A 55409-nucleotide genomic window follows, 5' to 3' on the forward strand; every position below is an offset into this window, starting at 1 on the left:
GTGGCTGAACTCGATCTGCACGCGGCGCGGCGGCGTGAAACCCATGCCGCGCTCCAGCAGCCAGGTGGCGCCGCCCTTGCCCGACTGGCTGTTCACGCGGATCACCGCGTCGTAGCTGCGGCCCAGGTCGGCGGGATCGATGGGCAGGTATGGCACTTCCCACACGGCGTCCGGACGCTGCTGGGCGAAGCCCTTGCGAATGGCGTCCTGATGCGAGCCGGAAAACGCCGTGAACACGAGATCGCCGGCATACGGGTGGCGCGGGTGGACCGGGATCTGGTTGCAGCGCTCCACGACGCGGCGCACCGCGTCGATGTCCGAGAAATCGAGGCCCGGGTCAATGCCTTGCGTGTAGAGGTTCATGGCCAGCGTGACGAGATCCACGTTCCCCGTGCGCTCGCCGTTGCCGAAGAGGCAGCCTTCGATGCGATCCGCGCCCGCCATCAGCGCCAGTTCCGCGGCCGCCACCGCCGTGCCGCGATCGTTGTGGGGATGCACGGAGAGCACGATGCTGTCACGGTAGGCGAGGTTGCGGTCCATCCATTCGATCTGGTCCGCGAACACGTTGGGCGTGGCCGCTTCCACGGTGGCGGGCAGATTCACGATCATCTTGTGATCGCGCGTGGGGCGCCAGGTTTGCGCGACCGCGTCGCACACTTCGCGCGCGAAGGTGAGCTCGGTCATGCTGAAGGTTTCGGGCGAGTACTGGTAGATCCAGTGGGTCTGCGGACGGGCGTCGGCGTGGGCGCGGATCCGCTTCGTGCCCTCCACGGCGAGCGCCTTCACTTCGTCTTTCGACTGGTCGAACACGATCTTGCGGAACGACGGACAAATCGCGTTGTACAGATGCACGATGGCACGCGGCACGCCTTCGAGCGCTTCGAACGTCCGCGCGATCAGGTCTTCGCGCGACTGCACGAGCACTTCGATCGTGACGTCTTCGGGAATGCGCTTTTCGACGATCAGCTTGCGCACGAAGTCGAAATCGGTTTGCGATGCCGAGGGAAAGCCGACCTCGATCTCCTTGAAGCCGATGGCGACCAGCATTTCGAAGAATTCGAGCTTCTGGGCAATGCTCATCGGCTCGATCAGCGACTGGTTGCCGTCGCGCAGATCAGTGCTCATCCAGATGGGCGCGCGTTCGATGGTGCGCGTGGGCCACTTGCGGCCGTTCAAACGGATGGCGGGGAAGGGGCGGTATTTCTCGGCGGGTTGACGCAACATGGCGAGCCTCATTCGTCGTGTCGTTGCGAGGGGCGGTGGGCATCGGGCGGCTGGCGGGCTGCTGCCGCTGCACGGAGCGCCTGAGGCGCGACGTGCATTTGACCCTCGCGATTCGGCCGCACGATAAGCGGACGAATACTGACGACTTACAGGTTGTAAAGAGAACTGCGGTTTGGGGTGAAACGGAAACTACGGAAACTGCTGGGAGGACCGCGCGTTGAAGAGGGCGCGCGGCGCTACGCCTTGCTTACGCTAGACGTAGCGATAGGGGCCGCGGTAGGCGGCCGAAGGTAATTCGGAGGGTGTTCGGGGTGGAACGCATTGCTCGAATGTATGCGAGAGCAGCGCGCAGTGTCAACCACCCCGCCGCTTCGCGATGCCGGCGATGACCTCGACCTGGCGCTGAATCGCAGGCGGCACGGGCGCCTCGCCGCGCATCACGGCCTCGATCCACGCTGCTGTCGTGGCGGCGTCACGGGCTTCGGGCAACTCGGCCTGCGGCGCTTCGGGCGAGGACCGTTCGGCTTCCATGAGCGTTTCGCAGACGCCGTCGTGCAGCCAGTCCACCTGAACCTGGCGGCGCGTGTCGGCCACGGCCTCGCCTTCGGTGCCGCGCGCGAGCAGCGCACCGCCCGCCGCCACGTCGGGATGCGAGTTGAAGAGGGCCGTCAGGCTCTCGCGATAGGGCGGGTGCGTGTAGTTGACGAGCCGCAGCCCCGGAGGCGCGAACGGCTGAAGAATTTTCACGAGTGTGTGCGTCGAGTTGCGCACGCCCATGCGGCGTCGCAGGGCGAGCAACCGCGCGAGCTTCGGCGCGAGCACTTCGATCGGCGTGAACGCAAGGCGACGCGAGGCCAGTTGCGCTTCGGCTTCGTCGTGCGAGCGCGCCGCTTCAACGCCGAGCGCCGCGAAGATTTCCGCGCTGGTGACGCGGCCCGGATCGGTGCTCACGCCGTGCACGAGCACGGGCACGTCTTCGCGCGCGAGCAGCAAGGCCAGCAGCGGCACCAGGTTGGGCTGGCGCCGCGCACCGTTGTAGCTGGGGATGGAAACCGCCGATACGGTCGAGGCCGCGTCGCCGTGGGCGTCCGTGGCCACGCGGAGCGGCTCAAACGATGCATGAGCGGCCGCGAGCATGGCGGCGAGTTCGTCGGCGGTTTCGCCTTTCAGGCGGTAGGCGAGCAAAACGGCGCCGAGTTCGAGGTCCGACACCCGGCCGTCGAGCATCGCGGCGTAGAGCGCGTGCGTGTCCTCGGACGAAAGGGCGCGCGCGCCGTGCGATCCGCGGCCGATCTCCTTGATGAGGTGGGCACACGGAAACGGATCGGCAAGATTGGCTGGCTCGTTCATGGCAAAAGCGGTGCGGGCCGGTGCTGGAGGGCCGGCGTGTCCTGGGCGGATTGAAACGGAATGGCGTTCAGTATCGCATGAGGCTGTGGCCGGCGATCGTTACCGGCCGGCGCTCGTGCCTGTACAGGCGGTGCGCGGCGAAGGTTCCGTGGCGTTGCCGGAGCGATCCGCGAGGCACCCTGCATTCCGGCGTCGGCAGGCGGCACACGCTAAACTCATCGTTTACTCGCCGCGCACGCGGCTTTCCAACAGGACGGAGAACGGCATGACATACGTGTTTGCTCCGGCGCCGGTCGTAGCGGTGCCGGTTGCGGGTTCCAGCGAGTTGTTCGCGGTGCGCCGCATCTATTGCGTGGGCCGCAATTACGAGGCGCACGCCCGCGAGATGGGCCACGATCCGAACCGCGAGCCGCCGTTCTTTTTCGGCAAGCCGGCTGACGCCGTGGTGTACGTTGCCCCCGGCGAAACCGGTGAGTTTCCGTATCCGTCGCTCTCGAAGAACGTGCACTTCGAGATGGAAATGGTGGCGGCCATCGGCAAAGGCGGCAAGGATATTCCGGTCGATCGCGCGCTCGATCACGTGTATGGCTACGCGCTCGGACTCGACATGACCCGCCGCGATCTGCAAGCCGAAGCGAAGAAGCTGGGCCGTCCGTGGGACACCGCGAAGGGCTTCGATTACTCCGCTCCCGTGGGCCCCATTCATCCCGCGTCGAAGATCGGCCATCTGGGCAAAGGCGCAATCTGGCTCACCGTGAACGGTGAAGAGAAGCAGCGCTCCGACATCTCGCAGCTGATCTGGCCGGTGGCCGACACCATCGCGTATCTGTCGACGCTGTTCGAGCTTCAGCCGGGCGACCTGATTTTCACGGGCACGCCTGAAGGCGTCGGCGCCATCGTGCCGGGCGACGTGATGAAGGGCGGCGTGGACGGGCTCGGCGAATTCACGGTGCGCGTGATCTGAGCTGGAAGCGGGGAGGAGACACAACACATGCAGCTTTACAGCTATTTCCGAAGCTCGGCGTCTTACCGCGTGCGGATCGCGCTGAACCTGAAAGGCCTGCCGTACGACTACGTGCCGATTCATCTGCTGCGCGGCGGCGGCGAGCAGTTTTCGCCCGGGTATCGCAAGCTCAATCACGATGCGATCGTGCCCACGCTCGTGGACGACGGCCACGCGCTTCAGCAGTCGCTCGCCATCGTCGAGTATCTCGAAGAGACGCATCCCACGCCGCCGCTGCTGCCCGCAACCGCCGTGGACCGCGCGCACGTGCGCTCCATTGCGCTGCAGATCGCGTGCGAGATTCATCCGCTCAACAACCTGCGCGTGCTCAAGTACCTGAAGCACACGGTGGGCGTGACCGACGACGTGAAGGACGCGTGGTACCGGCACTGGGTGGAAGCGGGTTTCGAGACGCTCGAAGCCCGGCTCGCCGGCGATGCGCGCACGGGCAAGCTGTGTTTCGGCGATACGCCCACGCTTGCGGACATCTGCCTTATCCCGCAGGTCTTCAACGCGCAGCGTTTCAAGGTGGACACCGCGCGCTTTCCGACCATCCAGCGCATCTACGACCATGCCGCGCAACTCGACGCGTTCGAGCGGGCGGCGCCGGGGCAGCAGCCGGATTCGGAGTGATGGAGCGTCCTGCGGCGGGCGCGTTGGTTGCGTCGCGCGGCAATGAAAAAAGGGGCGTCCGATCACGGCGGACGCCCCTTTTTGTCGCTATATGCCGGACGACGAGAAGCGCTACGCGCCCAGTAGCGCGTCGGCAAATTCCTCGGCGCTGAACGGCTGCAGGTCTTCTACCTTTTCGCCCACGCCGATGAAGTACACCGGCACCGGCCGCTGCCGCGCGATGGCAGCGAGGATGCCGCCCTTCGCCGTGCCGTCGAGCTTCGTGACGATGAGGCCGGTGAGGCCGAGCGCGTCGTCGAATGCTTTCACCTGGGCGAGCGCGTTCTGACCCGTGTTCGCGTCGATCACGAGCAGCACTTCGTGCGGCGCGCCGTCGAGCGCCTTGCCGATCACGCGCTTCACCTTGCGTAACTCTTCCATCAGATGGAGCTGGGTGGGCAGGCGGCCGGCCGTGTCGGCCATCAGCACGTCGATCTTGCGCGCGCGCGCGGCGCCCACCGCGTCGAAGATCACGGCGGCAGGGTCGCCGCTTTCCTGCGCGACCACCGTCACGTTGTTGCGCTCGCCCCAGATGGCGAGTTGCTCGCGCGCGGCGGCGCGGAATGTGTCGCCGGCCGCGAGCAGCACCGACTGATCGAAGCGCTGCAGATGCTTGGCGAGCTTGCCGATGCTCGTGGTTTTGCCCGCACCGTTCACACCCGCGATCATCATGACGAGCGGCTGCGCGCGGCCGAGCACGAGCGATTTCTCGAGCGGCTTCAGCAGGTCCACGAGCAGGCCGCGCAATGCGGTTTTCACCTGCTGTGCGTCGGTGAGCCTGCCCGTGCGGACTTTCTCGCGCAGCGATTCGAGCAGGAACTCCGTGGCCTCCACCCCTGCATCGGACATCAGCAGCGCGGTCTCCAGTTCTTCGTACAGCTCTTCGTCGATCTTGGTGGCGACGAAGATGCCCGCAATGTTCGAGCTGGTTTTGGAGAGACCGCTTCTAAGCCGTGAGAGCCACGACTTCTTCGCTTCGGGTTCCGGTGCGGGCGGCGGAACGATTTCGACTGTTTCGACGGATTCTTCGTCGGCCTGGCTGCTTTGGGCAGCGCAGGCGGTGGCCTGTTGTGCGGCGGCTTGGGTCGGGGCGGGCGCAGGCATCGCGGCGGGAGCCGTCGTCGCGACCGGCGGTGCTGCTGCGGTCGGCGGCGTGACGGCTGGTGGTGCGGGCGTGGGCGCAGGCGCCGGCGCCGGGATATCGACGGCGGGCCGCTGTTGAGGCGGCGCAGCTTCGGGCTGGCGCGCGGACGGCACCGGTGCCGGTGCCGCTACCGGCGCCGCGGCTGGCGTGACGCGAGCGGCTGCCTCCTGCGGCGGTCTGGTTTCCGCGACGTCGGCGGGCTGTTGCACGGGTTCGCTTTGAACCTCGGCCGAGACATCGGCTTGCGCGTCGACGGGCGTGCCTTCGGCGGCTTTCGATCCTCTGAATCGCTTGAAAAAACTGAACATGATCTGGCGTGTCTGGTGCGGGGCCGACGCCCTGTGCCCGACCCTCGGGCGGCAACGGTGGCGTGGCAAGTGGGGGATGCGCGAATGCGGAACGTGCAAACGCGCCATTTTATCAGGCGGCATCCCGGCTCGTCGTGGCACGGTGGTCGCGTGCCGGGCTGCGTTCGCCGGGAAGGCCTGTGGTAACGTGGGCGCTCCGGCACCTTATCGCTTACCACTCCGCTTATTACCCCGCTTAATACCCGTATGTCCCGTTCTTCTCCTTCGCGCGCCCATGGTGCCCACGCTGCCGCGCCGGTGCGAGGCAAATCGGCTCACACCGTGCGCATCATCGGCGGTGACTGGAAGCGCACGCCGCTTCCGGTGCTCGACCTCGATGGCTTGCGGCCTACGCCCGACCGCGTCCGCGAAACGCTTTTCAACTGGCTTGGCCAGCGGCTCGACGGCGAGCGGTGTCTCGACCTTTTCGCGGGCAGCGGCGCACTCGGATTCGAGGCGGCGTCGCGCGGCGCCGAGCGCGTGCTCATGGTGGAGCGCAACGCGCGCGCGGCCGCGCAACTGCGCGCGAACCAGGCGCGGCTCGATGCGCGAGCGATCGAAGTCGTGGAGGCGGACGCCCTGCGTCTCGCCGCCGGCCTGACGCCGGCATCGTTCGACGTGGTGTTTCTCGATCCGCCGTTCGGCGACGCTGCGACGCTCGACCGTGCGCTGGAGGTCGCCGCGCCGCTCGTCGCTGCCGACGGCTTCCTCTATGTCGAGGCCGGGGCGCCGCTCGATCCGGCGCAAACCCCTGCACTGGCGGGCTGGACGGTGGCTCGCCACGGCAAGGCAGGGGCGGTCCACTATCATTTGCTGCAGCGCGAAAATGAGGAATAATGCGCGTTCCATAACAAGCGCCGGACGGCTCGCCGTCACGTGCGCGGTCGCGGGCATGGCCGTCGCCGCTGGCGCGGCGCCCTCATTTGTCTGTTGAGAGGAGAAACAACATGGTAGTCGCCGTGTACCCGGGTACGTTCGATCCGCTCACGCGCGGTCACGAGGACCTCGTGCGGCGGGCGTCGAGCATCTTCGACACGCTGGTGGTGGGCGTGGCGGACAGCCGCAACAAGAAGCCGTTCTTCTCGCTCGACGAACGCCTCGACATTGCCCGCGAGGTGCTGGGCCACTATCCGAACGTGCAGGTCATGAGCTTCAGAGGTCTGCTTAAAGACTTCGTCCGCAGCAACAACGCGCGCGTGATCGTGCGCGGCCTGCGCGCCGTGTCGGACTTCGAATACGAGTTTCAGATGGCCGGCATGAACCGCTACATGCTGCCGGACGTCGAGACCATGTTCATGACGCCGTCCGACCAGTATCAGTTCATCTCGGGCACCATCGTTCGCGAGATTGCCCAACTGGGCGGCGACGTCAGCAAGTTCGTGTTTCCGTCTGTCGAGAAATGGTTGCAGGACAAGGTCTCGGCGCTGGGCGGCCCCGTCATTCCGAAGAACCCCTGAGCAATTTGACGAAGCGGCGTAAACTGGCGGCTGTGTTCAACGCAACGAAACACGGCCTCTCTTTGCCCCGCCCCCGTTTTCGGCTCGCAGCGTCCGCGACATCAACCGGAAACGACCGGCGCCAGTTGGAAGAGGCCGGCAGGAAGTGAGAAAAGCATGGCCCTGATGATTACCGACGAGTGCATCAATTGCGACGTTTGCGAGCCCGAGTGCCCGAACGACGCCATTTCGATGGGCCCGGAAATCTACGTGATCGACCCGAACAAATGCACCGAATGCGTCGGCCATTTCGATGAGCCGCAATGCCAGCAGGTGTGTCCGGTCGAATGCATTCCGCGCGATCCCCAGCATGTGGAGACGCGCGATCAACTGATGGAAAAGTATCGTGGCCTGATGGCCGCGAAGAATGCCTAGCCTCTAGCGTTAGCCCGGCGAGGGCGGCGGTCTTACCGGCCGAGCAATTCGCCCAGCGCTCTGACGAGCGTGTCGCACTCCGCGTCGGTGCCAATCGAAATCCGCAGATACTGGTCGATGCGCGGCGCCTTGAAGTGCCGCACGAAGATTTCGCGCTCGCGCAAAGTCGCCGCAAGCATCGCGGCGTCGTGGTCCTTGTGGCGCGCGAACACGAAGTTCGCGGCTGACGGCACGACGTCGAAGCCGAGTGTTTCCAGCTTCGCTGTCAGGCGTTCCCGGCTTGCAATCACGCGGGCGCAATTCGTTTCGAACCACGCGGTGTCTTCATACGACGCGGTTGCTGCCACCTGCGCCAGTCGGTCGAGCGGATACGAATTGAAGCTGTCCTTCACGCGGTTCAGCGCCTCGATGAGCGCAGTATCTCCGAACGCAAAACCCACCCGCATGCCCGCCAGCGAACGCGCCTTGGAGACCGTCTGCACCACGAGCAGATGAGGATAGCGGTCGATCAGATTCACCGCCGACTGCGCGCCGAAGTCCACATACGCTTCGTCGATCACCACCACCGATTCCGTATTGCGCGCCACGAGCGCTTCGATCTGATCGAGCGGCAACGCGCGGCCCGTGGGTGCGTTCGGATTCGGAAACAGCACGCCGCCGTTGGGCGCGGTGTAGTCGTCGATACGGATTGCGAAGCTTTCGTCGAGCGCGACCGTGCGGTAGGCCACGTCGTAGAGCCGCGCGTAGGTCGGATAGAAGCTGTACGTGACGTCGGGGAAAAGCACGGGATGCGCGTGCTTCAGCAGCGCCTGGAACACGTGCGCGAGCACTTCATCGGAGCCGTTGCCGACGAACACCTGGTCTGCCCGGATGCCGTGATGCGCGGCCACGGCTTCGCGCAGCCGGCGGGCGCTCGGGTCCGGGTAGCGACGCAGCGCTTCGCCCGTGTCGCCCAGTTCGCGACGAATGGCCTCGACCACGCGAGGCGAAGGCGGATACGGATTCTCGTTGGTATTGAGCTTGACCGGATGCGCGAGCACCGGCTGTTCGCCGGGCACGTAGGGCACCAGTCGATGGACGATGTCGCTCCAGTAGCGGCTCAAAACAGTCTCCCGTTCGTGTTCAGACGCGATGCAGTTGCATCATCGCGCGCTCGAGTTCGCCCTTGACCACGAGCGGCATCACGGCGAGCGAGCGTTCGATGGACGCATCGATCACGTCCTGCTCTTCCTTGCGCGGCGGCTTCAGCACGAAATTGGCGACGTCCGGCTTCGCACCCGCTCGCGCGCTCTCGGGAATGAGGTCGCGCGGATGCCCGATGCCGATGCGTAGCCGCCAGTAGTGCTGCGTCGACAGGTGGGCGGAGATGTCCTTCAGCCCGTTGTGGCCGCCGCTACCGCCGCCCAGCTTGAGCTTGATCGTGCCCGGCGGCAGATCGAGTTCGTCGTGCGCGACGAGAATCTGGTCGGGCAAGATCTTGAAGAAATGCGCGAGCGCGACCACCGACTGCCCGGAGCGGTTCATGTAGGTCTGCGGCTCGAGCAGATGCACTTCCTCGCCGTAAAGGCGCGCCTTCGCGTAGTGGCCGTGAAAGCGCCGCTCGTCGCGCAGCGACGTGCCTGCTTCGCGCGCGAGCTGGTCCACGAGCCAGAAGCCTGCATTGTGGCGCGTCGCGGTGTATTCGGCGCCCGGATTCCCGAGCCCGACGATCAGCCTGATCATGATGAGGTTCTCGCGGCCGCGCCGCTCGCGGGCGAGGCACGCAACGATCGAAAAAAAACCCGCCGGGGCGAACCGCGGCGGGTCACGTCGTCCGTTCCATTGAAACGGATCGAGAGGATAGCTTCCCTATCCCTCAGCTCAGGCAGCGGGCTTCTCGCCTTCGCCTTCACCTTCCGCGGCAGCATCGGATGCTGCGCCAGCCGGGATTGTCGCCGAAACGATAACCGGGTTTTCGGCGTCGAGGTGAGCCGTGAGCGCAACGCCGTTCGGCAGGGGAATGTCCTTCGCGTGCAGCGACTGACCTGCTTCGATCTTCGCCAGATCGACTTCGATGAACTCAGGCAGTGCGGCCGGCAGGCATTCCACTTCAATTTCGTTGAACACGTGCGAGATAACCGCGCCCGACAGCTTCACGGCCGGGTTGGTTTCCTGGTTCATGTAGTGCAGCGGCACCTTCGTGTGGAGCTTGCGGCTTGCGTCAACGCGCTGGAAGTCCACGTGCAGCACGAGCTGACGGAACGGATGGTATTGCACGTCGCGCAGCAGCACTTGCTGCGACTTGCCGGCCACTTCCAGGTCGAGGATCGACGAGTGGAAGGCTTCCTTCTTCAGGGCGTGCCACAGCGCGTTGTGATCGAGTTCGATCAGTTGCGGCTCGGCGCTGGCACCGTAAACGATGCCCGGCGTCTTGCCGGTATTGCGCAGGCGGCGGCTCGCACCCGTACCTTGCAGGTTGCGCTCGAAAGCGACTACTTTCATCTTGCTTCTCCAATGTACTGCCCGCGACCAGGCAGTAAAAACGGGGCCTTCGCACACTGGCTCGGGCCCCAACATAATGGCGCGAACCTTCGTTCGCTCGCGCCTTGATGCGAACAAACGCGGTATCCGGAGACACCGCGCTTACCGCAAAACCTTTAACTTTCGGCGAACAGCGACATCACCGAGTCGCCGCGGCGGATACGCGAGAACGTCTCCGCGAGCAGACCCGCGCACGAAAGCGAACGGATCTTCGAGCAGGCACGGGCTTCTGCGCCAAGCGGAATGGTGTCCGTCACAACGAGTTCGTCGAGCGACGAGCCGGCAATGCGCTCGCCTGCGCCGCCCGAAAGCACCGGGTGCGTGGCGTAGGCGAACACCTGCTTCGCGCCGCGGTCCTTGAGCACCTGTGCTGCCTTGCAAAGCGTGCCGGCCGTGTCGACCATGTCGTCCATGATCACGCAGGTACGGCCTTCCACTTCACCGATGATGTTCATCACCTCGGCGACGTTCGCTTTCGGACGACGCTTGTCGATGATGGCCAGATCGCAGTTGAGCTGCTTCGCGAGGGCCCGGGCACGCACCACGCCGCCGACGTCAGGCGAAACGACCAGCAGGTTCTCGTAGTTCTGCTTGCGCAGATCGCCGAGCAGCACGGGTGTGGCGTAGATGTTGTCGACCGGAATGTCGAAGAAGCCCTGAATCTGGTCGGCGTGCAGATCCATCGTGATGATCCGCTCGACGCCGGCAATTTCCAGCATGTTCGCCACGACCTTCGCTGAGATCGCGACGCGCGCCGAGCGCGGACGGCGGTCTTGCCGGGCATAGCCGAAGTAGGGGATGGCTGCGGTGATCCGGCCTGCGGATGCGCGCTTGAGCGCATCGACCATGATCATCAGTTCCATCAGATTGTCGTTCGTCGGCGCGCAGGTGGACTGCAAAACGAAGACGTCTTTGCCGCGTACGTTTTCCTGGATTTCAACCTGGATTTCGCCGTCGGAGAAACGGCTCACCATTGCTTTACCGAGGGGAATTCCAAGAATCTTGACGACATCCTGAGCAAGCGCAGGATTGGCGTTGCCAGTAAAAACCATCAGGCCGTCATGGCTGCTGCTCATCATGCACCTGCTTCAGGCTGGGCGGAGGAATGCGAGAATTTTTGGCAGGGGAGGAAGGACTCGAACCCTCGAATGCCGGAATCAAAATCCGGTGCCTTAACCAACTTGGCGACTCCCCTACACTAACTTTGAGCTCCACCGGGCCGGTAGGACTGCCCGATGATGCAAAACCTATGTCGCGAAAGCGAAGAGTGGATGGGTATCGAGGCTTTCCGTTACTACGCTCAACCAACCTGCCGGCATTTTGGCTTGCGCCGCTTCTGCTTCGGCCCGGCTGGCAAACGCTGCAAAAACGCTTGCGCCTGATCCGGTCATCCGCGCGGGTGCGATGTTGTCGAACCATCCCAGCACCTGCGCAACTTCCGCGTATTTCCCCGCGACAACCGGCTGCATGTCATTTTGGCCGAAGCTTTCTGGCCATCCTGCGCTGCAACCTTGCTGTGCAAGAAAGTCCGTCATTGTGATGACTTTCGTGTCTCTTGTCAACGCCTCGTCTGAAAAAATTGCGGCGGTCGGGACATGTGCCCGCGGCGTGACAACGAGAAAAAAACGCCGCGGCAATTGTACAGCCTGAAGCGCTTCGCCAACACCCTCTGCGAAGGCATTTTTGCCGAAGACGAAGAAGGGCACGTCGGCGCCCAGCTTCAGTGCAAGCGACTGCAGTTCCTCGCGAGGCAAATCAAGCTTCCAGAGGCGATTGAGCGCGAGCAGCGTGGTCGCCGCGTCCGAGCTGCCACCGCCCAGACCCGCTCCCATCGGCAGTCGCTTTTCGATCTCGATCTCGACGCCTTTGCGCGTGCCCGTGTGCTGCTTGAGCAGTGTCGCGGCACGTACGGTGAGGTCCTGTTCGGGCGGTACGCCGCGCACTTCAGTCTTGCGCGTGATCTCGCCGTCTTCACGAGCGGTGAAGTGCAGCGTGTCGCCCCATGCGAGTAGCTGGAAAACGGTCTGCAGCGAGTGGTAGCCGTCGGGCCGGCGCCCCGTGATGTGCAGGAAAAGGTTCAGTTTGGCGGGCGCGAGGCAGCCGCGCAGCGAGTCGGGTGTTTCAGTCATGAGGAAAGCGCAGGGCGCTGCTTACTGGTCGAGCACGAGCTTGATGTCGAGCGGCGGTTCCGCGCGGCTCAGGTTGACGCGCTTCACGCCGGTTGCGGGCGCGTCGGCATACGAGAGGTAATCGATGGTCCAGCCGTCCTGGCGGATCTGCTTGAGCCGCGAATCCTGCCCGGCGTCCTTTTCGGTCTGCGCATGCGATGTGGGCGCAATGGACGGCTGCAGCCAATAACGCAGCCCTTCCACAGGCAGCGCGAAGCCGAGCGCGTTTTGCATCAGCGTCGATACGTTGTCTGCCGTGAGCGGTTGCCGGTTGGGCAACTCGAGCGTGGCGGCCGCGGGCGAAGACGTCACGATGGCAAGCGTCTGCCCGAACGGATTGAGCAACTGGAGCGTGACGGTGTCGCCGTTTTCGCGCCAGTCGAAGTTGCCGTACGCATTGCGCGGCTGCCCGTTCTGATCGACGTACTGCACGGCGAAGCGCCCGTGGTACGCGCGGCTCGTTTGCGCGGTGACGGACGTCGAGGCGTTCGAGGTCGATTCAGCGGGATGCGGCACGCTCGCGCACCCGGCAAGCGCCAGGGCGAGCACGGCGGCGAGCCCGAGGGCGCCGCGCCGTGCAGCCTTATAGCCGCCGGATGCATGAGGAAAGCGAGAAGCGAAACGATTGGCGTGACGGGATGAATACATCAGAGATCGTTCACCTGAAAGCGCTTGAGCGTTTTCACGAGCGTGTCGTTATCGGGTTCAAGCTTGAGTGCGTCGCGCCAGGCGGCGCGCGCTTCGTCCTGGGCACCGCTCTTCCAGAGCACTTCGCCGAGGTGCGCACCGATTTCGGCATTCGGCTGCAGCGTATAGGCCTTGCGCAGCAGCTTGATGGCGTCCGACGTCTCGCCGAGCCGGTATTTCACCCAGCCCACGCTGTCCATGATGAACGCGTCGTTCGGCGCGAGCGACGACGCTTTTTCGATCAGCTTGTCCGCTTCCTGAAGGCGCTGGTTACGATCGGCCAGCGAGTAGCCGAGCGCGTTGTACGCCTGTGGATTGTTGGGCTGGGTGCGGATCAATTTGCGCAGCTGCGTTTCCATGACGTCGTAGTGCGCGTTCTTTTCCGCGGCCATCGCGTAGTCGTAGGTCAGATCCGGATCGTCCGGAAACTGCTCCACGGCCTTGGCGAGTCGGGCTTCGGCTTCGGGATAGCGCTTGGCATCGAAGAGGATCGCGGCGTCCGTGCGCGCGATGAGCGCCTGGTCGCGCGGGTCCGCGGCCTGAATGCCGGCGAGGAGCTTGCGCGCATCGTCGGGCTTGCCCTGTTTTTCGAGCAGCTGCGCGCGCGTGACCTGCGCCGGAATGTACTGCTGGCTGTCGGGCTGAATGCGGTCCAGCCACTTCGCGGCGTCCGTCTCGTTCTTTTGCTCGAGCGCGAGCTGCGCGAGGTAAATGTAGGCCTGGCCCGGGTCACCGCCAGGCGTCTTTTCGGCCTGCTGCGCGTACTGCGTCAGATACGCCTGCGCTTCCGGGAATTTCTTCTGCTGGATGCTGATGAGCGCGAGTGCCATCAGCGGCGTGAGGTCGCCGCTGTTGTCCTTGCGCATGGTCTCGAACTGCTTGCTCGCGTCGTCGAGGCGGTCCGCTGCGAGATACGTCTGCGCAAGCGCGAGCCTTCCGTCGTGCGACTTCGGATTCTGCTGAACATACTTCTCGAGCGACGCGATTGCTTCGTTGCGCTCGTCCGGACCCATCTGCGCAAGCATCAACGCGGCGGGCAGGTAGTCCGGCCGCATCGCGAGCGCGGTTTCGAGCGACTTGCGCGCGCCGGGCACGTCGTCGGCGAGCAATTGCTGCCGGCCGATGGCAAGTTGCGCCTCGGGCCGCTTCATGTCGTTCTTGAGCAGGTCCTTGAGCGTGTTCAGGCCGCCCACACGGTTGGGGCCACGTGAGAGCAGCAGTTGCAGCGAGAGGATCGCGCTGCCGCGATTCTCTTCCGATACGCGCGCAAGCTCGCGCGCGAGCAGGGGCTCAGCGTCCTCGGGGCGGCCCGAGAGCACGAGCAGCGACGCATCGAGTTGCGCCGCGCGATCCGACGCGGGCGCGTACTGCTGCCAGAGCTGCGCGGCGGCGAGGGCGTCCGAGGGGCTTTGCGCCGCGATGGCGATTTCGGTTGCGCGTTGCGCCATGCGCGGGTCGTGCGTGTCGCGTGCGAGGGCGAGGTACGTCTGGTACGCCGGCGCGGGCTGGTCGCGCTGCAATGCGATTTCAGCGGCCAGAACCTGGAATACGATCTGGCTCGTCAGCGGAACGTCAGGCAGAGACTTCTGTTCCTCGGCAGTAGGTGCGCCGAGCATATCGGGCATTGCCGAGGTGTCGCCCGTGTCCGGGGAAGGGTCCTGCGCGAACGCGGGGGCGGCGGCGAGCGTCCACGCCGCAACCACCGCGGCGCCGAGCAAGCGGCGGACCGAAATGGCAGACGGCAGGTGGAGCTGAGGCAGGGCGTGGGCCCGGCGCTTCGCAAACAGCTTCACGAAAGACAGTTCCATGGAAATCCGTTGAATGTTTCGGACGATTGTAACGCGCTCGCTACAATAAGCGCACAATCGGCCACGCAGCCAGCAAACCACTTAGACATGCCAGAACTGCCGGAAGTTGAGGTTACCCGTCGGGGAATCGAGCCTTATGTCGCGGGCCGTCGCGTAGCGCGCGTCGACGTTCGCACTGCCGCCCTGCGCTGGCCCGTTCCAGCCGGACTCGGCCGCCTTTTGCGCGGGCGTACGGTCTACAAGGTCGAGCGGCGCGGCAAGTATTTGCTGTTCGAGATCGACGAAGGCTGGTTCATCGTACACCTGGGCATGACGGGCACGCTTCGAGTGCTGCGCAACCTCCCGCATTTGCCGGCGGCGGGCAAGCACGATCATATCGACTGGATCTTCGACGACTTCATTCTGCGGTTTCGCGATCCGCGGCGCTTCGGCGCCGTACTGTGGCATCCGCGCGAAGCGGGCGACGTGCTCGGTCATCCGCTGCTCGCGAGCCTTGGCATCGAGCCGTTTACGCCGGCGTTTTCGGGCGCGCTGCTGCACCGGAAAACGCGCGGCCGCAAGGTCTCGGTCAAGCAGGCGCTGCTAGCCGGCGACATCGTGGTGGGCGTGGGCAACATCTACGCATCGGAGAGCCTCTTTCGCGCGGGCATTCGGCCTACCACGCCGGCAGGCCGCGTGTCGCTCGCCCGTTATGAACTGCTTGCGGACGCTATCAGAGCGACGCTCGCCGCCGCCATCGAGAAGGGCGGGAGCACGCTGCGCGATTTCGTGGGCAGCGACGGCGAGAGCGGTTATTTCCAGCTGGACTATTTCGTCTATGATCGCGCTGGCCAACCGTGCCGCGTGTGCGGCACGCCGATCCGGCAGATCGTTCAGGGCCAGCGCTCCACCTACTATTGCCCGGTCTGTCAGCGCTGAGACCCGGCTTCGCTTCTCCTTGCTTCCCCTCTTTTCATGCTCGCTCCCACCGTTCTTTCCTCGTCCGCGCAGCACACGTATGCCGCATTTTCAGCGCGGCTCATCGCGTGGCAGCGACAGCACGGCCGTCACGACCTGCCGTGGCAGAACACGCGCGACGCCTATCGCATCTGGCTTTCAGAGATCATGCTGCAGCAGACGCAGGTCTCCACGGTGATTCCGTATTACGCGCGTTTTCTGGAGCGATTCCCGGACGTGGCGGCGCTCGCCGCCGCACCGCTCGACGACGTGATGGCACTGTGGGCTGGGCTCGGCTATTACTCGCGCGCTCGCAACCTGCATCGATGCGCCCAGGTAGTGGTGGATGAGCACGGCGGGGTGTTTCCCGGCACGGTGGACGCGCTCGCGGAACTGCCGGGCATTGGCCGTTCGACGGCCGCCGCCATCGCGTCGTTCGCATTCGGCGCGCGGGCCACGATTCTCGACGGCAACGTGAAGCGCGTGCTCGCGCGCGTGTTCGGCGTGGAGGGATTTCCTGGCGACAAGCGCGTGGAAACGGCGATGTGGTCGCTCGCCGAGTCGCTGGTGCCGGGTGCCGAGGCCAGCGACGCCGACGTCACCGCCTACACCCAGGGGCTCATGGATCTGGGCGCCACGCTCTGCGTGCGCGGCAAGCCCGAATGCGCGCGTTGCCCGTTTGCCGACGATTGCGTTGCGAACACAACGGGCCGCCAGCGTGAACTGCCGGCGGCGCGGCCCAAGAAGACCGTGCCGACGCGCCGTACGTGGATGCTCGTGCTGCTCGATGGGGATGCCGTGATGCTGGAGCGGCGTCCGCCGTCAGGCATTTGGGGTGGCCTGTGGAGCCTGCCCGAGGCGGCAGACGAAGTCGCACTTGCGGATCGCGCGCGCACGTTCGGTGCGCGGGGCGCCGCTTCTGCGCTTGCGTCGCTTACGCACACGTTCACGCACTTCAGGCTCGATATCGAACCGCGTGTGGTCGAAATGGATCGCATCGCGAATGCGCAGCCTATGGCCGGCGCTGCAGAGACGGCCTGGGTCTTGCTCAGCGACATCGATTCGTATGGGGTGCCTGCGCCCGTGCGCAAGCTGCTCGACGGATTGCGCGGCTCGTTGCTATAGCGGGTTCGCGGTTGCAGCGAGCGCTGCGCCGCCTACAGCAGTTGATGCTGCTGCATGTAGTGATGCACGACGTCGATGCGCGCACCGGCGTCCTGCAATTCCATGAGCTTTTGCCGCGCCCGCAGCGCGATGGGCAGCACTTCGGCGAGCCGGTTCGACACCCACGTCGGGTCGTCGAGGCGGAACGGTTCGGCGAACGGCACGCTGTCCGGATCGCGCTCGCGAATCGTTTCGATGATGCGTTCCAGCACCTCCGCGCACGCGCCGAATTTCGCGAGCCGGTCGGTGCCTTCCAGCGGCGCGTCGTCGCCGATCGGGTCGGCCATGCCGACCAGAAGGCCGCTTGCTTCCACCCGATGCGTCAGCAGCCGGAAGCGCCGCGTGCCGCGTGCGCGCACCAGCAGCATGCCGAACGTTTCGACGTCGCATTGTTCGATCTCGGCGAGGCAGCCGGTTGCTTCGGGCACCGAAGGTTCGTCCGGCTGAGCCACTTCGCCGCCGCTCTTCAGCAGGCATACGCCGAACGGCGTGTTCTCGCGCAGGCAGTTGCGCGCCATGTCCAGGTAACGCGCCTCGAAGATCTTCAGCGGCAGCAGGCCGTCGGGGAAGAGCACCGTGTGCAGCGGGAACAGCGGCAGATCGGCGAGTACGGCATTGGTAGAGGACATGGCGCAACGCTTTCGGTTAAGGCCGCGCGGCGCGGCCAGTTGAGCACGGCCAGTTAGGCACGGCCTGTCTGGCCCGGCCCGTCAGGCAACGAGCTTCGACGATTCGCCTACGTCCAGTGGCGCATCGCGGTGCCGCACGATAACGTTTGCTTCTTTCGCAAGACGCGCGGCGAGCGTCTCTGCGATGAATACCGAGCGGTGTTGACCGCCCGTGCAGCCAATTGCGACGGTGAGATAGCTGCGATTGTCTTCGCTGAAACGAGGAAGCCACTTCACGAGAAACGCGTGGATGTCGTCGATCATTTCGCGCACGACGGGCAACGCGTTCAGGTAGTCGATCACGGGCCGGTCCAGGCCAGTCAACGGACGCAGCTCACGGTCGTAATAGGGATTCGGCAGGGTGCGCACGTCGAACACGAAGTCGGCGTCTAGCGGCACGCCGCGTTTGAAGCCGAACGACTCGAAGGTGAGCGCGAGACTGCTGCGTTCCTGCTCGACGAAGCGCTTCACCCAGGCGCGCAGCGCATTCGCGCGCAAATTGCTCGTGTCGATCTGATGGCCGAATTCGGCAAGCCCCGCGACCAGCTCCCGTTCGTGCTCGATTGCTTCCTCAAGCGACGTGAGCAGCCCGACGTCGGCGTCATGCAGTGTGGAGCCCGACAACGGGTGGCGGCGGCGCGTTTCCGAGAAACGCTGGATCAGCGACTGCGTGCTGGCGTTCAGGAACAGCACGCGAACGTCGTGCTGGCGCGAGAGATCGCGGATCATCGCGGGCATTTCGTCGAGCGAAGCGCTCGAACGGGCGTCGATGGCTACTGCCAGCTGCTCCTGGCCGTCGCTGGCCAGATAGGCGGCGAGCTGCGGGAGAAAACGCGGTGGCAGATTATCGACGCAGTAATACCCCGCGTCTTCGAGCGCGTTCAACGCAACAGACTTGCCGGAGCCGGAGATGCCGGTGATCAGGATAATGCGCATGGGAGTGGGGAAACGGTTCGTTTCATCATAGCATCTGCCCCGCGCGCCTGCCCGGCTGGCGCGGCGCTACATCAGCTTGCCGGGGAACTGGCTGTCCGGATCCTGCATGGCGAGGCGCTGGCGGTCCATGAAGTCGCGCAGCGTATCGATGCCGCGCAGTTGCAGGATCGTGTTGCGCACGGCGGCTTCTACGAGCACCGCGAGGTTGCGGCCGGCCGCAACCTGAATCGTGACCTTGCTGATGGGCAGGCCGAGCACGTCGACCGTCTGGCTTTCCAGCGGCAGGCGCTGGAATTCGCCGTCGGGGCGGCGCACCAGCTGGACGATCAGCTTCAGCTTCATTTTGCGGCGCACAGCCGTTTCGCCGAAGATCGTCTTGATGTCGAGCAGGCCAAGGCCGCGCACTTCGAGCAGATTCTGCAGCAGCGGCGGGCAGCGGCCCTCCACGAAGTCGGGGCCGAGTCGCACGAAGTCGACGGCGTCGTCGGCCACGAGGCCGTGGCCGCGGCTGATCAGCTCCAGACCCAGTTCGCTCTTGCCGAGACCCGAGTCGCCCGTGAGCAGCACGCCCATGCCGAGGATGTCGAGGAATACGCCGTGCAGCGTGGCGCGCGGCGCGAGGATGCGCGACATGTAGAGGCGCAGACTGTCGATCACCGCGGCCGCCGACATCGGCGTGGTGAAGAGCGGCGTGGACGAGCGGGTACAGCGCAACACGAGTTCCGGCGGGGCGGCGACGCCGCCGGCTACGACGAGGAACGGCGGCTCGAGGGCGATCAGCTCGGCCATGTGCCGCGAGCGGTCTTCGTCGGTCTGGCGCTGGTAGTAATTGACCTCCGCCTCGCCCAGCACCTGGATGCGGTTCGGGTGGATCAGGTTCAGGTGGCCCACGAGGTCGGCGCTCGACGTCGCATTCACCACCGTTTCGGCCGAGAAGCCGCGTTCCCAGCCTTCATGCCCCGTCAGCCAGCTGAGCTTCAGCGTGGCGGCGTTGTCGTCGAAGATGCTTTGGGCGTTGATGCTGGAGGTGTCCATGAATCCAAGACTCCAAGGTGGGCCGCTCGTCCGGCGTTCCGGAGCGAGGCTGCCCGGTGGGCGCATCGGATGGGGCGTACCTCAGCCGTGTTGCGCGGAGTGCGGCGTCGGGGGGAGAGCGGTCTTTCGCCGGGCGGGCCGGCCGCGATACGTCAAGGTTGCCACTGGGTGAGCAGGCGATGCAATGCTTCGCGGTCTTCTTCGGTGTGCAGGCGCTCGCGCGTTTCCCGGTCCGAGAGCAGCTGGGCGATTTCCGAGAGAATTTCGAGGTGTTGCTGAGTGGCCTGCTCGGGTACGAGCAGGAAGATCAGCAGCGAGACAGGCTGGCCGTCTGGCGCCTCGAACGGAATGGGCGCCGCGAGACGCACGAAGGCGGCGAGCGGCTGCTTGAGGCCCTTGATGCGTCCGTGCGGGATGGCCACACCTTCGCCGAGGCCAGTGGACCCGAGGCGTTCCCGCGCAAACAGATTGTCGGTCACCGTACTGCGGGCGATGCCGTTCTGGTTTTCGAAGATCAGGCCCGCTTGCTCGAACACGCGTTTCTTGCTGGTGACGGAGAGTCCGACGACGACGTTCTCGAGTGGAAGAATTTTGGCTAAACGATTCATGTTGGCAGGCGAAAACGTGGCCTGGATGCTGCTTGCCGCGGCGGGTGACGGATATTCCATGTCTGACAGGATGCTCACGGCGAAGTGCGACGAAACCCCTTTTTTAACGGGACTCCGGCGGAAATGCCCCGAAAGTGACCGAAACATTATAGAACAAGCATACATCGGCATGGTGCGATGCGCCATGCATTCACCCAGGCGTCGAAACCTGGCGTTCGTCGCGGTTATCCCATTTGCCGTCATGCCCAGCCCATGAAAAAACCGCCCGGTTTCGGGCGGTTTTTTCATGGGCTGCCAGCCGGACTGTCCGTGGCCGCGCGTGCCGTGCCACCTTCGTCTTATTGCGGTGGGACTTCGACGGGCGGCGTGGTGGCTTGATGCTTGATGGCCTCGTGCTGATGCCCCTGTACGCGATCTTTGTGGCGCACAACCTGCCGGTCCAACTTGTCGACCATCACGTCGATGGCAGCATACAGATCGCCGTTCGCGCTTTCGATGAAGATGTCTTTGCCCTTCAGATGAAGGCTGATTTCAACCTTCTGTCTCTTGTCCTTTTCCCTGTGATTGTCGACCGAGAGGACCACATTGCCATCGATTACCTGATCGAAATGTCTTAGCACCCTATCCAGTTTGGTGATCACGTATTCTCGCAACGCTGGCGTTACTTCGAGATGGTGTCCACTGATCTTCAGATTCATCGTGCTTCTCCAGGCTGATGGCCGCCGTGCGCGTTCGAATGCGGCGATACCGGTCGACTGCTGTCCGATTTATGCCGTCTCCCCGAGACTGACTACGGACGGGCCGCATCGGCCGGCCATCCCCGCCAACAGCGACGCGGCCGGAAGACGCCCGTCGCGATAAGCAACGGGCTAAAGAGACTTGCGCAGGTTGACCGCTGGAATCTTGAGCGCCTCGCGATACTTCGCCACCGTGCGGCGCGCCACCACGAAGCCCTGTTCCGCCAGCAGTTCGGCTATGCGGCTGTCTGAAAGAGGGGATTTCGGGTTCTCTGCTCCTATCAGTTGCTTGATGAGCGCGCGTATGGCCGTGGATGAGGCCGCGCCTCCCGTATCCGTCGAAACATGCGATCCGAAGAAGTACTTAAATTCAAGCGTCCCAAACGGGGTGAGCATGTACTTGCCGGTTGTCACACGCGAGACAGTTGACTCGTGTAAGCCCAGCGTATCAGCTATTTCCCGCAAAACCAAGGGGCGCATCGCAATTTCGCCGTGCACAAAAAAGTTCTTCTGACGCTCCACAATGGCCTGCGCAACACGCAGGATTGTTTCGAAGCGCTGCTGAATATTTTTGATCAGCCAGCGGGCTTCCTGCAGTTGCTGACGCAACGAGCCGCTGCCTGGATCGCCGCGGTTGTTGCGCAGGATGTTCGCGTACAGATGATTGATGCGCAGCTTCGGCACGACCTCGGGATTCAGTTCGGCGTGCCATCCTTGTGCGGTCTTCTTCACGATCACGTCGGGCACGACGTAGTCGGCTTCGGCCTTGCCGTAGGCCGCACCCGGGAACGGTTCGAGCGAGCGGATCAGCGCATGGGCGTCGCGCAGTTCGTCGTCGCTTGCCTTCAGATGTTTGCGCAGACGAGTGAAATCTCGTGCGGCAAGCAACTCCAGATGGTGCGCGACGATTTCGAGCGCGAGTGTGCGAGTAGGCGACGGATCGAGCCGAAGCAACTGCAGCTTCAGGCATTCCGATGCCGAACGCGCGCCGACGCCAGGCGGGTCGAAGCTTTGCAGCAATGCGAGTGCTGCGTTCAACTCGTCGGCGTCCACCTCGAGCTCGACCGGCAAGTCGGCCAGTATTTCTTCACACGTTGCCGTGAGGTAGCCTTCGTCGTCGAGCGATTCGATGAGGAACGTGATGAGCGCGCGGTCACGCGGGCTTGCCTGCGTGACGCGCAACTGTGCCGTCAGGTAGTCGCGCAGCGACGTGGTGGATTCGTGGATCTGCAGCGGCGGAAGGTCGTCGTCGTCGGACGCGTTGCCGGAGCGGCCATAGTCGTCGAGGTTCCACTGCGACGCATCGCCGTTGGCATCGGAGCCGAGGCCGTTGTATTCGTCGACGCTGGCGGGCTCGCCGCTTTCCGAACTCTCTGTCGAGGAAGACGACGAGGGTGCGGCGGACATCGGCTCGGGCGCCGAAGGCGTGGGCGTTTGCGCGATGACGGAACCGTCTGCCGCCACCCGCAACGGGCTGGCGATCCAGTCGTCTTCGTTTTCGAGCAGGGGGTTCTGCGCGATCGCCGTCGCGACTTCCTGTTGCAATTCGAGCGTAGACAGCTGCAGCAGCCGGATGGACTGTTGCAGTTGGGGGGTCAGCGCAAGATGCTGCGACAGGCGAAGTTGGAGGCTGGCTTTCATGGCAATTTGAGATTCATTGTAAAGAGTTTGCCACGACCGCGATACCCGGCGACATACGCGAAAACGCGTGCCCAGATCTGGTGCGGCTGCGAGCGCGGCGCGAGGCCGGCGAGCGTAAGAATTGCTGCGCGATGGGGCGCGGCTCATTAAACGCTGAAGGAGCGGGCCGGGTGGCGGCCCCGCGCAGAGGACGCCGGCAGATGGCGTGTCGCCATGCGCCGGGTGCGTCTTGATGAAGCAGGCGGCGGAGCGAGCGCAGCGTAAGCGCTCGCTCTACCACTCTCCTGTGCCTACATGCGGAAGTGTTCGCCCAGATAGACGCGGCGCACGCTTTCGTTCTCGATGATGTCGCCCGGTGCGCCTGCCGCCAGCACGCTTCCGTCGCTGATGATGTACGCGTGATCGCAGATACCTAGCGTTTCGCGAACGTTATGGTCGGTGATCAGCACACCGATGTTGCGCTGCTTCAGGAACTTCACGATCTTCTGAATTTCGAGAACAGCGATCGGGTCCACGCCCGCGAACGGTTCGTCGAGCAGAATGAAAGCCGGGTCCGTGGCGAGTGCGCGCGCAATTTCCACGCGTCGCCGTTCGCCGCCCGAGAGCGACAGCGCCGGGTTCTCGCGCAGATGCGCGATCTGCAACTCGTCGAGCAGGGCTTCCGTGCGCTCCGTGATCGCTTCCTTCGAGAGCCGCTTGCCGGCGCCGTCATGCTGAAGTTCGAGCACCGCGCGAATGTTCTGCTCGACGGTGAGCTTGCGAAATACCGACGCTTCCTGCGGCAGATACGACAGCCCGAGCGATGCGCGCTTGTGGATGGGCAACAGGCTGATGGACTGGCCGTTCAGGTCGATCTCGCCGGCATCGAGCGGCACGAGTCCCACGATCATGTAGAACGACGTGGTCTTGCCCGCGCCGTTCGGCCCGAGCAGCCCGACCACTTCGCCGCTCTTCACGTCGAGCGACACGTCTTTCACGACCGTGCGCGAGCCGTAGCGCTTCTTGAGGTTGCGTACGACGAGGGAACTGCTGGTGCCGGCCGGCTGGCGGTTATGAAGGGGGCTCGCGTTCACTGCGGTGTTCCCTTCAATTGCGTGGACGGCACGAGCGTGGCTGAGGCACCGGTGAGCGGCGCGGCGCCGCCGTTGCGCGGCGACAGCATGGCGCGCACGCGCCCTGTCGGGTTGCCAGGGCCGGCTACGTCCTTGCCGGACTTCGCGGTATAGAAATCGTTCTGGCCGTCGTAGGTGATCACGCTGCCGTGCACCTGGTCCATCACCGTGGAAAGACCTTGCAGGCGACGCACGGTTGCGCGCGTGGTGAGCGTGGTGAGGTCCTGCTTGCCGTCGTAGTCGATGCGCTCGGCGTCGCCGTCGATGTATTCGTCCACGCCGTCGCGCTTCTGACGGAAGTAAGCGAGATTGTTGCCCGTCGACGTACCCGTGGCGTACTGGTAGCCCTGCGGATCCTGGTGCACCTCCACACGGTCGGCCTTGATCACGATCGTGCCTTTCGTGGCCACCACGTGCCCCGTGAAGATGGTGACCTGCTTGAGGTCGTCGTACGTCATGTTGTCCGATTCGATGTTGAGCGGCTTGTCCTTGTCGGCGCGCTCGGCGTGCGCCGCGGGCGCTACGCCGGCGAGTGCGAGCACGAACGTCAATGCCGCCAGAGCGGCAAAGCGGGTGCGGCGGACGCCGCCGGCCGCGCGCGGGCCGGCTTCGAAACAGGGGAACGAGTGGTTCATGCAGTCGTGCCTGGAATGGATGACCCGGGCTGTCAGGAGGAGCCGCCGGAGTCGGCCGGAGCGATCGAGCCGCGGACATTGCCGAACAGCTGGATCACCCGGGTGACATTGTTGTAGTTCATGCCGTTGGTGGCCGTCATGACCGACTGGCCGCGCTGAAGTTTAACCGGCTTTTCAGTCAGGATCACATCGTCGTTGACCAGCACGCGGAAATGCTCGGAATCGGCCTGCATCGGCGGGTCGCCGGCGCCCGGCGCGCGTACGATGCGCGCGTGGTCGTACATGTCGACCACCGACGCGTCGCTGTTCACCGTGCCGCGCTCCGCCGTGGCCGTGACGATCGGCTTACCCGGCTGGAACGCGCGCACCGCCGGATTCGTGAGGTCGCTGTTCTCGTCGTCCTCGTAGTGGAGAAGATGCGTGGCCGTGAGCCGGTACTGCGTGGCGCCGGACTGATCGAGTTCGGATACCGAGAAGTTGTCGGCGAAGTAATCCGGCGTGTGCGTCTTCGGGCGCTGTGCGCTTTCGTTCGGCCGCGGCAGCGTCGCCTGCAGCAGCCACCACGTGATGCCGGCAAGCGCGGCCATGGCGACAACGGGAATCAGCGAGGTCCAGCGAAACGGCGCGTTCATTCGTGTGCCGCTCCGCAGGCGGCGGCGAGCATCGCTTCATAGCGATGCTGGGCGCGCAGCAGCGCGTCGCACACCTCGCGCACGGCGCCGTGGCCACCGCGCGCTTCGCTGACCCAGTGCGCGCGTGCGATCACTTCGGGGTGCGCGTTCGCGGGCGCCGCGACGAAGCCGCAGCGGAGCATCACCGCGAGGTCGGGCCAGTCGTCGCCCATGTAGCCGCAGTCTTCGGGGGGGATGCCCGTTTCTTCCAGCAGCTTCGCGAACGCGGTGAGCTTGTCTTCGACGCCTTGATGCACGTGCGTGATCTTGAGTTCCTCGGCGCGGGCCGCCACGATGCCCGAGCGCCGCCCCGTGATGATGGCCGTTTCGACGCCGGCCCGCTGCAGCAGCTTGAGGCCGTGGCCGTCCATCGAGTTGAACGACTTCATGGTGTCGCCGTTCGCGGTGAACATCAGGCTGCCGTCGGTGAGCACGCCGTCCACGTCGAAGATCATCAGCCGCACACGACTGGCGCGTTCGGTGGCGGTAAGGGCGGAGACGGCCATCAGATCACCTTCTTCGAGAACAGATCGTGCATGTTGAGTGCGCCGATGAGCTTGCCGGCGTCATCGACCACGAGCATCTGATTGATCCGATGACGCTCCATCAGTTCCACGGCTTCCACGGCGAGGCGGTCGGCGGCGATCGTGCGCGGGTTGTGCGTCATGACCGATCCGATTGGCAGATCGCGGAAGTCGCCCACGCGTTCCAGCACGCGCCGCAGGTCGCCGTCGGTGAAGATGCCCAGCACGCGGTCGGCGTCGTCCACGATGGCCGTCATGCCCATGCGCTTGGCCGTGAGCTGGAACAGCGCGTCGCGCACGGTGGCGCTTTGCGGCACCTTCGGAATCTGGTCGCCCGTGCGCATCACGTCGCGTACGTAGGTGAGCAGCCGCCGGCCAAGCGCGCCGCCCGGATGCGAGCGGGCAAAGTCGTCGGCGCCGAAGCCGCGGGCGTCGAGCACGGCGACCGCGAGCGCGTCGCCCAGTGCAAGCGCCGCCGTGGTGCTCGCCGTGGGCGCGAGATTGAGCGGACAGGCTTCCTTCGATACCCCGGAATTCAGATGCACGTCGGCGAGCTTCGCGAGACTCGAACCCGGGCGGCCCGTTATCGCGATGAGCTTCGCGCCCAGCCGCTTGATGAGCGGCAAGATCGCGATCAACTCTTCGGATTCCCCTGAGTTGGACATCGCAATAAAGACATCGTCGGCGGTTACCATGCCGAGGTCGCCGTGGCTGGCCTCGGCGGGATGCACGAAGAAAGCCGGCGTGCCGGTGGAGGCGAGCGTTGCCGCGAGTTTGCGGGCGATATGGCCTGACTTGCCGATTCCCGAAACGACCACGCGGCCACGGCAGCTGAGGATGAAATCGACCGCACCGACGAAGCCTTCGTCGAGCTGGTCGCGAAGCGAGCGCACGGCGTCAGCTTCGATGTCGAGCACGTCGCGAGCGAGCGCGAGTGCCCGATCGCCATTGATTTTCGCTATCATTCGCGGAGTATAGCAAAGGCGTTTGTTCGCCGCGCCGCGCGCCGACCGCGCGGCCGCTGCCTTCGCCGGCCGCTCGACCTTGTTGCGCCTGGGTCCCGCCGCAAGGCGTCCATGCCGCCGCGCAACGGTTCCGCTGACGAACGAGGACGCTTTTCACGATGATCTCCCCGTTGGAAATGACGCTGTTTCTGCTGCTGGCTTCAGTGGCGGGCGTCGTTCTCTTCCGCTATCTGAACCTGCCACCCATGCTCGGCTACCTCTCGGTCGGCATCGTGGTGGGCCCGCACGCGTTCGGCATCGTCCCGGATTCGCATGGCGCGCAGAACCTCGCCGAATTCGGTGTGGTGTTCCTGATGTTTTCGATCGGGCTGGAGTTCTCGCTGGCGAAGCTGCGCTCCATGCGGCGCGCCGTGTTCGGGCTCGGCCTGCTGCAGGTGCTCGCGACCATTGCGATTGCCGTGGTGGTGGGTCTCGCGCTCGAACGCTGGGTACACATCACGTGGGAAGGATGCGTCGCGCTGGGCGGCGCCATTGCGATGTCGTCCACGGCGATCGTGAGCAAGATGCTTGCGGAGCGGCTGGAACTCGAGTCCGCGCACGGCCGCAACATCATGGGCGTGCTGCTGTTCCAGGACCTCGCCGTGGTGCCGCTTCTCATCGTCATCGCGGCGTTCGGCGGCGGTTCGGCTTCGCTGATGGAGTCGCTCGGGCTTGCCGCGGTGAAGATCGTGGTGGCGCTCGCGCTGCTCCTGATCGTGGGTCAGCGCTTCATGACGCGCTGGTTCAACGTGGTCGCGCGGCGGCGCTCGCAGGAGCTGTTCGTGCTGAACCTGCTGCTCGTCACGCTTGGCGCCGCGTTCATCACCGACAAGTTTGGCCTCTCGCTCGCGCTCGGCGCCTTCATTGCCGGCATGCTGATTTCCGAGACGCCGTACCGGCATCAGGTGGAAGAAGACATCAAGCCGTTTCGCGACGTGCTGCTCGGGCTTTTCTTCGTGACCACGGGCATGCTGCTGGACCCGCGCGTGATCTGGGAGCATCCGCTGCTGGTGTCCGGCTTCCTGATCGTGCCGATGCTGCTGAAGGCGGTCATCATCACGGGGCTCGCGCGGCTCTTCGGCGCGCTGCCCGGCGTGGCGATGCGCACGGGGCTCGGCCTCGCGCAGGCCGGCGAATTCGGCTTCGTGCTGCTCAATCTGATTCTCGACAAGCACCTCGTTGACGCCACGCTGCTCCAGGCCATTCTCGCCGCAATGCTGCTCTCGATGCTCGCCGCACCGTTCGTCATCCAGAACGCCGACCGCATCGTGCTCAGGCTTTCGTCGACGGAATGGATGCAGCAGTCGTTGCAGATGACGCGCATCGCTACGCAAAGCCTCAAGCAGAGCGGGCACGTCATCATCTGCGGCTATGGGCGTTCCGGGCAGAACCTTGCGCGCATGCTCGAGCACGAGGGGCTGTCGTACGTTGCGCTCGACCTCGATCCTGACCGCGTCACGGCGGCTGCGGCCGCGGGCGAGTCGGTGGTGTTCGGCGACGCGGCGCGCCGCGAATCGCTGGTCGCCGCGGGCGTGCATCGCGCCGCGGCCATCGCGATCACCTATGCGAACACGCCTTCGGCGCTGCGCGTGCTGCATAACATCCACGAACTCGAACCGACGCTGCCCGTCATCGTGCGCACCGTCGACGACTCCGACCTGGAAAAGCTGCTTGCCTCGGGCGCGACCGAGGTGATTCCTGAGATCGTCGAAGGCAGCCTGATGCTCGCCTCGCACACGCTCGTGGTGATGGGCGTGCCGATGCGGCGCGTGGTGCGGCGGGTGGAGGAAATGCGCGACCAGCGCTACAGCCTGCTGCGCGGCTATTTCCACGGCGCCGACGACGCGGACGTGGACGACGGTCACGAGCAGGTGCGGCTACAATCGGTGCCGATCGACGCGAAGGCGGACGCCGTGGGCCGCACGCTCGCGGAGCTGGGCCTCGCGGACATCGGTGTCGAAGTGACGGCGATCCGCAGGCACGGCATTCGCGGCGTGGAACCCGACCCGTCGACGAAGCTGCGCGCAGGCGACATCGTCGTGCTGCGCGGCTTGCCCGAGCAGCTGGCCGAGGCGGAAGAGCGCCTTTCGCGGCGAAGCCGCGCCGCCGCCGCGTGACGGCACGCGCGCAGTTTCGGAAAGCGTTGCGAGCCGCCGCTTCCAGCCGCACGACACGCCGCCAGGGCGCTTTCGGCACCCCGACCACTCACCATTGAATCGATTCACCGGGAGACATCATGTCCCACGCGCCCGCGAACGCGCCGCTCGACGCAGCCCAGTTCGTCAAAGACCAGATCCGCACAGTGCCCGACTGGCCCCAGCCCGGCGTGCAGTTTCGCGACATTACGCCGCTCCTGCAGAGCGCGAAGGCGCTGCGCGTGCTGATCGACCTGTTCGTGCAGCGCTATATCGACGCGCGGCTCGACTACGTTGCCGGGCTGGACGCGCGCGGCTTCATCATCGGGCCGATTCTCGCGTACGAACTGAACCTCGGCTTCATCCCGATCCGCAAGGTGGGCAAGCTGCCGTACCGCACGGTGTCGGAGTCGTATCAGCTCGAATACGGCGCGGCGACCGTGGAGATTCACGAGGACGCGTGCAGCGCGGGCGACCGCATCGTGATCGTCGACGACCTGATTGCGACCGGCGGCACGATGATGGCCGGCAAGAAGCTGCTGGAGCGGCTGGGCGCCGTGGTGGTGGAGGGCGCGGCGATCATCGATCTGCCCGACCTGGGCGGCTCGCAGCTGTTGCGCGCAGCCGGCCTGCCGCTCTACACCGTGACCGAATTCGGCGGCCACTGAGTTACCCGGCCGGGCTCGATCGGGTTACCGATTGAGCCCCGGCTGGTTCGCTGACGCGGGCGGTTCTGTTGCCCGCAGCTCATCGCCACCGCAAGCGCTGCCGCCATCGACCCGACGCTACGATCATGCCCAACTTCCTGCTCTTTCTCGCCACCTCGATCGCCATCACGCTGGCGCCCGGCCCCGACAACCTCCAGGTGCTGGCGCGCGGCATCTCGCAGGGCCGTGCGGCCGGGCTCGTCGCCGCTCTCGGTTTTGCGGCGGGCGTGACGTTCCACACCACGCTTGCGGCGCTGGGCGTCGCGGCGGTGCTGCGCTCGTCGCCGGTGGCGTTTCAGGTCATCAAGCTCGCGGGCGCCGCGTATCTGGTCTGGATCGGCATCAAGGCGCTGCGCAGCCAGGGGCTCGCCACCGCGCACGAAAGACCGCGCCAGCCGCTCGCCACGATCTTTCGCCAGAGCGTGCTTGGCAACATGCTGAATCCGAAAGTGACGCTCTTCTTCGTGGTGTTCCTGCCGCAGTTCGTCGACCCGCATGGGGCGCAAAGCGTCACGCTGCAGATGCTCGAACTGGGCGCGCTGTTCATGTTGCAGACCGTCGTCGTGTTCTCGGTGTTCGGCGTCTGCGCGGGCCTGATCGGCACGTGGCTCAAACGCCGGCCGCGAGTGGGCGTGTGGCTCGACCGCATCGCGGGCGCCACGTTCATTGCGATCGGCATTCGTGTCGCGTTGCGCGACTGAGACGGAGTCTGCCCATGAGCTTGCCGTGCATCGTCGCTGCGCGTCGTTTCGATCCCGTCGCGCATCTGCCTTTCCATATCGGCGCGGAACGCGTGGGCTGGGTGCGTCGCACCGATGCGCCGCTGCTCGCGCGCTGGCCCGACGTGTTCGACATCGACGCCGCGTGCATCGCCTTGTCGGCGGCGTTTTCCACGGTTGATCTGCGCAGCGCGGCGCTGGGCGCGGTCATCGGCGCACTCGCGGCGGAGGGGCGTATTCCGGGCTGGCGCGACGAAACCTACGCGATCCGCAATGCCTTCGATGCCGCGCCGCTTGCCTATATCGAGCGCGCCGCCTCGCGCTTCTTCGGCACGATGACTTACGCGGTGCACCTGAACGGCGTCGTAGAATACGCGGCCAGCGCGCCGCAGCTCTGGATCGCCCGGCGCAGCGAAACCAAGGCGACCGATCCGGGCATGCTCGACAACGTCGTGGCAGGCGGTATCGGCTGGGGCTTCGGCATCGAGGCCACCATCGTGAAGGAGTGCTGGGAAGAGGCGGGCATTGGCGAGGACATCGCCGCGCAAGCCGCGCCGGGGCGCACGGTGCACGTGCTGCAGTCGCTGCCCGAGGGCACGCAGGCCGAGCAGATTTTCGTCTACGACCTCGCGCTGCCCGCGGATTTCGCGCCGCTCAATCAGGATGGCGAAGTGGGCGAGCATCGGCTCGCGCGCATCGACGAAGTGGCCCGCTGGATCGAAGAAGGCGCCATGACGGTGGACGCCAGTCTCGCGACGCTCGATTGCCTCTTGCGCCGCCGCTGGATCGATGGCGAGGCGTGCGAGGGCATCGAAGGACTCTTCGCGCCGCCGGCGCTCTGAGCGTTCGCGTCGCCCGCTGCGGCGCATGTGCGGCACATGCGCCGCACAATCAGTCAGTTCAAAGAGTCAGTTCAAAGCAACAGGAAAGGGAGTCACCGCGGTTATGTCGACCGAACACAGCTTCATTCTCAAATTGTCGTGCGCCGACAGGCCCGGCATCGTTCACGCGGTGTCCGGCTTCCTGTTCGAGCGCGGCGCCAACATTCTCGACTCCGCGCAATTCGGCGACAGCCGCACCGGCGATTTCTTCATGCGCGTGCACTTCCAGCAGGTGGGCGGCGACCCCGGCGTCGAAGCGCTGCGCGCCGCGTTCGATACGCTCGCCGCGCAGTTCGGCATGCGCTGGGAGGTGCACGACGCCTCCGTGAAGCCGCGCGTGATCATCATGGTGTCGAAGATCGGCCACTGCCTGAACGACCTGCTGTTCCGCTACCGCACGGGGCAACTGCCCATCGAGATTCCCGCCATCATCTCGAACCACAAGGACTTCTATCAGCTCGCCGCGAGCTACAACATTCCGTTCCATCACTTCCCGCTGACGTCGTCGGCGGACGAGGCGAAGTCCGCGCAGGAAGCGCGCGTGCTGGAAGTGATCGACGAGCATCAGGCCGATCTCGTCGTGCTCGCGCGCTACATGCAGATCTTGTCGCCGCAGTTGTGCGGGCACCTCGCGGGTCGCGCGATCAACATCCATCACTCGTTCCTGCCGAGCTTCAAGGGCGCGAAGCCCTACTACCAGGCGTTCGACCGCGGCGTGAAGTTGATCGGCGCCACGGCGCACTACGTGACGACGGACCTCGACGAAGGCCCGATCATCGAGCAGGAAGTGGAGCGCGTGGACCACAGCATGACGCCGGAACAGCTCACGGCGATTGGCCGCGACGTGGAGTGCGTGACGCTCGCGCGCGCGGTGAAGTGGCACATCGAGCATCGCATTCTGCTGAACGGCAGCAGGACCGTGGTGTTTCGCTGATTTGACTGGACGGGGAGGCTGGACGGAGAAGCGGCGGCGGTGCGGGCTATCTAGCTGCCCCGCCGTTCCCCGATGCGGCCTAGACGAGCCGCAGATAGATGAGTTCGCGCTTGATATACGCGTAGAACACGGGCGCCGCAATGACGCCCGGAATGCCGAACGCGGCTTCCATCACCAGCATCGCGACCAGCAGCTCCCACGCGCGCGCCTCGATCTGGCCGCCCACGATGCGGGCGTTCAGGAAGTACTCGAGCTTGTGGATCAGGATCAGGAACGCCAGCGACATGACGGCCGCCGGCAGGCTCACCGTGAGCGCGATGGCTACGATCACCGTGTTCGAGATCAGATTGCCGATTACCGGCAGCAGGCCCACCACGAACGTGAAGACGACCAGCGTTTTCGAAAGCGGCAGCGGCGCGTGGACGACCGGCAGGATCAGCAGCAGGTAGATGCCGGTGAACGTGGCGTTGATGGCCGAAATCTTCACCTGCGCGAACACGATGCGGCGGAATGCATCGGCAAAACGCGCCACGCGTGTGACGAAGGCCTTCGAGAGCGGCAGCCGCTGCGTATGTCGCTGTGCGCCCACGGCGATGATCGCGCCGATGATCATGCCGATCACCACGTGCCCGAAAATGCGCGCCGCGCTCTTGCCGCCCTGCTGCAGCGTGCTGGCATGGGCCTGCATGAGCGCGGCGGCCTTCGTTTTCATCTGGTCGGTATCGACGGGCAGGTAGGCTGCGATGGCTTCCGGTATCCGGCCGCGCGCCTGATCGATGAATTGCATCATCTGGTCGAGCACTTTCTGCACGCTCGGCACGTCGCTTTCGAAGTGTTCGATGATGCCGATCGTGATGCCCGTGAGCGCGCCCACGATCACCGTGGCAACCAGCACCACCGAGGCCCAGCGCGCTCGCTGGCTCGACATCCGGCGTTCGATGAGCGGCGCTATCGTATGCACGAGTTGATAGACGAGCATGCCGGCGAGCAGGGCGCCCAGCAGCTTCAGGTGAAGCACCGCCCACATCGCGAACAGCGCGACGATGTAGCTGCCGATTTCCACGGCCGACAGCTTCGGCAGGCTCATGTCGCTCGTCAGTCTGACCGGGCGCGGGCGCAGGTCCTGCACTTGTCCTTCTTCGGACACCTCGTTGCGCTTGGCCATCGTTCCTTCAATCTCCAACCTCGGGTTTTCCCGCTGGGGGATTTCCCATTCATTTCGCGGCTGCAACCGCGGCCGGGCGCTTGAGCAGCGGCGCCAGATACCTGCCCGTGAAGCTTGCCTTCGACTTCGCTACCTGCTCCGGTGTGCCCTGAGCAATGATCTGGCCACCGCCGGCGCCGCCTTCCGGACCCAGATCGATGACCCAGTCGGCGGTTTTGATGACATCGAGATTATGCTCGATGATAACGACCGTATTGCCCTGGTCGCGTAGTCGGTGAATCACCTGGAGCAGCAGGGCGATGTCGTGGAAGTGCAGGCCCGTGGTCGGTTCGTCGAGGATATAGAGGGTGCGACCCGTGTCGCGCTTGCTCAGTTCCAGCGAGAGCTTGACGCGCTGGGCCTCGCCGCCGGAAAGCGTGGTGGCCGACTGGCCCAGCCGGATATAGCCGAGGCCCACGTCGAGCAGCGTTTTCAGCTTGCGCGCCACCACGGGCACGGCCTTGAAGAACTCGTGCGCTTGCTCCACGGTCATGTCCAGCACTTCGCTGATGTTCTTGCCCTTATAGAGCACTTCGAGCGTTTCGCGGTTGTAGCGCTTGCCGTGGCAGACGTCGCAGGGCACGTAGACGTCGGGCAGGAAGTGCATTTCCACCTTCAGCACGCCGTCGCCCTGGCACGCCTCGCAGCGGCCGCCCTTCACGTTGAACGAGAAGCGGCCGGGGTCGTAGCCGCGCTCCTTGGCGGCGGGCACGCCCGCGAACAGCTCGCGGATCGGCGTGAAGAGGCCGGTGTACGTGGCCGGATTCGAGCGCGGGGTGCGGCCGATCGGCGACTGGTCGACATTGATGACTTTGTCGAAGTGTTCGAGGCCCTCGATCGCCTCGTAGGGCGCCGGTTCCGTGGACGAGCCGTACAGGTGCTGCGCCACGGCCTGATACAGCGTGTCGTTGATGAGCGTGGACTTGCCCGAGCCGGACACGCCCGTCACGCAGGTGAGCAGGCCCACCGGCAGATCGAGCGTGACGTGCTTCAGATTGTTGCCGTAAGCCTCGATGATGCGCAGGTGGCGCTCGTCCGGGTCGCGCCGTTCGTCGGGGTACTCGATGCGGCGCGTGCCGGCCAGGTACTGGCCCGTGAGCGAGGCCGCGTCCGCCTCGACCTGCTGCGGCGTGCCCTGCGTGATGATCATGCCGCCGTGCTCGCCCGCACCCGGGCCCATGTCCACGACGTAATCGGCCATGCGGATCATGTCTTCGTCGTGCTCCACGACGATCACGGAGTTGCCGAGGTCGCGCAGGTGTTTGAGCGTGGAGATGAGCCGGTCGTTGTCGCGCTGGTGCAGGCCGATGGAGGGCTCGTCGAGCACGTACATCACGCCCGTGAGCCCTGAGCCGATCTGCGAAGCAAGCCGGATGCGCTGCGCCTCGCCGCCCGAGAGCGTTTCAGCGCTGCGTTCGAGCGAGAGGTAGTCGAGCCCGACGTTGTTGAGGAACATGAGCCGCGCGACGATTTCCTTGATGACCTTGTCGGCAATCTCGCGCTTCGCGCCTTCGAGGCGCAGCGTCTGGAAGTAGCCGAGCGAGTCGCGCAGCGGCCAGCCGCTCACTTCATAGATGGCGCGGGCGTCTTCGCCGGCGCCGATGCGCACGAAGCGCGCTTCGCGGCGCAGCCGCGTGCCTTCGCAAGCGGGGCACGCCTGGTTGTTCTGATACTTCGCCAGCTCCTCGCGCACGGCGACCGAATCCGTCTCGCGGTAGCGCCGCTCCAGGTTCGGAATGATCCCTTCGAACACGTGCTCGCGCACCGACGTGCGGCCGCGCTCGTTGATGTACGAGAACGGAATGGCCTGCTTGCCCGAGCCGTACAGCAGGATCTTGCGGATCTTTTCAGGCAGGTCTTCGAACGGCGTGTCGATTTCGAACTCGTAGAACGCCGCGAGGCTTTGCAGCATCTGGAAGTAGAACTGGTTGCGCCGGTCCCAGCCCTTCACGGCACCCGCGGCGAGCGAGAGCGACGGATGCGCCACCACGCGCTTCGGGTCGAAGAACGTGATCTGGCCCAGGCCGTCGCATTCCGGGCAGGCGCCCATGGGGTTGTTGAACGAGAAAAGGCGCGGCTCCAGTTCCTGAAGCGAGTACGAGCAGATCGGGCAGGCGAACTTCGAGCTGAAGAGGTGCTCGCGATCCGTATCCATTTCCAGCGCGATGGCCCGGCCGTCCGCGAGGCGCAGGGCCGTTTCGAACGATTCGGCGAGGCGCTGCTTCATGTCGGGGCGCACCTTGAGGCGGTCCACCACCACGTCGATGCTGTGCCGGTCGTTCTTCTTGAGCTTGGGCAGCGAATCCACGTCGTAGATTTTCGCCTCGCCCTCGTTGGCGGTGCCGCCGCCCGAGCGCACGCGGAACCGCACGAAGCCCTGCGCCTGCATCTCGTCGAAGAGTTCGGTGTGTTCGCCCTTGCGGTTGGCCACCACGGGCGCAAGGATCATGAGCCGGGTTTCTTCCGGCAGCGCGAGGGCGGCGTCCACCATCTGCGAGACGCTTTGCGCCTCGAGCGGAATTTCGTGGTCCGGGCAGTACGGCGTGCCGACGCGCGCGTAGAGCAGCCGCAGGTAGTCGTGGATTTCGGTGACCGTGCCCACCGTGGAGCGGGGATTGTGCGAGGTCGCCTTCTGCTCGATCGAAATGGCGGGGGAAAGCCCCTCGATCAGATCGACGTCCGGCTTCTCCATCAGTTGCAGGAACTGGCGCGCGTAGGCCGACAGACTCTCGACGTAGCGGCGCTGGCCTTCGGCGTAGAGCGTGTCGAACGCGAGCGACGACTTGCCCGAGCCCGAAAGCCCCGTGATCACGACGAGCTTGTGGCGCGGCAGATCGAGATTGACGTTTTTCAGGTTGTGGGTACGGGCCCCACGGATACGGATTTGTTCCATGAACCTGCGGGAGAAGGGAAGGCTAAACCTGCTACTATAGCGACTTTTCCAGACCGCCGTTACGGCTTGCTGACAGCCTGCAGGCGCGCCGTTGCGCTCTCCCGATGTCCAATCCGTCTGCCACTTCCTCACGCATGACCGCGCCCGAATTGCGGGCCACCGTGTCGCTTGCAGCCATCTTCGCGCTGCGCATGCTCGGGCTTTTCATGATCATGCCGGTGTTTTCGATCTACGCGAAAACGATCCCCGGCGGCGACAACGTGCTGCTCGTCGGCATCGCGCTGGGCGCGTATGGCGCGACGCAATCCCTGCTCTATATCTTCTACGGCTGGGTCTCCGACCGCGTGGGCCGCAAGCCCGTGATCGCGACCGGCCTCGCCATTTTCGCGATAGGCAGCTTCGTGGCGGCGTTCGGACACGACATTGCGTGGGTGATCGTCGGGCGCGTGATTCAGGGAATGGGTGCCATATCGTCGGCCGTGATCGCGTTCATCGCCGACCTCACCGCTGAGGAGCACCGCACCAAGGCCATGGCGATGGTGGGCGGCAGCATCGGCGTGTCGTTCGCGGTGGCCATCGTTGGCGCGCCTATCGTGTTTCACTGGGTGGGCATGAGCGGGCTTTTCTCGCTGGTGGGCGTGTTCTCGATACTTGCCATCGGCGTGGTGCTCTGGGTCGTGCCGGATGCTCCCAAGCCCGTGCACGTGCGCGCGCCGTTCGCAGAGGTGCTGCACAACGTGGAGCTGCTGCGGCTGAACTTCGGCGTGCTGGTGCTGCACGCCACCCAGACCGCGCTCTTTCTCGTCGTGCCGCGCATCCTGGAAGCGGGCGGCCTGCCCGTGGCGTCGCACTGGAAGGTCTACTTGCCCGTGATGGGCCTCGCGTTCGTGATGATGGTGCCGGCCATTATTGCCGCCGAAAAGCGCGGGAAGATGAAGGTGGTGCTGCTTTCCGCTATCGCCCTTATCCTGATCGGACAGCTGTTACTCGGCGCTGCGCCGCATACCATTCTGGCTGTGGCCGCGATTCTGTTCGTGTACTTCCTCGGTTTCAACATTCTCGAGGCGTCGCAACCGTCGCTGGTCTCGAAACTGGCGCCCGGCAACCGCAAGGGTGCCGCGGCCGGGGTCTACAACACCACGCAGTCCATCGGCCTCGCGCTAGGCGGCATGCTGGGCGGCTGGCTGCTGAAGTCGAGCGGCCAGAACAGCGTGTTTTACGCATGTTCGGGCCTCGTATTGTGCTGGCTTATAATCGCCGCCAATATGAAGGCGCCGCCGCGCAGGGCGTGACTGGCCGGCGCCACAATCCATATTGAGCACACAGGGCGGCGATCGCGCGCAGCGCGGTGGCAGGTTCGCCTGAAGCGGGCCTGCCGCGGCGCCGCTTCGCACGGGACCGTCCGCGCGCAACACCCTCGCACAGCGCCGCCTGCAACGGAATCAACAGGAGAAACACATGGCATCCGTGAACAAGGTCATTCTCGTCGGTAACCTCGGCGCCGATCCCGAAGTACGCTACCTGCCGAGTGGCGACGCGGTGGCGAACATCCGGCTTGCCACGACGGACCGCTATAAGGACCGCGCCAGCGGCGAAATGAAGGAAGCCACGGAATGGCATCGCGTGGCGTTCTTCGGGCGACTTGCTGAAATCGTGTCGGAGTACCTGAAGAAGGGCTCCTCCGTGTACATCGAGGGCCGCATCCGCACGCGCAAGTGGCAGGCGCAGGATGGTACGGACCGCTATTCGACCGAAATCGTCGCTGACCAGATGCAGATGCTGGGCGGCCGCGGCGGCGCCTCGATGGGTGGCGACGACGGCGGCTACCGCGAACCGGCCGAACGCAGCGGCGGCGGTGGTGGTGGCCGTGCGGCAGGCGGCGCGCCGCGTGGCGGTAGCCAGGGCGGCGGCGCGGGCCGGTCGAACGCGCCGGCCGGCGGCGGGTTTGACGAGATGGATGACGATATTCCGTTCTGAAGCCGAGCAACAGCACGCGTGTCTAAAAGCCCGCTCTTCATCGAAGAGCGGGCTTTTTTCTTGCCCCGTCGGACGAGCCCGGACAAGAAACCGTCCTACGCCAGTTCGATCCTCACTCGCCGGTTCCGACGCCCCTTGTTCTCGATCTTGACCACCCGCACGGGCCGCGACTGCCCCGTGTTGGATAGATGTGTCCCGCCGCAAGCCTGGCGGTCGAGATCGCCGATCTCGACGATCCGCACGCTGCCGTCCGGCGTGGGCGGCGGTGCCACGGACAGGCTTCGGATGAGCCCCGGCGTCGCTCGCGCCTCGCCTGCGCTCACGTAGTAAATGCGCACATCGAGCGCCGCGCGGATCACGTCGTTGACCGGCGCTTCCAGCGCTCGCAGCAGATCGTTGTCGGCTTCTGGCAGGTCGAAATCCATTCGTGCGGTGCCGTCGGCGTTGATCTGGGCGCCGGTCACGAGTGCGCCCGCGAAGCGCTGGTAGACGAGCGCGTTGAGGACATGCGTCGCCGTGTGAAGCTGCGCGACGGTGGAGCGTCGATCGGCGTCGATCGAGACGTGCACGGAGCGCTCGCGCGGCAATTCGACCGGCGCATCGAGAAGATGCCAAAAGGCGTCGCCTTCCACCGACACGCCGGAAATGCGCACCTCGCCATCCGCGTGGACCAGGGTGGCCGCGTCGCACACCTGTCCGCCGCCGCCGGGATGCAAGGCGGACCGTGCGAGCAGCACCGCCCCTGGGCGCGTATCGACGATCGTGGTTTCGAATTCGAGCAGATCGGGTTGCTCGTGGCAGAGATAGTGCGGCACCGTGGCTCCTCCCGGAAATGGACGGCTGGATGGCCAGTCTATTCACGCTCGCGTGCCGGCGTCTTGGCCAAAATGTTGCCGCTTGCCGGGGGCGTGCGAGGTCTGAAATTGACATTCCGTCATAAATCGCCAAAATGTCATGCATGAACCGACCGCCAGCCCGACCACCTACCCGCACCCGCACATCCCCCTCAGCCAGGCGGTCCATCGTGCCCGACACCGAACGCGAAAACGCGCTGCTCCTGCGCGAAGGCGCGAAGATTGTCGAAGCGCTGGGCCGCACGCTCGCTCCGCTTGTCGAGGTAGTGCTGCACGACCTCACGCGTCCCGAGCATTCGGTGGTGGCGATCGCGAACAATCTCTCCGGCCGTCAGGCCGGCGACGCCGTGACGGAACTCGGTCTGGCTCGCATCACGAACCCCGGGTTTCCCGAAGTCGTCCAGAACTACGCGAACCGCTTTCCGGATGGCCGGCCGGCCAAGAGCACGTCGATCGGGCTCAAGAACAGCGCGGGCGACTATGTGGCGGCCATCTGCCTCAACATGGACATCTCGCTGATCGGCGCCGTGACGGCCGGCCTCGGCCAGTTGATGCAGACCGACAGCGCGGCTGCGCCGGTTGGTGAATCGCTGGCGCCGCGGCGCGTGGAAGATGTGCGTGCGGCGCTCGAGCGTTTTGCCGCTGCGCGCAACACGACGCCCATGGGCATGACGCTCGCCCAGCGCCGTGACGCCCTGCGCGAGCTTGCCGGCAGCGGCCTGCTGAACCTGCGCCACGCCTACGCCGAAGTCGCGCAGACGCTCGGCGTGGCGCGCTCCACCGTCTACACCTATCTGCCCACGGAACAACGCACGGAACAACGATCATGACCGCGATGCCCATTTCCTTCGACGACGTTGCCGCCGCTCACGACCGCCTGCGCGGCGTGGCGCATCGCACGCCGGTGCTCACGTCGTCCACGGCGAACGCGCTGAGCGGCGCGCAGCTGTACTTCAAGTGCGAAAACTTCCAGCGCATGGGCGCGTTCAAGTTCCGCGGCGCCTACAACTCGATCGCGCAGTTCACGCCCGAGCAGAAGGCGGGCGGCGTCATCACGTTTTCGTCGGGCAATCACGCGCAGGCCATCGCGCTCTCGGCAAAGCTGCTGGGCGTGAAGGCGGTGATCGTGATGCCCGAGGACGCGCCCGCCGTGAAGGTGGCGGCCACGCGCGGCTACGGCGGCGAGGTGGTGTTCTACAACCGCTATACCGAAGACCGCGAGGCGCTGGGGCGACGGCTCGCGGCCGAGCGCGGCCTCACGCTGATCCCGCCGTACGACCATCCGCATGTTATGGCGGGGCAGGGCACGGCGGCCAAGGAACTGATCGAGGAGGTGGGCGAACTGGACCTGCTGCTGGTGTGCCTGGGCGGCGGCGGGTTGCTGTCGGGCTGTGCCGTGGCGGCGCGTGCGCTGAGCCCGCGCTGCACGATCGTCGGCGTGGAGCCCGAAGCCGGCAACGACGGGCAACGCAGTCTGCGCAGCGGCGAGATCGTTCACATCGATACGCCGAAGACGATCGCCGACGGTGCCCAGACCCAGCATCTCGGCCAGTACACGTTCGCGGTGATCCGGCAACTCGTGGACGACATCGCGACGGTGAGCGACGCCGAACTCGTCGAAACGATGAAGTTCTTCGCGAGCCGCATGAAGATCGTGGTGGAGCCGACCGGTTGTCTCGCGGCGGCCGCGGCGCTGCAAGGCAAGGTGGATGTGAAGGGCAAGCGGGTTGGCGTGATCGTGTCGGGCGGCAATGTCGATCTCATGCGCTTTGCCGAACTGGTGAGTGCGGCACAGAGCTGAATGGCGCGGCGTCGGTTGTTGCGGTGGCTGCTGCGGTGGACATCGGTGTTCCGCCACGGGCCATCGCGTCCTGCGGCTGTCAGCCTCTTGGCCTGGAAGTACCGCGCTCGCCTCTACGCCACGCTTGCGCCAACTCCGCGCCACCCCTACGCCAGCAATTCCCTGAGCACGGTGCGCGCGTTCGCCACCAGCTCGCTCTCGCCGGGGCGGGCCGGCAGCAGATGAAACTCCACCGCGGGAAGCGTCGGTAAGTCCACGCGCTTCCCGCATGCCACGAGCCCCGCGCCGACCGACGACTCGTTCAGGCACGAGATGCCCAGCCCCGCCTTCAGCGCGAGCTGCAGTCCCGCGACGCCCGACGCCGAATGCGAGATCAGGTACGGCACCTTGCGCTCCTCAAGCAGCTTCACGACGTAGCGCTGCAACTGGCACGTGGCGGGCAGCAGCACGAGCCGGTACGGCGACTCCATGCGCCGCGTGTCCATATCGGCCGATGCGGCCCACACCAGCTTCTCGCGCCGCACCACGGTGCTGCCCTTTGCGACTTTCCCCAGTTTCGACGCTCCGCCTGTGCCGCGTGCCGCCGCACGTCCCGCGGGCGCCACGATGCGCAGCGAGAGACCGATGTCGAAGGTGTTGTCGTCGGCACTGCTGTCGATCACGGCGCTCGGCAGCACGGTGACGTGCAGCTTCAGCCGCGGATGCTGCTCCGAAAAGCGCCTCAGCACGAGCGCGATTTCGTGCGGCCGGTAGTAGTCGGTGATCGCGATGCGAAGCTCGCCGTCCAGCGCGCGGCCTTGCATGTCGTCGAAGGCGGCCTCGGAGAGCGCGAGGATCCGCTCTGCGTGAGCAAGCAGCTTCACGCCGGCCGGCGTCGCGGTCACGCCCTGCTTGCTGCGCACGAAGAGCGGCTGGCCGACGCGGTCTTCGAGCTTCTTCAGCTGTTCGCTCACCGACGACTGGGAGAGGAAGATTCGCTCGGCCGCCGCCGAAACGCTGCCCGCTTCGGCGACCGCAACGAGCGTGCGCAATTGGGCGAAGTCAAAACCACGCAGATTCATGATTCGGTCTGGCCGATGGAAGTGATCTCATTTTCCCGCTTTTCCGATAGATCGTCCATTCGTACGATGCCTCCATTCGATTTCGCTGAATCACCGGAGGCAGGCATGAACGGAAACTTCGCGCGCGGCGCGGTACGCGGGCGCAATCATCGCTGGAAGGTCTTGGGCGTGGGCTTTGCCGCCAACGCGAGCTTCGCGGCGGCGTTCTCGGGCATTCCGACGACGGCCGTGCTGCTGCGCGGCGCGTATGGCATCGGCAATGGCGGGCTGGGGCTCGTGCTGGGCATGCTGGGCCTCGGCATCGCACTGAGCGAGTTGCCGTGGGGGCTGCTCACGGACCGTTGGGGCGATCGTCGCGTGCTGTTGCTCGGACTGGGCGGCACCGCTGCGGCGCTCGTCGGCATGGCGCTGTTCGTCGTACCGCAGGCGGGCCATGTGCCGTCGCTTGTCAGCCTCGCTGCGGGGCTACTGTTCGTCGGATTGCTGGGCGGCAGCGTGAACGGATCGAGCGGCCGCGCCGTCATGGCCTGGTTCAAGGAGGGCGAGCGCGGCCTTGCTATGAGCATCCGGCAGACCGCGGTGCCCGCCGGCGGCGGCCTGGGTGCGTTGATGCTGCCCGCGCTGGCCACGGCGCATGGGTTCTCGGCGGTCTATGGCGTGCTTGCCGTGTTGTGCGCGGCAACGGCGGGCTTTGCGTGGCGCTGGTTGTACGAGCCGGAGCTGGCGACGGGCGGGGCTGCATTGAAGCGCGCCGACGAGAAAGCCGCAGCCGTTCAATCGACAAACTCGGCAAGCGGCCACGTATCGAAGACGTACCGTCAACCTCATCACGCTCGGGTTCGCGCCCGCGCCGCCGCGAGCCCGCTGCGCGATCCCGCTATCTGGCGCGTGACGCTCGGCATCGCGGCGCTTTGCGTGCCGCAGCTCGCCGTCGTGACCTTCGCCGCGGTCTTTCTGCACGACTTCAGTCATGCGGGCGTCGTGACCATCAGCGCGACGATGGCTGCCGTGCAGACCGGCGCCGCGATCATGCGCGTATGGAGCGGGCGCTGGACCGATCGTCACGGCAACCGTCGCGGCTATATGCGCGCGTGCAGCCTGCTGACCGCGGCACTCTTCGCCTTGCTCGCGGCGATGACGCTCGCTGTGCCGCATGCCGATTCCGCGGCGGCCACGTTGTTTGCCGTTGCGATCGTGGCGGGCGGCGTCTGCGCATCGGCGTGGCATGGCGTGGCTTATACGGAACTCGCAACGCTCGCCGGCACGCAACGAGCCGGCACCGCGCTGGCAATGGGCAACACGGGCGCCTTCACGACGTTGTTCCTCACGCCGCTCGCCATTCCGCTGCTGCTCGCGGTGGGTTCGTGGAGTGCCGTCTGGGCTGCGGCAAGCTTGTGTGCGCTGCTCGCCTTGCCGGTCTTTCCGCGGCCGTATCGCGCGAAGATGAGGGTGGTGGGCGCGGCGAATTGATCGCACGAATTCGCCGGTTTCTGTTCGCCGACGAGGGCGTGCAGGCGAAAAAAAACGCGGCCGAAGCCGCGTTCAAGCTTGGAGACCCTTCAATGAAGAGTCACTTCTCGCAGGAAGAAGCGTAGTCGGTCGAGCGACGAAAATCGAGAACAAATCCGACAAGGCACTGTTCAAAAATATCGGAAGAATCGCGGCGGCAGGGGCCCGGAGCGGGGCGGGCAGCACGGCGGCGCACCGTGTTTTGCACTAGCATGTGGCAGGCGTCGCGAGGGCGCCGTTCCAATGTGACCCGGTGGTGAGTCGCATCGGACAGAATTGCCGAATCCGGAGAACAACATGAAAGTGCTTCGCACATTGAAGGTCGCTGTCGCGTTTTGCGCCTTGATCTCGGGCGCTGCTTTTGCCGATACCGTCGCGTTGAGGGCCGACCTCGAACCGTCCAGCGAAGTGCCGCCGCGCGTGAGCCACGGGCACGGCATGCTGGACGCGACGTTCGATACGTCCACGAAAAAGCTGCAATGGACGGCGACTTACGAAGGACTCTCCAGCCCCGTTACAGCTGCGCACTTCCACGGTCCCGCGCCCGTGGGGCAGAACGCGAAGGTGCAGGTGCCGGTGGAGAAGCAGGCGCTCGCGAGCCCGATCAAGGGCGCCGCCACGTTGACCGAACAACAGGTGACGGACTTGATGGCGGGGCAGTGGTACTTCAACGTCCATACGGCGCAGAACCCCAGCGGCGAGATTCGCGGCCAGGTGCGGCTGACCAACTGAGTGAGCGCGGGGCAGTTGCCGCCTCGCGCAGGGATCGGCGGTTGCCAACAGGCGTCGGTAGGTGCCAATAAGCGCCAATGAGCGCTGATCAGCACCACTCGGCGGGCAACACGTCTAGAGCGTTCAATCGACTCGCCTCGATTTTGCCCCGCGTACCATGGGCGGTTTCTTGTCCATGGAGCCCGTACTGATGAGCTGGCAAAGTGCACTCGCGTGCTGGGTGCTGCGCAGGCAGTTTCGCCCCGAGACGCTCAAACCGTCGATCAACGTGCAGCTTGCCCGTGCGCGCACCGCAAAGCGCGCGTGGTCGCCGCGCGTGCCGCCCGGCTGGCATCTGCGCGAACAGTACGGCGCGGCGCACGCGCCGCTCATGGGTGAATGGCTCGAGCGTCGCGCGAACGCAGTTTCGGCCAACACGTCAGGCGTCGGCGCCGCAACCTCTCACGCGGGGACGCGCACGATTCTCTACCTGCACGGCGGCGGCTATTACTTCTGCTCGCCGCAGACGCACCGCGCCATTGTGTTCGGCCTCGCCACCCGTGCCGACGCGCGCGCTTTCTCGCTCGACTATCGCCTCGCGCCCGAGCATCCGTTCCCCGCCGCACTCGACGACGCGCTCGCCGCCTATCGCCAGTTGATCGCGGACGGCACGCCGCCGCAGTCCATCGTGATCGCCGGGGACTCGGCGGGCGGCGGCCTCGCGCTGGCCACGCTGGTGGCGCTGCGCGATGCGGGCGACGCCTTGCCCGCGGGCGGCATCCTGTTTTCGCCGTGGACCGATCTGGCCGCAACGGGCGCGACGCTGCGCTCGAACGACGGCGTCGACCCCATGTTCGCCGGCGCCGCGCTTGCACGTGCGGCGAAGATCTACCTGGGCGAGACCGAGCCGACGCACCCCTACGCGTCGCCGCTCTATGCGGACCTGCACGGCTTGCCGCCGCTCTTCATGCAGGCGGGCAGCACGGAAGTGCTGCTGGACGACACGCGGCGCGTGGCCGACAAGGCGCGAGCGGCCGGCGTGGAGGTCGAGCTGCACATCTGGCCGAAGATGCCGCACGTGTGGCCCATCTTCGCGCCGTTTCTGCCGGAGTCGCGCCGCGCGCTGGACGACGCGGCCCGCTTCGTGCGCCGCGTTACGCGCGCGCAGGCCGCTCAGGCGAGCGAGATGTCGATGGTCTGATACGCCGCCTTCACCGCTTCTTCGCCGTACTTGCGCTCCAGCCGGCGCACGGTGAAGTGGCCGTGCGCGACCTGCTGGAAGTGATCGATGAACACGGTGTTGACCATCGCGCCCAGCACGGCGCCGATCGCCGGGATCGATTTGGCCGCCACCTGCTCGCTCACCTGCACCGAAAAGCGTGCCGCGATGGCGTTGACGAGGCGCACGAGCGCCGCCGAGCCATGCGTCGTGATGCCCTTCGACGCGATCTCAGACGACGCCTTCGACACCGCCTGCGCGAGCGCGCCGCGCATGATGAAGTAGCCGAGATCGGCTTCGTCGTCGGTGCTCGAGTGGCTGCCCATGCCGAGCACCGCGAGGCATTGCAGCTGGGTGTCGGTGGAATTCAGGTCTTCGCCTTCGCTGCGCGCCACGTCGCAGATCGAGCGGAACATCAGCGTCGTGGTGACCGGTAACTCGACCGGCAGCGCGAGCAGCCCGAACGCACCGCCCGCCGCGCCGGTGGTCGCCACGGCGAACTTGTGAAGCAGGTTGCCGGGCTTTTCGGGCGCGGCGGGCGGCAAAGCCGCTGCGCCTGTAGCGCCGGAGCCGACGTGGCTCGTGGCTCGCCCCGTTCCATGCCCCGACTTGCGTAACGTCTTCAGCGCAATCTGCAGACATTTGCGCAGCGCCGACTGTGTCGCTTCCGCCACCTTCTCGTTGGCGACGGCCGGCAGCCGCAACATGACCTTCTCTAAAGGCGCGCCGACAATCGCCGCCAGCTTCATGGTGAGCGGCGGGCTTTCAAGCTCGTGTTTGGCGCGCGCCAGCGCGGCCATGTCGTCGGCGCAAAGCGCTTGCGCCGACGTGGTGGGAACCCACTCCATACCCCTCCTGAGAGACCTGACGTCCCAATAATGCCTCGATGCCAGCCCCGCAAGGCGCGCGAGGCACAGCCTGATTAGAACCCCCAGGCGTGATATGATTTCATTTCTTTGACGAGTCAACCATTGCGCTATCAAAAATGGCCGTCCACACCACAACCCACCATTCGAGTGGGCAGGTCTTGCCGTTCCGGGAGTCGCTGCTCGCGATGCTCGGCATCTCCTTCGTCACCATGCTCGTTGCGCTCGACCAGACTGTGGTCGGCACCGCGCTGCCCACCATCGTCGCCGAACTCAAGGGCTTCGACCTCTACGCGTGGGTGGCGACGTCGTATCTGCTCGCCTCGGTGATCACCGTGCCGATCTTCGGGCGCCTCGGCGACTATTACGGGCGCAAGCCATTCCTCATTGCGTCGATCGTCGTGTTCACCGGCGCCTCCGTGTTGTGCGGGATGGCGAACAGCATGCTGTTTCTCGTGCTCGCGCGCGGGCTGCAAGGCATTGGCGGCGGCATGCTGGTGGGCACCGCGTTCGCCTGCATTCCTGACCTTTTCCCCGATTCCGTCGTGCGCCTGCGCTGGCAGGTGATGATGAGTTCGGCGTTCGGCATCGCGAACGCGATCGGGCCTTCGCTGGGCGGGTTCCTCACGCAGTACGCGGGATGGCGCTCGGTGTTCTACGTGAATCTGCCGGTAGGGTTGCTCTCGCTCTTTTTCGTGTGGCGCTACCTGCCGCATATGCGGCACGTCGCGCACGAAGGGCGCATGCGGCTCGACTGGCCGGGCGCGGTGCTCATCGCCGTGGCGCTCGGTTCGCTTCAGTTATTTGTCGAATTGCTGCCGAAGCACGGCGTGAGCGCTGCAGCCGTCGCGCTGCTCGCCGTGAGCATCGTGGCCGCGTGGGCGCTTTGGCAATGGGAAAAGCGCTTCCCGCAAGCCATTCTTCCGGTCGACATGTTCCGCAACCGGAGCCTGAACGCGCTCTTCACGCTTTCCGTGCTGGGCGGCTTCTCGATGTTCTCGCTGCTGTTTTACGCGCCGCTGCTGTTCCAGGGCGGTTTCGGGATGTCGCCGAAGGAAGCAGGTCTCGTGATTACGCCGCTCGTGGTGTTCATCACGATCGGCAGCATTGCGAACGGGCGCATCGTGTCGCGCATCCCGAATCCGAACCTCATGCTCTATGTCGGCTTCGGCATGCTCGCGGTGTCGTGCCTCGCCGTGGTGATCGCCACGCGCGCCATGCCGCACGCGCTTCTGATGTCGTTCATGATTTTCGGCGGTCTGGGGCTCGGTTTCGTGATGCCGAATCTCACGGTCTTCGCGCAGCAGACCGCAGGCCGCGAGCACCTCGGCATTGCTACGGCGCTGCTGCAATCGCTGCGCATGATCGGCGGGATGGTGGGCACGGCGATCACGGGCACGTTCGTCACGCACATGTACGCGAGCGGTGTGCGCAGCGCGCTGGAAAACGATCACGCGATGCAGTGGTTCGGCGATCTGGGCGACCCGCAGATTCTCATCAACCATGAGGCGCAGGCCACGCTCACCACGCAGCTGGCGCAGGCGGGCCACAACGGCGGCGTGCTGCTCGAAACGGCGCGCGAAGCGCTGGTGGCCGCCATCCACCTGGGCCTGGCGTTGGCGGCGGCCGTCGCGGTGATATCCGTCTGGCAGAGCCGGCGGGTGCCACCGGTTAAACTACGGCGTCAGATCGAGCCGGCGGTTCCCGCCGAATGAGCGGGTTCATCGAGCAGTGCGTCGAGCAGTGCGTCCAGCAGGCCGGCTGACGTTTCGTTTTCAGGCATTACGGCATACATCATGGAAGAACAGGACCGCGTCGCCATCGTTCAGCAATTTGGCCGCACCTATCGGGCGTTCATGTCGGCGTTCGAGGCGCAAGTTGGCCACCCGATGCCGCGTTGGCGGATTCTGCTCGCGCTCTACGACCAGGCCGGCGAGTCGTCGCAGAAGCGCCTCGTGGAGCGGCTGCGCGTGGATCCGGGCGCACTCACGCGGCAACTCAAGCTGCTGGAAGGAATGGGCTGGATTGCCCGCAGTTCCGACGAACGCGATAACCGCATCACGAACGTGAAGCTCACCCAGGCGGGCCGGGACGCGATGGAAGAAAGCCTGCCGCGTCGCAATGCCTTCCTGCACGACACGATGGCGGCGATGCCGGAGGACGCGCTGAAGGCCCTTTCCGGAGCCCTCGGTTTGCTGGAGGCGCGCATTGCCGAAGTGGCGGCCGCCGCGCCGGCTGCTCCAGTGCAGGACGCGGCTTAGCGTGGCCTCACGCGGCGCGCCACGCCGCGTTTTCATCGCATCCTCGCACCACTCAGAAGAACGTCTCGACCACCTCGGTCACGCGATACGACGGATCCACGATCAGCACCTCGCGCCACTTGTCGAAGGTGAGACAGGGATGCGAGATGTCGAAGGCGATCATGTCGCCCACTTTCAGGTCCGCGCCCGGCGGAATACGCAGATACGCGTGCTGGTCCATCATGCCGAAGATTTCCCAGCCTTCGTTCGGCGCGATGTCGCGCGGCGTGCCGTGGTCGCTGCCGTCGCGGCTTGGGCGGAAGTGGCGCGCGGGCTCAGGGTAGCCGGCGTCGAACGCGGCGTCTCGCTTGCCGAATCCGACGATGGCGCGGTCCGGCTCGGGAATCGACTGCACGTAAGCCCACAGTTGCAGCGCAGGCAGCAGGCCCTGGCCCATTTTTCGTGCTACCGGATTGCGCGCAAAGATGTCGCTCTGCGCCTTCTTGTAGATGCCGACGTCGTGGGTCAGATAGCAGCCGGGGCGCAGCACCACCTCGATGCGGCCGCCCGCGGCGGCTTTTGAAAACTCTTCGGCCACCACGTCGTACCACGCCGAGCCCGCGCCGGTGAGAATGGCCGGCGCACGCGCGAAGCGGCCCGCATCGGCCAGCTGCGTGGCGAGGCTCACGGCCTCGCGCAGAAACGCGCGCACTTCGTTCTCTTCTTTCAGCACGCCTTCATAGACTTCCACGCCCGCGAGCCGCAGCGAATCGGGATAGCGTTCGACGGCGGCCAGCACCGCGTCGCGCTGCGCGGCATCGCGCACGCCCGTGCGTCCGCCCGGCACGCCCAGTTCCAGTAGCACGTTGAGCTGCTTGCGCACCGAGCCGAAGAACTGGCCCAGTTGCTCGACGCCATCCACCGAATCGACGAGGCAGAAGAATTCGAACTCCGGGTCGCTGAGCAGTTCGGCGACCATCATCATGTTGCGCCGGCCCACGAGCTGGTTGGCCATCAGCACGCGCGACACGCCGCCGTGCCACGCGGCACGCGTCTGGTGTGCCGTGGCGAGCGTGATGCCCCACGCGCCGGCGTCGATCTGGCGGCGAAAAAGCTGCGGCGCCATCGTGGTCTTGCCGTGCGGCGCGAGTTTTGCGCCGTACTCGGCGACGAAGTCCTGCATCCACTTCAGGTTGTGCTCGATGCGGTCCGCGTAGAGCACGGCGGCGGGCAGGCTCACGTCTTCGTCGAGCAGGTTCCATTCGAGACGGCCCGCATCCGTCAACTGGATGCTCGAGCCCGGTACGTTGCCGAGGCCCTTGCTGTTGGGATCGATCGTGCGCCCCTGATAGTTTGTAACTTTCATCTCGCCTTGCTCCATCGCGTTGTTATGCGGAACCCAAGTTGACTTCGTCATGGTACAGAAAGTACGATGCCGACGTAAATGTTATTTAGTACCAGAAGCGGTGCGGTGCCACCTACCCGCTACCCGGCACCCGGTACTGGATGCCGTACCGTACCTGATGCATGTGACCTGCGCTGCCGTCCTGTATCCCGTTCCCGCCTTCTCCATGAATTCAGCCACAGAACCGCAGACCTTCGACATCGTCGCGCGCATTGCCGAATGCGCGCCCGATCTGCGCTCGGCGGAACGCAAGGTGGCGGCGCGGATTCTCGACGACCTGACGGCCGCCTCGCGCGCAAGCATCGGCGCGCTGGCGCACGACGCGAAGGTGAGCGTGGCCACCGTCACGCGTTTCGCCAAAACGGTGGGCTGCCGCGACGTGCGCGAACTCAAGCTGCGGCTCGCCCAGGCGGCGGCCGTCGGGCAGCGCTTTCTGCACGCCGAAGCGCCTGCGGATGCCGCCGGATCGATCGCCACGCGCGTGTTCGACGAATTGCAGACCGCGCTTGCGCACAACCATCAACTGCTGCGCCAGGCGCCCGTGGCGCAGGCCGCCGCGGCGCTGCGCGAAGCGCGCATGATCTACGTGTTCGGCATGGGCGGCGGTTCGACGGCGCTGGCCGACGAAGCGCGCTTTCGGCTCGTGCGCCTCGGCCGCCCCGTCGCAACCTACCAGGACGCGCTGCTGCAACGCATGGTGGCGAGTACGCTCTCGCGCGACTGCGTCGTGGTGGCACTCTCGACCACGGGCCGCGTGCCCGAGATGGTCGAGAACTGCCGCATCGCGCGCAGCTACGGCGCCACGGTGGTGGCCGTCACGGCGCCGGCCTCGCCGCTCGCGAAGCTGGCCGACTGGGTGATTCCCATCGTCGCGTTCGAAACCGATTTCATCTACAAGCCATCGTCGTCGCGCTACGCGATGATGATGGCGCTCGACGTGCTCGTCACCGAACTCGCCGTGAGCCAGGGCGACGAGAGCCGCGAACTGCTGCGCCGCATGAAGCACGCGCTCGACGCGCACCGCGGCGGCGGCGACAGGCAACCGCTAGGAGATTGACCCATGCACTCGCATCCTGAAGCCGCAGATACGCTGATTGTCGGGGCCCAGTTGTACGACGGCACGGGCGCGCCGCCCGTGGAGCGCGACGTGGCCATCCGCAACGGCCGCATCGCCGCGATCGGCAATCTATCGAACTGGCTGGCCGAAGAGGTCGTGGACGCGAACGGACGCGCGCTTGCGCCGGGCTTCATCGACGTCCATACGCACGACGACACGCACGTGATCCGCGCGCCGCAGATGCTGCCGAAGCTGAGCCAGGGTGTGACCACCGTGATCGTGGGCAATTGCGGGATCAGCGCGTCGCCCGTGGCGCTCAAGGGCGCACCGCCCGATCCGATGAACCTGCTCGGCGAGCGCGACGCGTTCCAGTACCCGACCTTCGCCGCGTACGTCGACGCCGTGAATGCGGCGCGGCCTGCCGTGAACGTGGCGGCGCTCGTCGGGCACACGGCGCTGCGCAACAACCACATGGACCGGCTGGATCGCACGGCCACGGCCGCCGAAATCGACGGCATGCGCGCGCAGCTCGAAGAAGCGCTCGGGCACGGCGCGCTGGGCCTGAGCACGGGGCTCGCGTATGGCTCGGCGTTCGCGGCATCGACGGAGGAAGTGTTGGCCCTCGCCGAGCCGCTTGCCGCGGCGGGCGCGGTCTACACCACGCATATGCGCACGGAGTTCGACGGCATCCTGGACGCCATGGACGAAGCGTTCCGCGTGGGTCGCCACGCGCAGGTGCCGGTGGTGATCTCGCACCTCAAGTGCGCGGGACCGTCGAACTGGGGCCGCAGCACCGAAGTGCTCGAACGGCTGGAAGGCGCGCGGCGCCTGCAACCCGTGGGCTGCGACTGCTACCCGTACAACCGCAGTTCGTCGACGCTCGATCTCAAGCAGGTGACGGGCGACATCGACATCACGATCACATGGTCCGAGCCGCATCCGGAGATGGCGGGCAAGCGCATCAAGGAGATTGCCGCGGAGTGGGGCGTGAGCCAGCCGGATGCCGCGAAGCGCCTGCAACCCGCGGGCGCGGTGTACCACAACATGTCCGAGGACGACGTGCGGCGCATCCTCGCGCATCCGGCCAGCATGGTGGGCTCGGACGGCTTGCCGAATGACCCGCTGCCGCATCCGCGGCTGTGGGGTGCATTTCCGCGCGTGCTGGGCCACTATGCGCGCGACATGGCGCTCATGCCGCTTGAAGAGGCCGTGCGCAAGATGACGTCGCTCTCGGCGCGCCGCTTTGGCCTGGCGCAGCGCGGCGAGGTGCACGTGGGCTATCACGCCGATCTCGTACTGTTCGACCCGGCGCGCGTGCGCGACGCCGCGACGTTCGAACGGCCCCAACAACCTGCGGACGGCATCGACGCCGTGTGGGTCAACGGCGTGCTGTCGTACCGCGAGGGTCAGCCGTCCGGCGAGCGGGCCGGGCATTTCGTGGCGCGCGGCGCGGTGCCGGCGCAGGCTGCTGCATCGGCGGGAGCGGCGGGAGCGGCGGGAGCGGCGCAGAGCGTGTTCTGAATTCAGCGTTCAAGTCCCGCGTGTGCCGGCCGATGCGCTGGCGTGCCGGGACGGCATTCCTCTCGCGCGTTGCGCTCTGCGACGCGCGCCAACAAACGACCAGGAGCAGAAACGATGAAGCGTTATGGTGTGGAAGGCGGCAAGGGCACGGGCGGTCAGCACATGCCGTTTGCGCGCGCGGTGGAGGCGGACGGTTGGCTCTTCGTCTCCGGCCAGACGCCGATGGAAAACGGCGAGGTCATCAACGGCGGCATCGTCGAGCAGTCGCACAAGGCGATCCAGAACATGGTCGCCATCCTGAAGGAAGCCGGCTACGGCACCGAGCACGTCGTGCGCTGCGGCGTGTGGCTGGATGACCCGCGCGACTTCGCGTCGTTCAACAAGGTGTTTCGCGAGTACTTCGGCGAGAATCCGCCGGCGCGTGCCTGCGTCGTCTCGAGCATGGTGGTGGACTGCAAGGTCGAGATCGACTGCGTAGCCTACAAGACGCCGGCCGGGAAGTAACGCGGCCTTACTGCCGGGCGAGCCGCGCGTTGTCCGGCATCGGCAGGTTGTAGTTGGTGCGGAACGGGTTGATGTCGAGCCCGCCGCGCCGCGTATAGCGCGCGTAGACCGCCAGCTTCACCGGCTGACATTCGCGCAGGATGTCCACGAAGATGCGCTCCACGCATTGCTCGTGGAACCCCGTGTGGTTGCGGTACGAAATGATGTAGCGCAGCAGCCCGGCCTGATCGATCTGCGGGCCGACGTAGTGGATCTGCACGCTGCCCCAGTCCGGCTGGCCCGTCACGGGGCAATTCGACTTCAGCAGGTTCGACACCAGCGTTTCCTCCACCGGCGCCTCGCCGAGCGCGGCGCGCAGCAGCGACGGGTCCGGATGGTAGACGTCGGCGTCGAGGTCGAGCCGGTCGAGCGAAAGCCCTTCGAACTCTTCGAACTGAAGCTTCGCGAACGCCGCGGGCGGGTCCAGCCGCACCGACACCGAGGCCCCGCACGCCGCGGCTACGTCGCGCTTGATGGTGTCACGCACGGCCTCGATGGATTCGAATGGCGTCTGCGCGAACGACCCGAGGTAGAGCTTGAACGACTTCGATTCGACGATGTTCGGCGAGTCGGCCGGAATGAAGAACGTGGCCACGGCGATCTGCGGCTTGCCGCGCGGGGTGAGCCACGAAAGCTCGTAGGCGTTCCAGATGTCGGTGCCGAAGAACGGCAACTGCGCGCCAATGCCGATGGCTTCACGCGCCGCGGCGCGCGCAATCGGGAAAAGCAGCGTGGGATCGTACTGTTCGGTGTACGTGGCAGGTTTGCCGAGCGGTGACTGTTCGGGTGTCATGATGCGTTCACGATGCCACTCGCGACGTGCCCCGTCGCCGTGACGGCGCGGGCCGATTCGCAGTGGCGGATCTGGTCGTCGAAGAAAAAGTCCGGTTCGAATTCGCGCAGGAAGGCGCCCTTGTCGAGGCCGCCCAGGAACATCGCTTCGTCGATTTCGATGTTCCAGGCCATCAGCGTGCGAATGGCGCGCTCGTGCGCCGGGGCCGACCGCGCCGTGACGAGCGCGGTGCGGATGCGCATGGGCGAGGCTTCGTCCGCGAGTTTCTGCAGACGGTGCAGCGCTTCCAGCAACGGCTTGAGCGGCCCAACGGCTAGCGGCAGCTCGCGATTGTCGCGCTCGTGGCTCACGAACGCGCGCAGCCCGTCGCGCTGGAAAATCTGCTCCGCTTCGTCGGAAAAGAGCACCGCATCGCCGTCGAACGCAATACGAATTTCGTCCGGATACCGGCTTGCCATTGTCGCCGATTCGGGCAGCACGCGTGCGGCGGGGAAACCGGCGGCGAGCGCGTCGCGCACGTCGTCGTGATTGGCCGACAAAAAGAGCGACGCGTTGAGCGGCTTCAGATAACCGAACGGCGGGCGGCCGCGCGTGAACACGCCGCGTTCGATGGCGAGCCCGTGTTCGCGGCACGAGCTGAACGCGCGCAGGCCGCTGATGGGGTCGCTGCGCGAGAGAATCGCCACTTCCACGCGATGCGCGCTGGTGTTTAGCGCGAGCAGCTTGCGGATCAGCGCGAACGCCACGCCGGGCCGCGCCGGCACTGTGAGGCGCTCGCGCTGGAGCGCCTCGTAGGCTTGCAGGTCGCCGGTCTCGAAGACGCGGTTTTCTTCCTCGAAGTCGAACAGCGCCCGCGACGAGATGGCGACGACCAGTTTGTCCGCGAGCGAGAGCGTCATGCGTGTGCGGTCCTGTTCCCGTTTTGCCAGTGGCGGCCGCGACCGTTACGAAAGGAACAGCCGGTAGACCGGGTTCGCCGTTTCTTCCCAGTTCGGATAGCCGAGCGTGGCGAGGAAGCGGCCGAACTCGGCGTCTTCCGCCTTCGGCACCTGGATGCCGACGAGGATCGAGCTGTAGTCCGCGCCCTGGTTGCGGTAGTGGAACAGGCTGATGTTCCAGTTCGGCGCCATCGAAGAAAGGAACTTCATGAGCGCGCCCGGCCGCTCCGGAAACTCGAAGCGGAAGAGCCGTTCGTCGTGCGCGAGCGGCGAGCGGCCGCCCACCATGTAGCGCACGTGCTGCTTGGAGAGCTCGTCGCCGGTGAGGTCGACCGTGGCGAAGCCGTGCGCCTCGAAGTTGCCGGCGATCTGCGCGGATTCGCCGCGGTTCTTGATCTGCACGCCGACGAAGATGTGCGCGGACTGCGCATCGGCAATGCGGTAGTTGAATTCCGTCACGCTGCGCGTGCCCACCAGCGCGCAGAACCGCTTGAAGCTGCCGCGCTCTTCGGGAATGGTGACGGCGAACACGGCTTCGCGCGACTCGCCCACCTCGGCGCGCTCGGCCACGAAGCGCATGCGGTCGAAGTTCATGTTGGCGCCGGAGGTGATCGCGATCAGCGTCTCGCCTTCGATGCCTTCGCGTTCCGCGTACTGCTTCGCGCCTGCCACGGCGAGCGACCCGGCGGGTTCAAGCAGGCTGCGGGTGTCCTGAAACACGTCCTTGATCGCGGCGCACAGGGCGTCCGTATCCACGGTGATGACTTCGTCGAGCGTCTCGCGGCACACGCGGAACGTCTCTTCGCCCACGAGCTTCACCGCCGTGCCGTCCGAGAACAGGCCCACCTCGTTGAGCGCCACGCGCTCGCCGGCCTTGATGGATTTGGCCATGGCGCACGAGTCCTCGGTCTGCACGCCGATGACCTTGATCTCCGGGCGCACCGCTTTCACGTACGACGCCACGCCGGACGCGAGG

At 65.6% G+C, this 55409-nt stretch carries 54 protein-coding genes and 1 tRNA gene (2 of these 55 cut by a window edge); 24 read left to right on the top strand and 31 right to left on the bottom strand.

What is annotated here, in order from left to right; translation table 11 throughout:
- A protein-coding gene (gene leuA, locus PXJ20_RS04275; protein WP_421030239.1) for a 2-isopropylmalate synthase crosses the window boundary here: on the bottom strand, positions 1–1224 show its 5' portion. Its footprint begins 474 nt before the window's first position; the window shows 1224 of its 1698 coding nt (coding positions 1–1224); the start codon lies at positions 1222–1224; its stop codon lies beyond the left edge, outside the window.
- Between the two features lie 354 nt (positions 1225–1578).
- Positions 1579–2574 (bottom strand): DNA-binding protein YbiB, encoded by a 996-nt coding sequence (gene ybiB, locus PXJ20_RS04280; RefSeq protein ID WP_421030240.1) that lies wholly within the window; start codon positions 2572–2574, stop codon positions 1579–1581.
- Between the two features lie 265 nt (positions 2575–2839).
- On the opposite strand from ybiB, the gene PXJ20_RS04285 reads away from it, so the two are divergent.
- Complete coding sequence (locus PXJ20_RS04285; protein ID WP_421030241.1) at positions 2840–3538, top strand: fumarylacetoacetate hydrolase family protein; 699 nt, start codon at positions 2840–2842, stop codon at positions 3536–3538.
- Positions 3539–3565: 27 nt separating this feature from the next.
- On the top strand, positions 3566–4210 hold the full coding sequence (gene maiA / locus PXJ20_RS04290) for a maleylacetoacetate isomerase (protein WP_421030242.1): 645 nt from the start codon (positions 3566–3568) through the stop codon (positions 4208–4210).
- 111 nt (positions 4211–4321) lie between these two features.
- Here maiA and ftsY read toward each other — a convergent pair whose 3' ends face one another.
- Entirely contained in the window at positions 4322–5701 is a 1380-nt protein-coding gene (ftsY, locus tag PXJ20_RS04295) for a signal recognition particle-docking protein FtsY (RefSeq protein WP_421030243.1), read from the bottom strand.
- Positions 5702–5947: 246 nt separating this feature from the next.
- On the opposite strand from ftsY, the gene rsmD reads away from it, so the two are divergent.
- From rsmD to PXJ20_RS04310, 3 genes are all read left to right on the top strand, one after another.
- The gene (rsmD, locus tag PXJ20_RS04300) at positions 5948–6577 is read left to right on the top strand and encodes a 16S rRNA (guanine(966)-N(2))-methyltransferase RsmD (RefSeq protein WP_126877671.1); all 630 of its coding nucleotides are present in this window, start codon (positions 5948–5950) and stop codon (positions 6575–6577) included.
- A gap of 110 nt (positions 6578–6687) precedes the next feature.
- Positions 6688–7197 (top strand): pantetheine-phosphate adenylyltransferase, encoded by a 510-nt coding sequence (coaD, locus tag PXJ20_RS04305; RefSeq protein WP_199541745.1) that lies wholly within the window; start codon positions 6688–6690, stop codon positions 7195–7197.
- A gap of 156 nt (positions 7198–7353) precedes the next feature.
- On the top strand, positions 7354–7611 hold the full coding sequence (locus PXJ20_RS04310) for a YfhL family 4Fe-4S dicluster ferredoxin (protein WP_017772637.1): 258 nt from the start codon (positions 7354–7356) through the stop codon (positions 7609–7611).
- 32 nt (positions 7612–7643) lie between these two features.
- Here PXJ20_RS04310 and hisC read toward each other — a convergent pair whose 3' ends face one another.
- The 8 genes from hisC to PXJ20_RS04350 form a co-directional block, all read right to left on the bottom strand.
- Entirely contained in the window at positions 7644–8714 is a 1071-nt protein-coding gene (gene hisC / locus PXJ20_RS04315; RefSeq protein WP_421030244.1) for a histidinol-phosphate transaminase, read from the bottom strand.
- A gap of 19 nt (positions 8715–8733) precedes the next feature.
- Positions 8734–9333: an aminoacyl-tRNA hydrolase gene (gene pth, locus PXJ20_RS04320; protein ID WP_421030245.1), complete on the bottom strand. Its 600-nt coding sequence runs from the start codon at positions 9331–9333 to the stop codon at positions 8734–8736.
- 138 nt (positions 9334–9471) lie between these two features.
- Positions 9472–10092, bottom strand: coding sequence for a 50S ribosomal protein L25/general stress protein Ctc (locus PXJ20_RS04325; protein ID WP_017772640.1), 621 nt, complete (start codon positions 10090–10092; stop codon positions 9472–9474).
- 155 nt (positions 10093–10247) lie between these two features.
- The gene (locus tag PXJ20_RS04330) at positions 10248–11210 is read right to left on the bottom strand and encodes a ribose-phosphate pyrophosphokinase (protein WP_176049014.1); all 963 of its coding nucleotides are present in this window, start codon (positions 11208–11210) and stop codon (positions 10248–10250) included.
- A 39-nt stretch (positions 11211–11249) separates the two neighbouring features.
- Positions 11250–11326: transfer RNA gene (locus tag PXJ20_RS04335), tRNA-Gln, on the bottom strand.
- 52 nt (positions 11327–11378) lie between these two features.
- Positions 11379–12260 carry a 4-(cytidine 5'-diphospho)-2-C-methyl-D-erythritol kinase gene (gene ispE, locus PXJ20_RS04340; RefSeq protein ID WP_421030246.1) on the bottom strand — a complete coding sequence of 294 codons (882 nt, stop codon included), beginning with the start codon at positions 12258–12260 and terminating at the stop codon, positions 11379–11381.
- Positions 12261–12281: 21 nt separating this feature from the next.
- Positions 12282–12947, bottom strand: a complete 666-nt coding sequence (gene lolB / locus PXJ20_RS04345; protein ID WP_126877668.1) for a lipoprotein insertase outer membrane protein LolB — start codon at positions 12945–12947, stop codon at positions 12282–12284.
- Entirely contained in the window at positions 12947–14794 is a 1848-nt protein-coding gene (locus PXJ20_RS04350) for a tetratricopeptide repeat protein (RefSeq protein ID WP_421030247.1), read from the bottom strand. Before PXJ20_RS04350 ends, lolB begins: the two co-directional genes overlap by 1 nt.
- 87 nt (positions 14795–14881) lie before the next feature.
- Between PXJ20_RS04350 and mutM the strand changes: the two genes are divergently transcribed.
- Together mutM and mutY are read left to right on the top strand one after the other, a co-directional pair.
- A complete protein-coding gene (gene mutM, locus PXJ20_RS04355) occupies positions 14882–15712 on the top strand; it encodes a bifunctional DNA-formamidopyrimidine glycosylase/DNA-(apurinic or apyrimidinic site) lyase (RefSeq protein WP_421030248.1) in 831 nt (276 codons plus the stop codon).
- A 36-nt stretch (positions 15713–15748) separates the two neighbouring features.
- Positions 15749–16855 (top strand): A/G-specific adenine glycosylase, encoded by a 1107-nt coding sequence (gene mutY, locus PXJ20_RS04360; RefSeq protein ID WP_277597251.1) that lies wholly within the window; start codon positions 15749–15751, stop codon positions 16853–16855.
- A 32-nt stretch (positions 16856–16887) separates the two neighbouring features.
- Here mutY and PXJ20_RS04365 read toward each other — a convergent pair whose 3' ends face one another.
- From PXJ20_RS04365 to kdsD, 11 genes are all read right to left on the bottom strand, one after another.
- Entirely contained in the window at positions 16888–17523 is a 636-nt protein-coding gene (locus tag PXJ20_RS04365; protein ID WP_421030249.1) for an LON peptidase substrate-binding domain-containing protein, read from the bottom strand.
- Between the two features lie 81 nt (positions 17524–17604).
- Entirely contained in the window at positions 17605–18498 is an 894-nt protein-coding gene (gene rapZ, locus PXJ20_RS04370; protein ID WP_017772649.1) for an RNase adapter RapZ, read from the bottom strand.
- A 66-nt stretch (positions 18499–18564) separates the two neighbouring features.
- On the bottom strand, positions 18565–19533 hold the full coding sequence (gene hprK, locus PXJ20_RS04375) for an HPr(Ser) kinase/phosphatase (protein ID WP_017772650.1): 969 nt from the start codon (positions 19531–19533) through the stop codon (positions 18565–18567).
- A 152-nt stretch (positions 19534–19685) separates the two neighbouring features.
- Complete coding sequence (gene ptsN / locus PXJ20_RS04380; protein ID WP_017772651.1) at positions 19686–20201, bottom strand: PTS IIA-like nitrogen regulatory protein PtsN; 516 nt, start codon at positions 20199–20201, stop codon at positions 19686–19688.
- Between the two features lie 278 nt (positions 20202–20479).
- Positions 20480–20839 carry a ribosome hibernation-promoting factor, HPF/YfiA family gene (gene hpf / locus PXJ20_RS04385; protein WP_017772652.1) on the bottom strand — a complete coding sequence of 120 codons (360 nt, stop codon included), beginning with the start codon at positions 20837–20839 and terminating at the stop codon, positions 20480–20482.
- Positions 20840–21010: 171 nt separating this feature from the next.
- A complete protein-coding gene (locus tag PXJ20_RS04390) occupies positions 21011–22519 on the bottom strand; it encodes an RNA polymerase factor sigma-54 (protein ID WP_126877715.1) in 1509 nt (502 codons plus the stop codon).
- 290 nt (positions 22520–22809) lie between these two features.
- Positions 22810–23592 (bottom strand): LPS export ABC transporter ATP-binding protein, encoded by a 783-nt coding sequence (gene lptB, locus PXJ20_RS04395; RefSeq protein WP_017772654.1) that lies wholly within the window; start codon positions 23590–23592, stop codon positions 22810–22812.
- On the bottom strand, positions 23589–24266 hold the full coding sequence (gene lptA, locus PXJ20_RS04400) for a lipopolysaccharide transport periplasmic protein LptA (RefSeq protein ID WP_017772655.1): 678 nt from the start codon (positions 24264–24266) through the stop codon (positions 23589–23591). The genes lptB and lptA overlap by 4 nt, the downstream gene beginning before the upstream one ends.
- Positions 24267–24298: 32 nt before the next feature.
- Positions 24299–24898, bottom strand: a complete 600-nt coding sequence (gene lptC / locus PXJ20_RS04405) for an LPS export ABC transporter periplasmic protein LptC (protein ID WP_413212977.1) — start codon at positions 24896–24898, stop codon at positions 24299–24301.
- Positions 24895–25443 (bottom strand): KdsC family phosphatase, encoded by a 549-nt coding sequence (locus PXJ20_RS04410; protein ID WP_421030250.1) that lies wholly within the window; start codon positions 25441–25443, stop codon positions 24895–24897. The genes lptC and PXJ20_RS04410 overlap by 4 nt, the downstream gene beginning before the upstream one ends.
- Complete coding sequence (gene kdsD, locus PXJ20_RS04415) at positions 25443–26426, bottom strand: arabinose 5-phosphate isomerase KdsD (RefSeq protein WP_017772658.1); 984 nt, start codon at positions 26424–26426, stop codon at positions 25443–25445. Before kdsD ends, PXJ20_RS04410 begins: the two co-directional genes overlap by 1 nt.
- Before the next feature lie 158 nt (positions 26427–26584).
- On the opposite strand from kdsD, the gene PXJ20_RS04420 reads away from it, so the two are divergent.
- The 5 genes from PXJ20_RS04420 (at position 26585) to purU (ending at position 31841) form a co-directional block, all read left to right on the top strand.
- Positions 26585–28582 carry a monovalent cation:proton antiporter family protein gene (locus PXJ20_RS04420; protein WP_026121015.1) on the top strand — a complete coding sequence of 666 codons (1998 nt, stop codon included), beginning with the start codon at positions 26585–26587 and terminating at the stop codon, positions 28580–28582.
- A gap of 119 nt (positions 28583–28701) precedes the next feature.
- Complete coding sequence (locus PXJ20_RS04425; RefSeq protein ID WP_042299439.1) at positions 28702–29268, top strand: adenine phosphoribosyltransferase; 567 nt, start codon at positions 28702–28704, stop codon at positions 29266–29268.
- Positions 29269–29393: 125 nt separating this feature from the next.
- The gene (locus PXJ20_RS04430; protein ID WP_277597255.1) at positions 29394–30008 is read left to right on the top strand and encodes a LysE family translocator; all 615 of its coding nucleotides are present in this window, start codon (positions 29394–29396) and stop codon (positions 30006–30008) included.
- A 14-nt stretch (positions 30009–30022) separates the two neighbouring features.
- Positions 30023–30868 (top strand): DUF4743 domain-containing protein, encoded by an 846-nt coding sequence (locus tag PXJ20_RS04435; RefSeq protein WP_421030251.1) that lies wholly within the window; start codon positions 30023–30025, stop codon positions 30866–30868.
- Positions 30869–30971: 103 nt separating this feature from the next.
- Entirely contained in the window at positions 30972–31841 is an 870-nt protein-coding gene (purU, locus tag PXJ20_RS04440) for a formyltetrahydrofolate deformylase (RefSeq protein WP_421030252.1), read from the top strand.
- 79 nt (positions 31842–31920) lie between these two features.
- Here purU and PXJ20_RS04445 read toward each other — a convergent pair whose 3' ends face one another.
- Both PXJ20_RS04445 and uvrA read right to left on the bottom strand, forming a co-directional pair.
- Positions 31921–33006, bottom strand: coding sequence for an AI-2E family transporter (locus PXJ20_RS04445; RefSeq protein ID WP_017772664.1), 1086 nt, complete (start codon positions 33004–33006; stop codon positions 31921–31923).
- Positions 33007–33055: 49 nt separating this feature from the next.
- Positions 33056–35938, bottom strand: a complete 2883-nt coding sequence (gene uvrA / locus PXJ20_RS04450; protein ID WP_017772665.1) for an excinuclease ABC subunit UvrA — start codon at positions 35936–35938, stop codon at positions 33056–33058.
- A 104-nt stretch (positions 35939–36042) separates the two neighbouring features.
- On the opposite strand from uvrA, the gene PXJ20_RS04455 reads away from it, so the two are divergent.
- A complete protein-coding gene (locus PXJ20_RS04455) occupies positions 36043–37230 on the top strand; it encodes an MFS transporter (protein ID WP_233411573.1) in 1188 nt (395 codons plus the stop codon).
- Between the two features lie 166 nt (positions 37231–37396).
- Positions 37397–37915 carry a single-stranded DNA-binding protein gene (locus tag PXJ20_RS04460; protein WP_421030253.1) on the top strand — a complete coding sequence of 173 codons (519 nt, stop codon included), beginning with the start codon at positions 37397–37399 and terminating at the stop codon, positions 37913–37915.
- Positions 37916–38010: 95 nt separating this feature from the next.
- Here PXJ20_RS04460 and PXJ20_RS04465 read toward each other — a convergent pair whose 3' ends face one another.
- Positions 38011–38730 (bottom strand): alanyl-tRNA editing protein, encoded by a 720-nt coding sequence (locus PXJ20_RS04465; protein WP_421030254.1) that lies wholly within the window; start codon positions 38728–38730, stop codon positions 38011–38013.
- A 209-nt stretch (positions 38731–38939) separates the two neighbouring features.
- Here PXJ20_RS04465 and PXJ20_RS04470 point away from each other — a divergent pair, with 209 nt between their 5' ends.
- Both PXJ20_RS04470 and PXJ20_RS04475 read left to right on the top strand, forming a co-directional pair.
- Positions 38940–39599, top strand: a complete 660-nt coding sequence (locus PXJ20_RS04470) for a helix-turn-helix transcriptional regulator (protein WP_017772668.1) — start codon at positions 38940–38942, stop codon at positions 39597–39599.
- Positions 39596–40570: a threo-3-hydroxy-L-aspartate ammonia-lyase gene (locus tag PXJ20_RS04475; protein ID WP_421030255.1), complete on the top strand. Its 975-nt coding sequence runs from the start codon at positions 39596–39598 to the stop codon at positions 40568–40570. Before PXJ20_RS04470 ends, PXJ20_RS04475 begins: the two co-directional genes overlap by 4 nt.
- A gap of 146 nt (positions 40571–40716) precedes the next feature.
- Here PXJ20_RS04475 and PXJ20_RS04480 read toward each other — a convergent pair whose 3' ends face one another.
- The gene (locus PXJ20_RS04480; RefSeq protein WP_017772670.1) at positions 40717–41631 is read right to left on the bottom strand and encodes a LysR family transcriptional regulator; all 915 of its coding nucleotides are present in this window, start codon (positions 41629–41631) and stop codon (positions 40717–40719) included.
- A 105-nt stretch (positions 41632–41736) separates the two neighbouring features.
- Here PXJ20_RS04480 and PXJ20_RS04485 point away from each other — a divergent pair, with 105 nt between their 5' ends.
- The 3 genes from PXJ20_RS04485 (at position 41737) to PXJ20_RS04495 (ending at position 45052) form a co-directional block, all read left to right on the top strand.
- Positions 41737–43101: an MFS transporter gene (locus tag PXJ20_RS04485; protein ID WP_421030256.1), complete on the top strand. Its 1365-nt coding sequence runs from the start codon at positions 41737–41739 to the stop codon at positions 43099–43101.
- Positions 43102–43437: 336 nt separating this feature from the next.
- A complete protein-coding gene (locus tag PXJ20_RS04490) occupies positions 43438–43872 on the top strand; it encodes a CHRD domain-containing protein (protein ID WP_017772673.1) in 435 nt (144 codons plus the stop codon).
- Positions 43873–44062: 190 nt separating this feature from the next.
- Positions 44063–45052, top strand: a complete 990-nt coding sequence (locus tag PXJ20_RS04495; RefSeq protein WP_421030257.1) for an alpha/beta hydrolase — start codon at positions 44063–44065, stop codon at positions 45050–45052.
- Here PXJ20_RS04495 and PXJ20_RS04500 read toward each other — a convergent pair.
- Positions 45025–45918 (bottom strand): EcsC family protein, encoded by an 894-nt coding sequence (locus tag PXJ20_RS04500; protein WP_421030258.1) that lies wholly within the window; start codon positions 45916–45918, stop codon positions 45025–45027. The two genes, PXJ20_RS04495 and PXJ20_RS04500, sit on opposite strands and share 28 nt — an antisense overlap.
- A 137-nt stretch (positions 45919–46055) precedes the next feature.
- Here PXJ20_RS04500 and PXJ20_RS04505 point away from each other — a divergent pair, with 137 nt between their 5' ends.
- Together PXJ20_RS04505 and PXJ20_RS04510 are read left to right on the top strand one after the other, a co-directional pair.
- Positions 46056–47651 carry an MDR family MFS transporter gene (locus PXJ20_RS04505; RefSeq protein ID WP_126877649.1) on the top strand — a complete coding sequence of 532 codons (1596 nt, stop codon included), beginning with the start codon at positions 46056–46058 and terminating at the stop codon, positions 47649–47651.
- A gap of 81 nt (positions 47652–47732) precedes the next feature.
- Positions 47733–48197 carry a MarR family winged helix-turn-helix transcriptional regulator gene (locus PXJ20_RS04510; protein ID WP_017772677.1) on the top strand — a complete coding sequence of 155 codons (465 nt, stop codon included), beginning with the start codon at positions 47733–47735 and terminating at the stop codon, positions 48195–48197.
- A gap of 52 nt (positions 48198–48249) precedes the next feature.
- Here PXJ20_RS04510 and PXJ20_RS04515 read toward each other — a convergent pair whose 3' ends face one another.
- A complete protein-coding gene (locus PXJ20_RS04515) occupies positions 48250–49542 on the bottom strand; it encodes an amino acid deaminase (RefSeq protein ID WP_277597267.1) in 1293 nt (430 codons plus the stop codon).
- Positions 49543–49747: 205 nt separating this feature from the next.
- Here PXJ20_RS04515 and PXJ20_RS04520 point away from each other — a divergent pair, with 205 nt between their 5' ends.
- From PXJ20_RS04520 to PXJ20_RS04530, 3 genes are all read left to right on the top strand, one after another.
- The gene (locus PXJ20_RS04520) at positions 49748–50638 is read left to right on the top strand and encodes a MurR/RpiR family transcriptional regulator (RefSeq protein ID WP_026121018.1); all 891 of its coding nucleotides are present in this window, start codon (positions 49748–49750) and stop codon (positions 50636–50638) included.
- 3 nt (positions 50639–50641) lie between these two features.
- Positions 50642–52159 carry an N-acyl-D-amino-acid deacylase family protein gene (locus PXJ20_RS04525; RefSeq protein WP_421030259.1) on the top strand — a complete coding sequence of 506 codons (1518 nt, stop codon included), beginning with the start codon at positions 50642–50644 and terminating at the stop codon, positions 52157–52159.
- Between the two features lie 114 nt (positions 52160–52273).
- Positions 52274–52663: a RidA family protein gene (locus PXJ20_RS04530; RefSeq protein ID WP_421030260.1), complete on the top strand. Its 390-nt coding sequence runs from the start codon at positions 52274–52276 to the stop codon at positions 52661–52663.
- Positions 52664–52670: 7 nt separating this feature from the next.
- Here PXJ20_RS04530 and queF read toward each other — a convergent pair whose 3' ends face one another.
- The 3 genes in view from queF to ilvA are tightly spaced (at most 45 nt apart) and all read right to left on the bottom strand, a layout consistent with a single transcriptional unit that may run on beyond the window.
- Entirely contained in the window at positions 52671–53495 is an 825-nt protein-coding gene (queF, locus tag PXJ20_RS04535; protein ID WP_042299456.1) for an NADPH-dependent 7-cyano-7-deazaguanine reductase QueF, read from the bottom strand.
- Positions 53492–54394, bottom strand: a complete 903-nt coding sequence (locus tag PXJ20_RS04540; protein WP_126877646.1) for a 5'-nucleotidase — start codon at positions 54392–54394, stop codon at positions 53492–53494. The genes queF and PXJ20_RS04540 overlap by 4 nt, the downstream gene beginning before the upstream one ends.
- A gap of 45 nt (positions 54395–54439) precedes the next feature.
- Positions 54440–55409, bottom strand: partial view of a threonine ammonia-lyase, biosynthetic gene (gene ilvA / locus PXJ20_RS04545; RefSeq protein WP_126877645.1) — the 3' portion only. Its footprint extends 554 nt past the window's final position; the window shows 970 of its 1524 coding nt (coding positions 555–1524); the start codon falls outside the window, past its right edge; the stop codon is at positions 54440–54442.

This window comes from Paraburkholderia sp. A1RI_3L, assembly GCF_048957895.1.
Classification (GTDB): Bacteria; Pseudomonadota; Gammaproteobacteria; order Burkholderiales; family Burkholderiaceae; genus Paraburkholderia; species Paraburkholderia kururiensis.

What these genes read in the sequence shown, in the direction of transcription:
- mutM (WP_421030248.1), top strand. Translation starts at nt 14,882, where the DNA reads ATGCCAGAACTGCCGGAAGTTGAGGTTACCCGTCGGGGAATCGAGCCT.
- rapZ (WP_017772649.1), bottom strand. Translation starts at nt 18,498, where the DNA reads ATGCGCATTATCCTGATCACCGGCATCTCCGGCTCCGGCAAGTCTGTT.
- PXJ20_RS04330 (WP_176049014.1), bottom strand. Translation starts at nt 11,210, where the DNA reads ATGATGAGCAGCAGCCATGACGGCCTGATGGTTTTTACTGGCAACGCC.
- PXJ20_RS04520 (WP_026121018.1), top strand. Translation starts at nt 49,748, where the DNA reads ATGAATTCAGCCACAGAACCGCAGACCTTCGACATCGTCGCGCGCATT.
- ybiB (WP_421030240.1), bottom strand. Translation starts at nt 2,574, where the DNA reads ATGAACGAGCCAGCCAATCTTGCCGATCCGTTTCCGTGTGCCCACCTC.
- PXJ20_RS04310 (WP_017772637.1), top strand. Translation starts at nt 7,354, where the DNA reads ATGGCCCTGATGATTACCGACGAGTGCATCAATTGCGACGTTTGCGAG.
- PXJ20_RS04435 (WP_421030251.1), top strand. Translation starts at nt 30,023, where the DNA reads ATGAGCTTGCCGTGCATCGTCGCTGCGCGTCGTTTCGATCCCGTCGCG.
- PXJ20_RS04390 (WP_126877715.1), bottom strand. Translation starts at nt 22,519, where the DNA reads ATGAAAGCCAGCCTCCAACTTCGCCTGTCGCAGCATCTTGCGCTGACC.
- PXJ20_RS04445 (WP_017772664.1), bottom strand. Translation starts at nt 33,006, where the DNA reads ATGGCCAAGCGCAACGAGGTGTCCGAAGAAGGACAAGTGCAGGACCTG.
- ispE (WP_421030246.1), bottom strand. Translation starts at nt 12,260, where the DNA reads ATGACTGAAACACCCGACTCGCTGCGCGGCTGCCTCGCGCCCGCCAAA.
- PXJ20_RS04285 (WP_421030241.1), top strand. Translation starts at nt 2,840, where the DNA reads ATGACATACGTGTTTGCTCCGGCGCCGGTCGTAGCGGTGCCGGTTGCG.
- PXJ20_RS04525 (WP_421030259.1), top strand. Translation starts at nt 50,642, where the DNA reads ATGCACTCGCATCCTGAAGCCGCAGATACGCTGATTGTCGGGGCCCAG.
- maiA (WP_421030242.1), top strand. Translation starts at nt 3,566, where the DNA reads ATGCAGCTTTACAGCTATTTCCGAAGCTCGGCGTCTTACCGCGTGCGG.
- PXJ20_RS04510 (WP_017772677.1), top strand. Translation starts at nt 47,733, where the DNA reads ATGGAAGAACAGGACCGCGTCGCCATCGTTCAGCAATTTGGCCGCACC.
- PXJ20_RS04325 (WP_017772640.1), bottom strand. Translation starts at nt 10,092, where the DNA reads ATGAAAGTAGTCGCTTTCGAGCGCAACCTGCAAGGTACGGGTGCGAGC.
- ptsN (WP_017772651.1), bottom strand. Translation starts at nt 20,201, where the DNA reads ATGGAATATCCGTCACCCGCCGCGGCAAGCAGCATCCAGGCCACGTTT.
- PXJ20_RS04475 (WP_421030255.1), top strand. Translation starts at nt 39,596, where the DNA reads ATGACCGCGATGCCCATTTCCTTCGACGACGTTGCCGCCGCTCACGAC.
- lptA (WP_017772655.1), bottom strand. Translation starts at nt 24,266, where the DNA reads ATGAACCACTCGTTCCCCTGTTTCGAAGCCGGCCCGCGCGCGGCCGGC.
- PXJ20_RS04420 (WP_026121015.1), top strand. Translation starts at nt 26,585, where the DNA reads ATGATCTCCCCGTTGGAAATGACGCTGTTTCTGCTGCTGGCTTCAGTG.
- PXJ20_RS04540 (WP_126877646.1), bottom strand. Translation starts at nt 54,394, where the DNA reads ATGACGCTCTCGCTCGCGGACAAACTGGTCGTCGCCATCTCGTCGCGG.
- coaD (WP_199541745.1), top strand. Translation starts at nt 6,688, where the DNA reads ATGGTAGTCGCCGTGTACCCGGGTACGTTCGATCCGCTCACGCGCGGT.
- PXJ20_RS04365 (WP_421030249.1), bottom strand. Translation starts at nt 17,523, where the DNA reads ATGTCCTCTACCAATGCCGTACTCGCCGATCTGCCGCTGTTCCCGCTG.
- PXJ20_RS04425 (WP_042299439.1), top strand. Translation starts at nt 28,702, where the DNA reads ATGTCCCACGCGCCCGCGAACGCGCCGCTCGACGCAGCCCAGTTCGTC.
- ftsY (WP_421030243.1), bottom strand. Translation starts at nt 5,701, where the DNA reads ATGTTCAGTTTTTTCAAGCGATTCAGAGGATCGAAAGCCGCCGAAGGC.
- kdsD (WP_017772658.1), bottom strand. Translation starts at nt 26,426, where the DNA reads ATGATAGCGAAAATCAATGGCGATCGGGCACTCGCGCTCGCTCGCGAC.
- purU (WP_421030252.1), top strand. Translation starts at nt 30,972, where the DNA reads ATGTCGACCGAACACAGCTTCATTCTCAAATTGTCGTGCGCCGACAGG.
- queF (WP_042299456.1), bottom strand. Translation starts at nt 53,495, where the DNA reads ATGACACCCGAACAGTCACCGCTCGGCAAACCTGCCACGTACACCGAA.
- lolB (WP_126877668.1), bottom strand. Translation starts at nt 12,947, where the DNA reads ATGTATTCATCCCGTCACGCCAATCGTTTCGCTTCTCGCTTTCCTCAT.
- pth (WP_421030245.1), bottom strand. Translation starts at nt 9,333, where the DNA reads ATGATCAGGCTGATCGTCGGGCTCGGGAATCCGGGCGCCGAATACACC.
- PXJ20_RS04485 (WP_421030256.1), top strand. Translation starts at nt 41,737, where the DNA reads ATGAACGGAAACTTCGCGCGCGGCGCGGTACGCGGGCGCAATCATCGC.
- hprK (WP_017772650.1), bottom strand. Translation starts at nt 19,533, where the DNA reads ATGGACACCTCCAGCATCAACGCCCAAAGCATCTTCGACGACAACGCC.
- PXJ20_RS04410 (WP_421030250.1), bottom strand. Translation starts at nt 25,443, where the DNA reads ATGGCCGTCTCCGCCCTTACCGCCACCGAACGCGCCAGTCGTGTGCGG.
- uvrA (WP_017772665.1), bottom strand. Translation starts at nt 35,938, where the DNA reads ATGGAACAAATCCGTATCCGTGGGGCCCGTACCCACAACCTGAAAAAC.
- PXJ20_RS04430 (WP_277597255.1), top strand. Translation starts at nt 29,394, where the DNA reads ATGCCCAACTTCCTGCTCTTTCTCGCCACCTCGATCGCCATCACGCTG.
- lptC (WP_413212977.1), bottom strand. Translation starts at nt 24,898, where the DNA reads ATGAACGCGCCGTTTCGCTGGACCTCGCTGATTCCCGTTGTCGCCATG.
- PXJ20_RS04515 (WP_277597267.1), bottom strand. Translation starts at nt 49,542, where the DNA reads ATGAAAGTTACAAACTATCAGGGGCGCACGATCGATCCCAACAGCAAG.
- PXJ20_RS04480 (WP_017772670.1), bottom strand. Translation starts at nt 41,631, where the DNA reads ATGAATCTGCGTGGTTTTGACTTCGCCCAATTGCGCACGCTCGTTGCG.
- PXJ20_RS04495 (WP_421030257.1), top strand. Translation starts at nt 44,063, where the DNA reads ATGAGCTGGCAAAGTGCACTCGCGTGCTGGGTGCTGCGCAGGCAGTTT.
- PXJ20_RS04530 (WP_421030260.1), top strand. Translation starts at nt 52,274, where the DNA reads ATGAAGCGTTATGGTGTGGAAGGCGGCAAGGGCACGGGCGGTCAGCAC.
- rsmD (WP_126877671.1), top strand. Translation starts at nt 5,948, where the DNA reads ATGTCCCGTTCTTCTCCTTCGCGCGCCCATGGTGCCCACGCTGCCGCG.
- PXJ20_RS04505 (WP_126877649.1), top strand. Translation starts at nt 46,056, where the DNA reads ATGGCCGTCCACACCACAACCCACCATTCGAGTGGGCAGGTCTTGCCG.
- PXJ20_RS04500 (WP_421030258.1), bottom strand. Translation starts at nt 45,918, where the DNA reads ATGGAGTGGGTTCCCACCACGTCGGCGCAAGCGCTTTGCGCCGACGAC.
- hpf (WP_017772652.1), bottom strand. Translation starts at nt 20,839, where the DNA reads ATGAATCTGAAGATCAGTGGACACCATCTCGAAGTAACGCCAGCGTTG.
- mutY (WP_277597251.1), top strand. Translation starts at nt 15,749, where the DNA reads ATGCTCGCTCCCACCGTTCTTTCCTCGTCCGCGCAGCACACGTATGCC.
- PXJ20_RS04350 (WP_421030247.1), bottom strand. Translation starts at nt 14,794, where the DNA reads ATGGAACTGTCTTTCGTGAAGCTGTTTGCGAAGCGCCGGGCCCACGCC.
- PXJ20_RS04455 (WP_233411573.1), top strand. Translation starts at nt 36,043, where the DNA reads ATGTCCAATCCGTCTGCCACTTCCTCACGCATGACCGCGCCCGAATTG.
- PXJ20_RS04460 (WP_421030253.1), top strand. Translation starts at nt 37,397, where the DNA reads ATGGCATCCGTGAACAAGGTCATTCTCGTCGGTAACCTCGGCGCCGAT.
- PXJ20_RS04490 (WP_017772673.1), top strand. Translation starts at nt 43,438, where the DNA reads ATGAAAGTGCTTCGCACATTGAAGGTCGCTGTCGCGTTTTGCGCCTTG.